This window comes from Acinetobacter sp. YH12236 (assembly GCF_013417645.1).
Classification (GTDB): Bacteria; Pseudomonadota; Gammaproteobacteria; order Pseudomonadales; family Moraxellaceae; genus Acinetobacter.
The window spans coordinates 173,015-230,685 of sequence record NZ_VPDM01000001.1; the positions used below are offsets into that span (position 1 = coordinate 173,015).

General features: G+C 43.0%; 49 protein-coding genes and 1 pseudogene (2 of these 50 running past the window's edge). 28 read left to right on the forward strand and 22 right to left on the reverse strand.

Annotated elements, in window-relative coordinates:
- On the reverse strand, nucleotides 1-62 hold the 5' portion of the coding sequence (locus FTV14_RS00880) for a LysR substrate-binding domain-containing protein (RefSeq protein ID WP_179992801.1). Its footprint begins 892 nt before the window's first position; 62 of the gene's 954 nt are visible here — the first part of the coding sequence; its start codon is at nucleotides 60-62; its stop codon lies off the left edge, out of view.
- Nucleotides 63-319: 257 nt separating this feature from the next.
- Here FTV14_RS00880 and FTV14_RS00885 point away from each other — a divergent pair, with 257 nt between their 5' ends.
- From FTV14_RS00885 to epmA, 3 genes are all read left to right on the forward strand, one after another.
- A complete protein-coding gene (locus tag FTV14_RS00885; RefSeq protein WP_179992800.1) occupies nucleotides 320-1,543 on the forward strand; it encodes an acyl-CoA dehydrogenase in 1,224 nt (407 codons plus the stop codon).
- Nucleotides 1,544-1,754: 211 nt separating this feature from the next.
- Nucleotides 1,755-2,822, forward strand: coding sequence for a 4-phosphoerythronate dehydrogenase (locus tag FTV14_RS00890; RefSeq protein WP_179992799.1), 1,068 nt, complete (start codon nucleotides 1,755-1,757; stop codon nucleotides 2,820-2,822).
- Nucleotides 2,819-3,799 carry an EF-P lysine aminoacylase EpmA gene (gene epmA, locus FTV14_RS00895; RefSeq protein ID WP_166137777.1) on the forward strand — a complete coding sequence of 327 codons (981 nt, stop codon included), beginning with the start codon at nucleotides 2,819-2,821 and terminating at the stop codon, nucleotides 3,797-3,799. The genes FTV14_RS00890 and epmA overlap by 4 nt, the downstream gene beginning before the upstream one ends.
- A 39-nt stretch (nucleotides 3,800-3,838) precedes the next feature.
- On the opposite strand, the gene FTV14_RS00900 is transcribed toward epmA, so the two are convergent.
- The 10 genes from FTV14_RS00900 to radA form a co-directional block, all read right to left on the reverse strand.
- The gene (locus FTV14_RS00900) at nucleotides 3,839-4,279 is read right to left on the reverse strand and encodes a GNAT family N-acetyltransferase (RefSeq protein ID WP_179992798.1); all 441 of its coding nucleotides are present in this window, start codon (nucleotides 4,277-4,279) and stop codon (nucleotides 3,839-3,841) included.
- A gap of 167 nt (nucleotides 4,280-4,446) precedes the next feature.
- A complete protein-coding gene (locus FTV14_RS00905; RefSeq protein WP_180052291.1) occupies nucleotides 4,447-5,679 on the reverse strand; it encodes a multifunctional CCA addition/repair protein in 1,233 nt (410 codons plus the stop codon).
- A gap of 83 nt (nucleotides 5,680-5,762) precedes the next feature.
- Nucleotides 5,763-8,042 carry an NADP-dependent malic enzyme gene (locus FTV14_RS00910; RefSeq protein WP_179992796.1) on the reverse strand — a complete coding sequence of 760 codons (2,280 nt, stop codon included), beginning with the start codon at nucleotides 8,040-8,042 and terminating at the stop codon, nucleotides 5,763-5,765.
- Nucleotides 8,043-8,183: 141 nt separating this feature from the next.
- Complete coding sequence (locus tag FTV14_RS00915) at nucleotides 8,184-11,060, reverse strand: bifunctional diguanylate cyclase/phosphodiesterase (RefSeq protein ID WP_180052290.1); 2,877 nt, start codon at nucleotides 11,058-11,060, stop codon at nucleotides 8,184-8,186.
- A gap of 177 nt (nucleotides 11,061-11,237) precedes the next feature.
- On the reverse strand, nucleotides 11,238-11,948 hold the full coding sequence (locus FTV14_RS00920) for a 16S rRNA (uracil(1498)-N(3))-methyltransferase (protein WP_166137762.1): 711 nt from the start codon (nucleotides 11,946-11,948) through the stop codon (nucleotides 11,238-11,240).
- 31 nt (nucleotides 11,949-11,979) lie between these two features.
- A complete protein-coding gene (gene metF, locus FTV14_RS00925) occupies nucleotides 11,980-12,816 on the reverse strand; it encodes a methylenetetrahydrofolate reductase [NAD(P)H] (RefSeq protein WP_005236747.1) in 837 nt (278 codons plus the stop codon).
- Between the two features lie 193 nt (nucleotides 12,817-13,009).
- Nucleotides 13,010-14,392 (reverse strand): adenosylhomocysteinase, encoded by a 1,383-nt coding sequence (gene ahcY, locus FTV14_RS00930; RefSeq protein WP_180002089.1) that lies wholly within the window; start codon nucleotides 14,390-14,392, stop codon nucleotides 13,010-13,012.
- Nucleotides 14,393-14,697: 305 nt separating this feature from the next.
- The gene (locus tag FTV14_RS00935) at nucleotides 14,698-15,222 is read right to left on the reverse strand and encodes a tetratricopeptide repeat protein (RefSeq protein WP_180052289.1); all 525 of its coding nucleotides are present in this window, start codon (nucleotides 15,220-15,222) and stop codon (nucleotides 14,698-14,700) included.
- A gap of 249 nt (nucleotides 15,223-15,471) precedes the next feature.
- Nucleotides 15,472-16,476 (reverse strand): Tim44 domain-containing protein, encoded by a 1,005-nt coding sequence (locus FTV14_RS00940; RefSeq protein ID WP_180053136.1) that lies wholly within the window; start codon nucleotides 16,474-16,476, stop codon nucleotides 15,472-15,474.
- A 117-nt stretch (nucleotides 16,477-16,593) separates the two neighbouring features.
- Nucleotides 16,594-17,982 carry a DNA repair protein RadA gene (gene radA / locus FTV14_RS00945; RefSeq protein ID WP_180053137.1) on the reverse strand — a complete coding sequence of 463 codons (1,389 nt, stop codon included), beginning with the start codon at nucleotides 17,980-17,982 and terminating at the stop codon, nucleotides 16,594-16,596.
- Between the two features lie 188 nt (nucleotides 17,983-18,170).
- Here radA and FTV14_RS00950 point away from each other — a divergent pair, with 188 nt between their 5' ends.
- On the forward strand, nucleotides 18,171-18,596 hold the full coding sequence (locus FTV14_RS00950) for a hypothetical protein (protein ID WP_180053138.1): 426 nt from the start codon (nucleotides 18,171-18,173) through the stop codon (nucleotides 18,594-18,596).
- Nucleotides 18,597-18,669: 73 nt separating this feature from the next.
- Here the strand turns inward: FTV14_RS00950 and FTV14_RS00955 are convergent, their stop codons facing one another.
- Nucleotides 18,670-20,016, reverse strand: a complete 1,347-nt coding sequence (locus FTV14_RS00955; RefSeq protein WP_180052286.1) for a sodium:alanine symporter family protein — start codon at nucleotides 20,014-20,016, stop codon at nucleotides 18,670-18,672.
- Between the two features lie 321 nt (nucleotides 20,017-20,337).
- On the opposite strand from FTV14_RS00955, the gene FTV14_RS00960 reads away from it, so the two are divergent.
- The 7 genes from FTV14_RS00960 to FTV14_RS00990 all read left to right on the forward strand — a co-directional run bounded on the left by FTV14_RS00960 (nucleotide 20,338) and on the right by FTV14_RS00990 (nucleotide 26,445).
- On the forward strand, nucleotides 20,338-21,741 hold the full coding sequence (locus FTV14_RS00960) for an amino acid permease (RefSeq protein ID WP_159124419.1): 1,404 nt from the start codon (nucleotides 20,338-20,340) through the stop codon (nucleotides 21,739-21,741).
- Between the two features lie 131 nt (nucleotides 21,742-21,872).
- Nucleotides 21,873-22,106 carry a lipoprotein gene (locus tag FTV14_RS00965; RefSeq protein WP_005236736.1) on the forward strand — a complete coding sequence of 78 codons (234 nt, stop codon included), beginning with the start codon at nucleotides 21,873-21,875 and terminating at the stop codon, nucleotides 22,104-22,106.
- A 24-nt stretch (nucleotides 22,107-22,130) separates the two neighbouring features.
- Nucleotides 22,131-23,375 carry a diaminopimelate decarboxylase gene (lysA, locus tag FTV14_RS00970; RefSeq protein WP_159124420.1) on the forward strand — a complete coding sequence of 415 codons (1,245 nt, stop codon included), beginning with the start codon at nucleotides 22,131-22,133 and terminating at the stop codon, nucleotides 23,373-23,375.
- A gap of 12 nt (nucleotides 23,376-23,387) precedes the next feature.
- Nucleotides 23,388-24,233 carry a diaminopimelate epimerase gene (gene dapF, locus FTV14_RS00975; protein WP_004784684.1) on the forward strand — a complete coding sequence of 282 codons (846 nt, stop codon included), beginning with the start codon at nucleotides 23,388-23,390 and terminating at the stop codon, nucleotides 24,231-24,233.
- Nucleotides 24,234-24,328: 95 nt separating this feature from the next.
- On the forward strand, nucleotides 24,329-24,946 hold the full coding sequence (locus FTV14_RS00980; RefSeq protein ID WP_179992658.1) for an alpha/beta fold hydrolase: 618 nt from the start codon (nucleotides 24,329-24,331) through the stop codon (nucleotides 24,944-24,946).
- A gap of 26 nt (nucleotides 24,947-24,972) precedes the next feature.
- Nucleotides 24,973-25,863: a site-specific tyrosine recombinase/integron integrase gene (gene xerA, locus FTV14_RS00985; RefSeq protein ID WP_171069894.1), complete on the forward strand. Its 891-nt coding sequence runs from the start codon at nucleotides 24,973-24,975 to the stop codon at nucleotides 25,861-25,863.
- A 207-nt stretch (nucleotides 25,864-26,070) separates the two neighbouring features.
- Nucleotides 26,071-26,445 (forward strand): hypothetical protein, encoded by a 375-nt coding sequence (locus FTV14_RS00990; protein ID WP_159124423.1) that lies wholly within the window; start codon nucleotides 26,071-26,073, stop codon nucleotides 26,443-26,445.
- Between the two features lie 48 nt (nucleotides 26,446-26,493).
- Here the strand turns inward: FTV14_RS00990 and FTV14_RS00995 are convergent, their stop codons facing one another.
- Complete coding sequence (locus tag FTV14_RS00995) at nucleotides 26,494-26,988, reverse strand: Lrp/AsnC family transcriptional regulator (RefSeq protein WP_180052285.1); 495 nt, start codon at nucleotides 26,986-26,988, stop codon at nucleotides 26,494-26,496.
- Nucleotides 26,989-27,101: 113 nt separating this feature from the next.
- On the opposite strand from FTV14_RS00995, the gene FTV14_RS01000 reads away from it, so the two are divergent.
- The 6 genes and pseudogenes from FTV14_RS01000 (at nucleotide 27,102) to FTV14_RS01025 (ending at nucleotide 34,478) form a co-directional block, all read left to right on the forward strand.
- Entirely contained in the window at nucleotides 27,102-27,707 is a 606-nt protein-coding gene (locus FTV14_RS01000) for a LysE family translocator (RefSeq protein WP_180016992.1), read from the forward strand.
- 513 nt (nucleotides 27,708-28,220) lie between these two features.
- The gene (locus FTV14_RS01005; protein WP_159124425.1) at nucleotides 28,221-28,973 is read left to right on the forward strand and encodes an electron transfer flavoprotein subunit beta/FixA family protein; all 753 of its coding nucleotides are present in this window, start codon (nucleotides 28,221-28,223) and stop codon (nucleotides 28,971-28,973) included.
- An 18-nt stretch (nucleotides 28,974-28,991) separates the two neighbouring features.
- Nucleotides 28,992-29,924 (forward strand): electron transfer flavoprotein subunit alpha/FixB family protein, encoded by a 933-nt coding sequence (locus FTV14_RS01010; protein WP_125278450.1) that lies wholly within the window; start codon nucleotides 28,992-28,994, stop codon nucleotides 29,922-29,924.
- A gap of 169 nt (nucleotides 29,925-30,093) precedes the next feature.
- Nucleotides 30,094-30,759 (forward strand): annotated as a pseudogene (locus FTV14_RS16170) (hypothetical protein).
- Nucleotides 30,760-31,016: 257 nt separating this feature from the next.
- Nucleotides 31,017-33,989 carry a DNA gyrase subunit A gene (gene gyrA, locus FTV14_RS01020; RefSeq protein WP_179992661.1) on the forward strand — a complete coding sequence of 991 codons (2,973 nt, stop codon included), beginning with the start codon at nucleotides 31,017-31,019 and terminating at the stop codon, nucleotides 33,987-33,989.
- A gap of 69 nt (nucleotides 33,990-34,058) precedes the next feature.
- Nucleotides 34,059-34,478, forward strand: coding sequence for a DUF3887 domain-containing protein (locus FTV14_RS01025; protein WP_125278447.1), 420 nt, complete (start codon nucleotides 34,059-34,061; stop codon nucleotides 34,476-34,478).
- Nucleotides 34,479-34,511: 33 nt separating this feature from the next.
- Here the strand turns inward: FTV14_RS01025 and FTV14_RS01030 are convergent, their stop codons facing one another.
- The 4 genes from FTV14_RS01030 to FTV14_RS01045 are packed head-to-tail and all read right to left on the reverse strand — an operon-like array spanning nucleotide 34,512 to nucleotide 39,315.
- Nucleotides 34,512-35,603, reverse strand: a complete 1,092-nt coding sequence (locus tag FTV14_RS01030; RefSeq protein WP_179992662.1) for an ABC transporter permease — start codon at nucleotides 35,601-35,603, stop codon at nucleotides 34,512-34,514.
- A complete protein-coding gene (locus tag FTV14_RS01035) occupies nucleotides 35,600-36,742 on the reverse strand; it encodes an ABC transporter permease (protein ID WP_125278445.1) in 1,143 nt (380 codons plus the stop codon). Before FTV14_RS01035 ends, FTV14_RS01030 begins: the two co-directional genes overlap by 4 nt.
- Nucleotides 36,743-37,822: an HlyD family secretion protein gene (locus FTV14_RS01040; RefSeq protein WP_179992663.1), complete on the reverse strand. Its 1,080-nt coding sequence runs from the start codon at nucleotides 37,820-37,822 to the stop codon at nucleotides 36,743-36,745.
- Between the two features lie 11 nt (nucleotides 37,823-37,833).
- Nucleotides 37,834-39,315, reverse strand: a complete 1,482-nt coding sequence (locus tag FTV14_RS01045; protein WP_180010668.1) for a TolC family protein — start codon at nucleotides 39,313-39,315, stop codon at nucleotides 37,834-37,836.
- 436 nt (nucleotides 39,316-39,751) lie between these two features.
- Between FTV14_RS01045 and serC the strand changes: the two genes are divergently transcribed.
- Nucleotides 39,752-40,834 (forward strand): 3-phosphoserine/phosphohydroxythreonine transaminase, encoded by a 1,083-nt coding sequence (serC, locus tag FTV14_RS01050; RefSeq protein WP_166137710.1) that lies wholly within the window; start codon nucleotides 39,752-39,754, stop codon nucleotides 40,832-40,834.
- Nucleotides 40,835-41,432: 598 nt separating this feature from the next.
- Here the strand turns inward: serC and FTV14_RS01055 are convergent.
- Nucleotides 41,433-42,365 carry a hypothetical protein gene (locus FTV14_RS01055; RefSeq protein ID WP_159124053.1) on the reverse strand — a complete coding sequence of 311 codons (933 nt, stop codon included), beginning with the start codon at nucleotides 42,363-42,365 and terminating at the stop codon, nucleotides 41,433-41,435.
- Nucleotides 42,366-42,614: 249 nt separating this feature from the next.
- Here FTV14_RS01055 and FTV14_RS01060 point away from each other — a divergent pair, with 249 nt between their 5' ends.
- Both FTV14_RS01060 and FTV14_RS01065 read left to right on the forward strand, forming a co-directional pair.
- Entirely contained in the window at nucleotides 42,615-43,100 is a 486-nt protein-coding gene (locus FTV14_RS01060) for a YaiI/YqxD family protein (protein WP_159124052.1), read from the forward strand.
- A gap of 15 nt (nucleotides 43,101-43,115) precedes the next feature.
- Entirely contained in the window at nucleotides 43,116-44,009 is an 894-nt protein-coding gene (locus FTV14_RS01065) for a DMT family transporter (RefSeq protein ID WP_159124051.1), read from the forward strand.
- 20 nt (nucleotides 44,010-44,029) lie between these two features.
- Here FTV14_RS01065 and FTV14_RS01070 read toward each other — a convergent pair whose 3' ends face one another.
- On the reverse strand, nucleotides 44,030-44,593 hold the full coding sequence (locus FTV14_RS01070; RefSeq protein WP_159124050.1) for a PilZ domain-containing protein: 564 nt from the start codon (nucleotides 44,591-44,593) through the stop codon (nucleotides 44,030-44,032).
- A gap of 26 nt (nucleotides 44,594-44,619) precedes the next feature.
- Here FTV14_RS01070 and FTV14_RS01075 point away from each other — a divergent pair, with 26 nt between their 5' ends.
- From FTV14_RS01075 to FTV14_RS01085, 3 genes are all read left to right on the forward strand, one after another.
- Nucleotides 44,620-45,855 carry a lipoprotein-releasing ABC transporter permease subunit gene (locus FTV14_RS01075; protein ID WP_179992665.1) on the forward strand — a complete coding sequence of 412 codons (1,236 nt, stop codon included), beginning with the start codon at nucleotides 44,620-44,622 and terminating at the stop codon, nucleotides 45,853-45,855.
- Nucleotides 45,848-46,531, forward strand: a complete 684-nt coding sequence (gene lolD, locus FTV14_RS01080) for a lipoprotein-releasing ABC transporter ATP-binding protein LolD (protein ID WP_159124049.1) — start codon at nucleotides 45,848-45,850, stop codon at nucleotides 46,529-46,531. Before FTV14_RS01075 ends, lolD begins: the two co-directional genes overlap by 8 nt.
- A gap of 84 nt (nucleotides 46,532-46,615) precedes the next feature.
- The gene (locus tag FTV14_RS01085; protein WP_180053139.1) at nucleotides 46,616-49,075 is read left to right on the forward strand and encodes a DNA internalization-related competence protein ComEC/Rec2; all 2,460 of its coding nucleotides are present in this window, start codon (nucleotides 46,616-46,618) and stop codon (nucleotides 49,073-49,075) included.
- Here FTV14_RS01085 and FTV14_RS01090 read toward each other — a convergent pair.
- Complete coding sequence (locus tag FTV14_RS01090) at nucleotides 49,064-50,038, reverse strand: lysophospholipid acyltransferase family protein (protein WP_179992666.1); 975 nt, start codon at nucleotides 50,036-50,038, stop codon at nucleotides 49,064-49,066. The two genes, FTV14_RS01085 and FTV14_RS01090, sit on opposite strands and share 12 nt — an antisense overlap.
- A 127-nt stretch (nucleotides 50,039-50,165) precedes the next feature.
- On the opposite strand from FTV14_RS01090, the gene sppA reads away from it, so the two are divergent.
- Together sppA and FTV14_RS01100 are read left to right on the forward strand one after the other, a co-directional pair.
- Nucleotides 50,166-51,188 (forward strand): signal peptide peptidase SppA, encoded by a 1,023-nt coding sequence (gene sppA, locus FTV14_RS01095; protein WP_180010670.1) that lies wholly within the window; start codon nucleotides 50,166-50,168, stop codon nucleotides 51,186-51,188.
- A complete protein-coding gene (locus FTV14_RS01100; RefSeq protein ID WP_179992668.1) occupies nucleotides 51,185-51,988 on the forward strand; it encodes an alpha/beta fold hydrolase in 804 nt (267 codons plus the stop codon). Before sppA ends, FTV14_RS01100 begins: the two co-directional genes overlap by 4 nt.
- A gap of 63 nt (nucleotides 51,989-52,051) precedes the next feature.
- Here FTV14_RS01100 and purN read toward each other — a convergent pair whose 3' ends face one another.
- Together purN and purM are read right to left on the reverse strand one after the other, a co-directional pair.
- Nucleotides 52,052-52,681 (reverse strand): phosphoribosylglycinamide formyltransferase, encoded by a 630-nt coding sequence (purN, locus tag FTV14_RS01105; RefSeq protein ID WP_179992669.1) that lies wholly within the window; start codon nucleotides 52,679-52,681, stop codon nucleotides 52,052-52,054.
- Between the two features lie 5 nt (nucleotides 52,682-52,686).
- Entirely contained in the window at nucleotides 52,687-53,757 is a 1,071-nt protein-coding gene (gene purM / locus FTV14_RS01110) for a phosphoribosylformylglycinamidine cyclo-ligase (RefSeq protein WP_159124044.1), read from the reverse strand.
- 135 nt (nucleotides 53,758-53,892) lie between these two features.
- On the opposite strand from purM, the gene cxpE reads away from it, so the two are divergent.
- The 3 genes from cxpE to rbtA all read left to right on the forward strand — a co-directional run.
- Nucleotides 53,893-55,113 (forward strand): chloramphenicol efflux transporter CxpE, encoded by a 1,221-nt coding sequence (gene cxpE / locus FTV14_RS01115; RefSeq protein ID WP_180010672.1) that lies wholly within the window; start codon nucleotides 53,893-53,895, stop codon nucleotides 55,111-55,113.
- Between the two features lie 15 nt (nucleotides 55,114-55,128).
- Complete coding sequence (hda, locus tag FTV14_RS01120) at nucleotides 55,129-55,833, forward strand: DnaA regulatory inactivator Hda (RefSeq protein ID WP_159124042.1); 705 nt, start codon at nucleotides 55,129-55,131, stop codon at nucleotides 55,831-55,833.
- A 121-nt stretch (nucleotides 55,834-55,954) separates the two neighbouring features.
- Nucleotides 55,955-57,671 carry the 5' portion of a rhombotarget A gene (gene rbtA / locus FTV14_RS01125; RefSeq protein WP_159124041.1) on the forward strand. The gene runs 83 nt beyond the window's last position, so 1,717 of the gene's 1,800 nt are visible here — the first part of the coding sequence; it begins with the start codon at nucleotides 55,955-55,957; its stop codon lies beyond the right edge, outside the window.

Below are 57,671 nucleotides of genomic sequence, written 5' to 3' on the forward strand. Positions count from 1 at the left end.
GCATGACGTGCAGCAGTTTCGAAACAGATCAGCGCTTGCAGGGAAGGTATTTTTCTACGCACCTGTTCCTCCTTGAACTTAAAATGGTCAGATATCAATAAATGGTATATCAATCTAATACTACTATACGACTTTGGTATAAAAAATAGGCAAATTAGCTATGAAAATAATTTCTAGAAATAGCAACTTATATAAGGTATGCATAAAGTGCATAGCTACATGCAAATTTATTGTTTGAACAAGTCATGATTCATGCCTAGAGTCAATCTGAAGGATAAAACAACATCATCTAATAGATGAAGGATTGGCAGGGAATATTATGAATCAAATGGTCGATACGAAAAAAACCAGCAAAGTCTATTTTAACTGGCAGGATCCATTTTTACTGGAACAGCAACTGACTGAAGAAGAACGCATGATCCGTGACAGCGCGCATGCGTACTGTCAGGATAAGCTGATGCCACGTGTACTAGAACAGTTCCGCCATGAAAAAACTGATCCAACCATTTTCCGTGAAATGGGTGAACTCGGTCTGTTGGGTCCAACCATTCCAGAACAATACGGCGGTGCAGGTTTAAACTATGTCAGCTATGGTCTGATTGCTCGTGAAGTAGAACGTGTAGATTCGGGTTACCGTTCTATGGCCAGCGTGCAAAGTTCTCTGGTGATGGTGCCCATCAATGAATTTGGTTCTGAAGAACAGAAACAGAAATATTTGCCAAAACTGGCGAGCGGTGAATATATCGGTTGTTTCGGTCTGACTGAACCAGATCATGGTTCTGATCCGGGCAGCATGATTACTCGTGCCAAAAAAGTCGATGGTGGTTACCGTCTGACTGGCGCAAAAATGTGGATTACCAACAGTCCGATTGCGGATGTCTTTGTGGTTTGGGCGAAAGAAGTGTCTCCTGAAGGCAATGTCGGTGATATTCGCGGCTTTATTTTAGAAAAAGGCTGGGAAGGGCTTTCTGCACCAGCGATTCACGGTAAGGTTGGCCTACGTGCTTCGATCACCGGTGAAATCGTGATGGACAATGTTTTTGTACCAGAAGAAAATGCATTCCCGGAAATCCGTGGTTTGAAAGGTCCATTTACCTGTCTGAACAGTGCTCGTTATGGTATCGCCTGGGGTGCGATGGGTGCAGCTGAATTCTGCTGGCATACAGCGCATCAATACACCATGGACCGTAAACAGTTCGGCCGTCCATTGGCTGCGAATCAGCTGATCCAGAAAAAACTGGCAGACATGCAAACTGAAATTGCATTAGGTCTACAAGTGGCTTTACGTTTTGGCCGTATGAAAGACGAAGGCATTGCTTCAGTAGAAGGCACTTCACTGATCAAGCGTAATAACTGTGGTAAAGCTTTAGACATTGCCCGTTTAGCGCGTGACATGATGGGTGGTAACGGGATCTCTGATGAATTTGGTGTAGCTCGTCATCTGGTGAATCTGGAAGTGGTCAACACTTATGAAGGTACACATGATGTACACGCCTTGATTCTAGGTCGTGCGCAAACAGGTATTGCTGCATTCTCCAATTAAAAAAGGAAACTTTTTCGTGCAGGGTATGGCTTTCAATCGCCTAACCCTGCGTCATTTTCTTACTCCAATTACACTCCTTTGCCGAAGTGATGTTTGACTTCGGCATTTTTTATATCTCTATGTTTGCAAGAATTCATCTAAAGCTTGAGTGAAAATAGTCACATCCCGGTTGACGCGGTATGATAGACAGATTCAGGCGTTGGAACAGATTATGAAAATTGTCGCAGATGAAAATCTGGCATTTACCGATTATTTCTTTGCAGAATTTGGCGATATTCAGCATCGTGCAGGAAGAACTCTCACTTCGGAAGATGTAAAAGATGCCGAGGCTTTATTGGTCCGTTCCGTGACCAAAGTCAATGCAGCACTCGTACAGGACAGTCAGATTAAATTCGTCGGCAGTGCCACCATTGGTACAGATCATCTGGACATTGCTGCACTAGAACAACAGAACATCCGCTGGAGCAATGCACCCGGTTGTAATGCGCAGGCGGTAGCTGAATATGTGATTACGGCTCTATTATATTTACAACCCCAATTGATCAATGCAAATAAAGATTTCACCTTGGGTATTGTCGGTCTAGGAAATGTCGGTTCGCGTTTAGCAACAATGGCCAAATTGCTAGGCTGGAATGTGATTGCCTATGATCCCTTTGTACAGCGCGATCAGGTTCATCAGGTTGAATTTGAAGAACTGCTAAAAACTGCAGATGCCATTTCCATTCATGTACCTTTAACCAAAACAGGTCAGCATCCAACTTATCATTTAATTAATGCTAATGCTCTTGGACAAATGAAGCCTGAAGCCATTTTAATTAATTCAGCGCGTGGGCCAGTCATTGAAGAAGCAGCACTAATTGCTGATATTCAGGCAACTCAACGTCAGGTTGTACTGGATGTGTTTGAGCATGAACCGGAAATTTCTGAACAGTTGCTGAATCTGATTACTTTGGTGACGCCGCATATTGCAGGTTATAGTCTGGAAGGTAAGGCACGCGGTACTCAAATGATTTACGACGCATTTTGCCAGACTTTCGGCTTTGAGATTAATAAGCAGTTTGAAAGCCAGTTGCCTGTCTGTGAACAGTTTTTCCAGAATCAGGATTTAAAACTGGCGCTACAGCAGCATTTAACCCAGATCTATGATATCGCCCGTGATGATGCCAATCTGCGTGCCTGTTTAAAAGATGGCAAAGTCGATCAGAAAGCATTTGATCATTTACGCAAGACTTATCCTTTACGCCGTGAATGGGCCGCTCATGGAGGGCCAAAGGCATGAGTCAGATTGTATCTTATCAACCGACCTGCGACTTAAAAGCCATTAAAGCACGTGCCAACATGTATGCCCAGCTCCGTCAGTTTTTTGCTGAACGTGACGTGCTGGAAGTAGAAACACCGATTTTATCTCAGGCTGGTGTGACCGATGTGCACCTGGCTTCGATTCAGGCCCAGCGTCATGTCATGGGTAAGCTCGGCACACATTATCTACAGACCTCACCTGAATTTGCCATGAAACGTTTATTGGCGAGTGGTAGTGGACCGATTTACCAGATCTGTAAGGTGTTTCGGGATGATGAACACGGCCGCAAGCACAATAGTGAATTCAGCATGCTGGAATGGTATCGTCCGGCCTTTAGTCTGAAAGATCTGATGTTTGAAGTGACAGATCTGTTAAATGTGACGCTTAAGGCACGTTTTGGAGAAATCCGCCCCACTGTGCTCAGCTATAAACATGCCTTTATGGATCGCCTGGATCTCAATCCTTTACAGGCCACTTTGCAGCAACTCAAAGATTGCTGTCGCAGGGTAGGTCTCAATCTGGACTTGGGGGATGACCGTTTAGGGTATATCGACCTTTTATTCTCGCATATGGTCGAGCCAAGCCTGGGTTTCGATACGGCTGTATTTCTGACAGATTTTCCACCGGAACTGGCATCATTGGCTAAAACCAGAATCGATGAAGATGGGGAACTGGTTGCGGCCCGTTTCGAGTTGTATATCGAAGGGCTGGAACTGGCCAATGCTTATGATGAGCTGATTGATGCTGAAGTTTTGCGTTCCCGCTTTGAAGCAGATAATGCAGAACGGGCAGTGCTTGGCTTGCATGTCATGCCGATTGATGAGTATTTGCTGGCGGCATTGCCACAAATGCCGGAATGTTCAGGTATTGCCCTAGGTCTTGATCGCTTGCTGATGATTGCAACCAATCAGATGAAATTGGAAAAAGTGATTACTTTCCCTGCTGAAATTTCATAAATTAAACCCACGATTGATCAGCTGGTTATGACTGGCTGATCATTCCAGATGCTTGCGAAATCCAATACTGTAACTGTCAAATCCCAGTCCTTGATAAAAGGCATGCGCAGGATAGCGTTCTTCGCGATTTCCGCTGTTGAGCTGAATCATCTTGAAGACTTGCTCTTTTGCAATCTGTTCAATAGCAGCCATTAATTGCTTGCCTATACCTTTTCCACGATAGGCCTGATCAATTACAAAAACCTGAATCCTTAAATATCCACCGTCAAATTCCCAGGTGTATTCCTGAATAAAACCGGCATAGCCGATCACATGTGAATCCTGTTCTATAACTAGTGTCTGATAATGACTGTCTTGATGAATCCGTTCCCAACGCTGTTTGATATTTTTCAGCGTAGAGGGATAGCCAAGCTGAATCGTGAGTTGATGAACGTCATACAGGTCTTTTTCAAGATCCAGTTGACGGATGAGATAAGTCATTAGACATATTCTTAGCTAAAAATAATATCAATCATAATCAATATTTACTTTGCTTAAGTGTTGCAAGTGCACAGTAGCTTCAAAGAATTATTGCTATCTATATAGAAAATCGAGATGAATGAGATTTCAGATATTAAATAAAAAGGCCCCTTGAAGGAGCCTGATGTTTAAAGTATGGCACTATGCTGTTCTTTCAGTTCTGCCAAAGCCGCAATCCGTCGTTCAATCAGCATTTCACCAATATCCGGACCTTGAATTTCCGGTGGTAAATCTTGTGCTTTGATGCTACGTACAACCTGCATGGCATCCAGCACATATTGAGCCTGAGGATAAGCACGATTTTCCAGACCCAAGCGACCGCGAGAGTCACATTCACAGGCCTGTACAAACGCTTCAACACGTTCAGGACGACGCAATACATCCAGACGCTGTAATAAACGCCATAAAGTGCCAGGTTTTAAGTTAAAAGCCTGATGGCATTTTAAGTGTTCTTTACAGACCGCCAATGCCAGCTGTTTGGTATGAGTCGGAACTCTTAAACGTTCACACAGCTCATTTACCGGTTTGATCCCACGTTCTTCATGCATGATATGGCGTGGCAATTCTTCAACAGGGGTTAATGCCTTACCCAGGTCATGAACCAGAACTGCAAAACGAACATCCAGAGTATAATTTTGGCGGCAGGCTTGCTGTAAAGACATCATGGTATGAATACCACAGTCAATTTCCGGATGATATTCAGGACGTTGCGGAATGCCATATAAGGCATCCAGTTCCGGGAACAGCACTTTTAAAGCACCACAACTACGTAATACTTCAAAATACACATCTGCATCCTGTTCCATCAGTGCGCGTGTGGTTTCTTTCCAGACCCGCTCAGGTGTCAATGCATTAAGCTCGCCCGATTCCGCCAGCTGCTTCATCAGCACCAACGTTTCTTCTGCAATGCTAAAACCCTGATGTTGATAACGCGCAGCAAAGCGGGCAATCCTTAAAACACGTAAAGGATCTTCGACAAAAGCTTCTGATACATGACGCAGTACACGATCAGCCAGATCTTTTTGACCGCCATAAGGATCATAAATCTTACCTGAATAATCCATGGCCATGGCGTTGATGGTCAGGTCACGGCGGATCAGATCCTCTTCCAAGGTGACATTGATATCGGTATAAAATTCGAAACCATGATAACCATAGCCAGACTTGCGTTCGGTACGTGCCAGAGCATATTCGTCTTTGGTTTCAGGATGAAGAAAAACAGGGAAGTCCTTGCCAACAGGTTGAAAACCTTTAGCAAGCAATTGTTCCGGCGTCGCGCCGACAACCACATAATCTTTTTCGTGATAGGGGTGTCCAAGTAAATGATCCCGAACTGCACCGCCTACTAAATAAACTTGCATGAAAAAACCTCTATTCTTACAAGCATCATGCTACAGAATAGAGGTTTTCTCAAGTCAAGAAGTTACGCTGATGCGTACATTCCTTAAAGCGCGTTTTTTTCTGCTTCCTGAATTTCAGCGACAGTTAACGCAGTCATATTCACTACGCGACGAGTCGTTGCAGTTGGTGTCAGGATATGAACAGGTTTCGCAGCACCAAGCAGGATAGGACCAATGGTCACGTTATTACCTGAAGTTGCTTTTAACAGGTTAAACGAAATATTGGCTGCATCCAGATTTGGCATGATCAGCAAGTTTGCAGAACCTTTGAAACGAGAGTTCGGGAATGCAAACTGACGGATATTTTCGTCCAGTGCTGCATCACCATGCATTTCACCTTCAACTTCAAGCTCAGGTGCAGTTTCAGAAAGGATTTCATATACACGGCGCATTTTTTGTGCGCTGGCATCGTGCTGGTCTGAACCGAAGCTAGAGTGAGAAAGTAGGGCAACACGTGGAGTAATACCGAAACGACGTACTTCTTCAGCAGCCAGAATCGTCATCTCAGCAAGCTGTTCAGCCGTTGGATTACGGTTGATGTAGGTATCCGCGATAAACAGGTTGCGCTCTTCAAGCATTAATGCGTTTAAGGTGAAGAAGGTATTATGGCCATCCTGTTTGCCGATGACATTGCTGACAAAGTCCAGATGGATGTCATAGCTTGAGTAAGTACCACATAACATACCGTCCGCCATGCCATGACGAACCAGCATCGCAGCGATCAGGGTAGAGCGGCGACGCGCTTCACGGTGTGCATATTCAGGCGTTACACCTTTGCGTTGCATCAGGTTGTAATAGTCGTCTGCAAATTTTTCGTAATCTGGGTTCTTTTCCTGATCCACGATAGTGATATTCACACCATCTTCAAGACGTAAGCCTAATTTCTTGATATTGGCTTCGATGACTGCTGGACGACCCACCAGAATCGGTTTTGCCAAGCCTTCATCCACTGCAATTTGCGCAGCACGCAGTACACGCAGGTCTTCACCTTCTGCATAAGCGATACGTTTAGGATCTGTTTTAGCTTGTGCAAAGATTGGTTTCATCATGAAGGCTGAGTTGTAAACAAACTCAGACAGACGTTGACGATATGCCGAGAAATCCTGAATCGGACGAGTCGCCACGCCAGAATCCATTGCAGCTTGTGCAACTGCAGGCGCAATTTCCAGAATTAGGCGTTGATCCAGTGGACCAGGAATCAGGTAATCACGGCCGAAAGAAGCTGATTTTTCTCCATAAGATGCAGCATCTGCTTCTATGTGTGCCATACGTGCAATCGCGTGTACGCAGGCAATTTTCATCTCTTCATTAATGGTGGTGGCACCAACGTCTAATGCACCACGGAAGATATAAGGGAAGCACAGTGCATTGTTCACTTGGTTCGGATAGTCAGAACGGCCAGTCGCCATGATGACGTCATCACGAATTTCGTGTGCATGTTCAGGCAGAATTTCTGGATCCGGGTTCGCCAAGGCAAAGATAATTGGATCTTTGGCCATCAGTTTCACCATTTCTTTGGTGAGAATACCGGCTGCAGAAAGACCCAGGAACATGTCTGCACCTGCAATCACGTCACCGATCTGAGAGGCATCAATGTCTTGTACATATGCTTTTTTAGATTCGTCCAGACCTTCACGTTTAGTTGTTAATAGACCACGTGAGTCAGCAACGATGATATTTTCTTTTTTCGCGCCAAGGGCACAAAGCAAGTTCAAGCAAGACAGGGCAGCAGCGCCGGCACCTGAAGCAATGATCTTGATTTCATCAATTTTTTTGCCGTTTAATTGCAAAGCATTCAGAAGAGCAGAACCTACAATGATTGAAGTACCATGCTGGTCATCGTGGAACACAGGGATTTTCATGCGTTCACGAAGTTTCTGTTCAATATAGAAACATTCTGGAGCCTTAATGTCTTCCAGGTTGATCCCGCCAAAAGTGGGCTCTAGAGAAGCGACAATATCAACAATCTTGTCTGGATCATTTTCAGCAATTTCGATATCGAATACATCAACACCCGCAAATTTTTTGAACAGTACGCCTTTACCTTCCATGACCGGTTTAGACGCCAATGGGCCAATATTACCCAAACCAAGAACTGCTGTACCGTTACTGACCACTGCAACCAGGTTACCGCGTGCGGTATATAGGGCAGCTGTTGAAGGATCACGTTCAATCTCAAGACATGGTGCGGCAACGCCAGGCGAGTAAGCAAGGGCTAAGTCACGTTGGTTGACCAATTGTTTGCTTGGTGTAACGCTGATTTTTCCTGGAGTAGGGAATTCGTGATAGTAAAGAGCCTGCTGCTTTAAAGATTGTTCGTCCATCTGTATCTCTATCGTTGTAAAGATTACCCAGAAAGCGGGTAAAAAATTGCATTTATGGCTCTGAATATAACATTTGTTAAGCACTTAGCCCAGTCAAAGTCGACCATTTTTGCGACAATATTATTCGAGGTAGATATAGACTTAGACTTGATATATATAAGTTTCAGCGACGCGATTCTGTTCTAAATACGCAGTTGCTTCCAGTTCAGGCAATGGCTTGGAGAAGAAGTAGCCTTGGGCAATATCACAATCTAAATCACGTAGATATTGCAGCTGTTCTTCAGTTTCAATACCTTCAGCGACGACAGTCATGCCCATGGCTTTGCCCATCGCGACCATGGCGCTGACAATTGCTTCCTGTTTATGTTCGCCAATTTTAGAGACAAAACTGCGGTCAATTTTGAGAATATCAATAGGAAAATCGGCAAGATAGGATAAAGAAGAATAACCGGTTCCAAAATCATCCAGCGAGATATTAATCTGGCGCTGCTTGATCTGGTTCAGCAGATTTTTGACAGATTCAGAGTTTTCAATCAGTGAAGATTCAGTAATTTCTAGTTCCAGACTAGTGCCAGAAATCTGGTTTTCGCTAATGGCCTGATCCAGATCATCGAGTAACTGACCACGACGCAGTTGCTGCGCCACGATATTCACAGAGACACAGATATTATGAAAGCCAAGATCATTCCATTCACGAATCTGTCTGGCAGTTTGCTGAATCACCAGACGGCCAATCTCGGAAATCAGGCTGGTCTGTTCGGCTAAAGGAATAAACAGGCCCGGTGGGATGATGCCTTTTTCTGGATGTTTCCAGCGCACTAAAGCTTCAAAGCCATAAATGTGCTGGTCATTAAAATTAATTTTCGGCTGATAATAGACTACGAGTTCACCATTCTGGATGGCTTTACGCAGATCACGTTCAATGAAAATTCCTTGCTCTAGCAAAGCTGTATTTTCATTAGAGTAAAAATGGATAGTATTCCCGCCTAGATTTTTGGCTTCACTCAGCGCCTGTTCTGCACAGTTATTTAAATAGTCTAACTGACGACCATGATCTGGATAGAAGGCTACACCCATCGACAGGGTAATCACATAATCTTGGCCGAAAATATGGAAAGGAGCCTGGAAAGCTTCAGCAATACGTTGACAATGTTCCTGTACAGAAGGGCGAATATGCGAGATTTCATACAAAATCGCAAAGTCATCGCCATTTAGATGAGCAACAAATAGAGCTTCAGCATTGGTCAGACGTAAGCGTTGTGCCACCTGACGCAACAGCTCATCACCGCCATTATTAGACAGATATTCATTCAATGGACGGAAACGATCGATATTGAGTCGGATCACCGCCATTTTCTTGATGGAATCTTTTTGCGTCATCAGATATTGATGCAGCTGGTAGTTATAGTAAAAACGGTTCGGTAAATCAGTCAGTGTGTCGTAATTTTCCAGATAAGACAGGCGCTGTTCCTGTAATTTACGCTCAGTCAGATCAGAGACAATGCCGATATAGTGAGTGATACGGCCTTCATCATCGGTAATTGCATTGATATGTAACCAGAGTGGCATCTCTTTGCCAGACAGGAATTTCTCACTCAGTTCGCCATCAAAAGAACCGATTTTCACAACTTGTTTGATGATATTGGAATGAATGCTGCGCTGCTGTGACTTATGACTCGCAGTAATATCAAATAGATATTTACCCAAGATGTCATTACGTTCAAAACCGGACAAATTTTCGAAATAAGGGTTCACTTCGATATAACGTAATTCATCATTTAGGATGAAGATCCCTTCAGCTGCTTGCTCAATTACACTGGCTGCCAGTTTCAGGCGTTCTTGAGAACTACGTTCCTGTTGAATATCACGCAAAATTCCCACCATGCGTAAAGGACGGTGAGTTTCGGGATCGCGACTGATCACCCGACCTACATCATGTACCCAACTCCAGACTCCCGGCGCTTGCTGAATCCGGTAAGTTACTTCATAGCGCTCAGTTTTCCCACGCAGATGCTGTTTCATATTGCTTTTGAATGCAGCCAGATCATCGGGATGAATCATATGTTGTAACTGCAAATGATGCTCACTGGATTTCCGTTGTACCTTCTCATCTTTATGATTGGTCAGCAAAATACTGCGGTCTTTGATATTCCAGTCCCATGGACGGATGCCGGCGATTTCATGGGTCAGCTCAAGGTTTTGCTGCTGGTTTTTCAGATCAATATTAATCTGTTCGATATCATAAGTACGTTCACGAACTTTCTGTTCCAGTAACTGATTGCTGAGCTGTAGCTCCAGTTCGATATCTTTTGATTTATTGACTTCAGTCTGTAACTGTTTGCACAGTTCATCCGTCCAGGCGACCTGCTGTTCGGCATTGCTCACCAGTAATTCATTTTCCGCATAAAGGCGGGAAGTACGTGTGTGAATACGATAGGTACTATTGGCACAGAGCAGGATCACAATAACTGCAAAATTTAGAGCTAGACCAAAGACCGGATTGGCACCAGAAATATGAAAAAACTGAAAGAGTAAAAAGGGTACTAATGAAGGTAAAAATACCAGTGAAAAGTAACTGAGCTTCTGGGTTAAATAAGTCAGACCGAAGGCTTGAGTCACGATTAATAGCAAAGCCGAAAGGGTTAGTGCTTCTATTTCATCAAAATTAATATTGGCCTGCGGCAAGTAATAATAGATCAGGGAAATACCGGAAGCGATACAGCAACCTACCGCAAAACTCTGAATCTGTAACCAGTAATGTGCATTTTTCAGTTGATATTGTTCAGGCTTAAAATACAGGGTATTGATGAGCCAGCACATACTGACGGTAATTTCAGTCAGGATAAACCAGAGATTAAAGTAACTATTCGATGAGCTATATTGAATGTGATAAACACAGAAAATATAGAGGCAAATAATCATGATACTTAACAGAAAATATCGGCTATGTCGAAGCGTGTTCGCAACCTGAGCACGATGCAAGTGCTCTTTGATATAAGCCTCTTGATTATCAATCATATAATTAAGTGCCTTGTATTCGTCCTGAACGGTTTTTATCCTAGATTTTAATTTTTATTCAAGCTTGAATGATTCTTAAATCAATCAATATGTGTTTCATTATTATTGACTCAAGAGTAGAGCGCTTATAAATAAAAATCAATAAAATTAATAACTAAATTTTACAATTTTGACCGCTTAAATAGTGTAATTCAAAATTGAGAGGGCAACGACAGGAGCAGTTTCGGTACGCAGGACACGTTCACCAATACACCAATTGACAAAGCCTTGCGCATTCGCCGCTAGGATTTCTGCTTCACTCAAGCCGCCTTCAGGGCCAATCAGCAAGGCAATATCCAGCGTGGCATTCACCAGAACATCAATTTCTTCTTTATTTGGCGCTAGCACCAGTTTGGTAGTAGGAAGATCAGTTTCCAGCCATTTTTCAAGTGACATTGGCGCTAAAATTTTAGGAACAATATTCATTCCACACTGTTCGCAAGCGGCAATGGCTACACCTTGCCAATGATCCAGTTTCTTCTGGTCGCGGTCGTATTTCAGGCGCATCTCACAGCGTTCAGAGGTTAAAAGCTGAATTTCAGATACACCCAGTTCGACCGCTTTCTGGATCGCATAATCCATGCGGTCACCTTTACTCATGACCTGGCCAAGCAAGGCTTTAAATTTTGGTGTGCGATCCGTAGGGTTATAACTATTGACCTGTACAGCAGCCGACTTTTTGGAAACTTCAACCAGTTCAACTTCATATTCACCACCTTGTCCATTAAACAGGGTGGCTTTTTCGCCGACTTGAGCACGTAAAACTTTAACCCAATGATGAAACACTGTTTCAGTCAGTTCTACAGTGGTATCTACTGCTAAATCAGCTTCAATAAAAAAACGTGGCATTAAAGTTTTACTCTCAAATCAGGTATTTTACTTATGCAAGACCGAGGTCTTTAACAAGTTGACGGGTTGGATCAGTGGTATTCATGGTATAGAAGTGCAAGCTCGGTGCACCGCCAGCAATCAGGCGTTCACAGAATTTCACCACAACTTCATGACCAAAGGCTTTAATGCTTGCAGTGTCATCTCCATAAGTTGCCAGTTGCTTGCGAATCCAGCGTGGAATTTCAGCACCTGTACCATCTGCGAAGCGAATCAGGTTGCTGGCATTGGTAATTGGCATGATACCTGGCGCTACTGGAATATCAATTCCAGCTTTCTGGATACGTTCTACAAAGTAGAAATAAGCATCCGGATTAAAGAAGAATTGCGTTAATGCAGCATTGGCACCTGCATTTACCTTATCCACAAAGTGCTGAATATCTTTATCAAAGCTGTCTGCTTGTGGATGCATTTCAGGATAAGCGGCAACTTCAATATGGAAGTGGTCACCTGAATGTTCACGGATAAAGCGAACCAGATCCTGTGCATAAGGCAATTCACCCAGGCCCACCTGACCAGATGGCAAGTCACCACGCAGCGCGACAATACGGTTAATTCCTTGTGCCTTATACAAATCAAGCAGTTCAGCGATACGTGCCTTGTCATCACCGATACAAGACAGGTGAGGGGCAACGGGTGTACCTTTACCATTAAAGTCATTGATCGTAGATAAAGTACGTTCGCGTGTTGAACCACCCGCGCCATACGTCACAGAAAAGAATTCTGGGTTCAGCAGTTGTAGTTCTTGATGTACGGTTTTGAGCTTTTCCGCACCCGCATCGGTTTTGGTCGGGAAAAACTCAAAAGAAATTGGAATCTGTTTAGACATGTTCAAATCCTTTTTATAAATACTTTTTACTTATCACCCTCTCCCTGACCTCTCCCAAAGGGAGAGGAGAATTCATTACTGAATTATGCAGGGTTTAAGCCCATATTTTTTTCACTTGAAGTCATTAAAACTTCATTGAAAATAATTTGGATGGTCACCCTCTCCCTAAGGGAGAGGGATGGGGTGAGGGATATTAATATTTATAAGCATCAGACTTGAATGGACCTTCAACAGGTACACCTAGGTAATCTGCCTGTTCTGGAGTCAATTGAGTCAGAACACCACCGAAACCGGCAACCATTGCAGCAGCAACTTCTTCGTCTAATTTCTTAGGAAGCAGTTCTACACGAATCGCTGCTTGTTTTTGATCTTCAGGAAGATCCGCAAATTTCTCAGCGAACAGGTGCATTTGACCCAATACTTGGTTCGCGAATGAACCGTCCATCACACGTGATGGGTGACCAGTTGCATTACCCAGGTTTACCAGACGACCTTCAGAAAGCAGGATCAGGTAATCATTTTCATTTTCTGAACGATATACTTGGTGTACTTGAGGTTTCACTTCAACCCATTTATAACTACGTAGGTAGTTGGTATCGATTTCAGTGTCGAAGTGACCGATGTTACAAACTACTGCACCAGCTTTCAGTGTATCCAACATTGCAGCGTCACATACGTGGTAGTTACCAGTGGTAGTCACGATCAGGTCGGTATTTTGAAGAAGATCAACGTTCACATCTTCTTTTTTGCCAGTTTGAACGCCGTTTTTGTATGGAGAAACCACTTCATAACCGTCCATGCATGCTTGCATCGCACAGATTGGATCGATTTCAGATACACGTACGATCATGCCTTCTTGACGAAGAGACTGAGCAGAACCTTTACCTACGTCACCATAGCCGATCACTAACGCACGACGGCCAGAAAGCAGCATGTCAGTTGCACGTTTGATCGCATCATTTAGAGAGTGACGGCAACCGTATTTGTTGTCGTTTTTAGACTTGGTTACTGAATCGTTGACGTTAATCGCTGGAACTTTCAGAGAGCCATCTTTCCACATTTCCAGAAGACGCGCTACACCTGTAGTTGTTTCTTCAGTAATCCCGTGGATTTTTGCAATCAGTTCAGGATATTTTTCGTGAACAACAGCAGTTAAGTCACCGCCATCATCCAGAATCATGTTGGCATCCCAAGGTTTGCCGTTCACATTGATCTGTTGTTCAAGACACCACATGTATTCTTCTTCTGTTTCGCCTTTCCAAGCAAATACAGGAATACCACGAGCAGCGATTGCAGCAGCAGCGTGGTCTTGAGTAGAGAAGATGTTACAAGAAGTCCAGCGAACTTCAGCGCCTAATTCAACCAGAGTTTCAATTAAAACTGCAGTTTGAATAGTCATGTGGATACAGCCAAGGATTTTGGCACCAGCAAGCGGTTTGGCAGCTGAGTAGCGCTTACGCAGACCCATTAGGGCAGGCATTTCAGCTTCTGCAAGTTTGATTTCTTTACGGCCGTAGTCAGCTAGGGAAATATCAGCAACTTTATAATCTGTAAATGAAGCATTAACCGCGTTCATCACGATCTCCTTATAAAAAACAATAATTGATCATTCAGTTCGCGGATGCCGTTGTTGGTCTGTCTAGAAAAAGTTGGACCGATCGTCGAGCCTGGCGCTTTTACATTTCGTACCTGTAAAACGTCGCAGCATCCCTCGACTAGCGAGGTATTGTACTTGGAAATTAATTTGGTTCCAATCCGAAATTGTTTATTATCTGACTAATAAGAAAATTTTGAAAATATTTTGAGAAATATCCTGATATTTGAAAACTGAAATAAAGTTTTATTCTCGTAAAAAAGCCCATCATCTGACGGGCTTGTTATTTATTCTATGTCCTGCTCAATTTCATCTGCTTTCTTAGTCCAGTAATCTGCCCGTATGTCATCAGCGGCCACACCAAGACCATTGGCATAAATAAAGGCAAGATCACGCATGGCTTGAACTTCGCCCCATTCAGCTGCTTGCTTTACAAGAGCGATAGATTTTTCAACATCTTTTTCGACCACATTACCACGACGGTAAAAACTAGCCAGTTCTAAAGTCGCTGCAGGGTGTTTTTCGAAATTGGCTTTACTCAACCAGTAATAGGCTAACTCAAAGTGAGCTTTAGAATCTTCAGGGTCTTCCTCAGCGATTTCTTTGGCATAAACCGTATAACCCTCACCGAGCCAGTACATGGCTTCAACCCAGCCGCCATTGGCTGCTTTCAATGCCCATTCTTCAGCCAGCATGATGTCTTCGTCATGCTCGCTTTGCATATAGAGTTCGGCAAGCTCAAATTGGGCTTCGGCATTGCCTGCCAGTGCGCGGTTTGCCAGCGTGGCAGGGGGAGAAACACGCTCAGTCATGTCAGTATCTCAAATATCTTTGTATCTAGATTAAAAGGTTCAAAATAAAAAAGCCAATCCGAAAACTGGCTTTTGTATAAAAGTCGACTGATAGAGCTTAAAACACGCAAACTAAGCTATTTGTTTAGAGGAATAACAATAAAACGAATAGAAAGAGAACAAGAATAAATTTAAATAGTTTTCAATGATTCAGAAAGCAAAACAGCGGCCCGAAAGCCGCTGTTGATATACGATTAATGAGATAAGAATTTAGTCTTGCTGGATTCCTGCAACCACCCAATCTTGTTGAGAACCGGCAGGTTTGACAAAGTGCCAGATTTCAGCAAACGGTTGAGGTTGGCTATTCAAGTCTTCACTTACAGTACCAGTGAAGCGTACGCTTACTACGTATTGACCATTCTCATTCGATGAATCCACAACCATTGCATTCAGGTTAGAGAACTCAGCTACGTCCTGATCCTGATTTGCCATAATATCGTTATACATCGACTGGTAAAGATCAGGGGTCAGGTAACGTTTAATTTCTGAAATGTTGCTCGCCGTATTCATTGACTGAATGTGGTTGAAGCGCTGACGTGCAACACGTAAGAAAGTCGCAGGTTCTGTTCCATCTGGAAGCTGGTTGCCGCTATTGGTATAGGCTGCACCAAATGGCGCGTTATTTACCGGAGCTGAACCAAACGGAGCATTTGTACTTGGTGTGCTACCACCCACGTTCTGACCAAAAATATTGGTGTTGTCACCACCGCGAGGAGGTGTCTGACCAAATGGTGCTGAATGACCAGCACCACTATTTGGAGCGTATGGATTAGAAGCTACTTTTTTTTTTACGCCCATCTTACGGAAAATGAAGAAGGCAACAGCGGCAGCAAGCAAGATCCAGATCCAGCCAGGAATACCACCTTTTTCCTCTTGTTGCTGTTGAGCTGCTTGAGCTTCAGAAGCCGCTTGTACTTCTTTGTCATCAGCCAGCGCATTGGCAGCAACTGCACCCACTGCAGCACCTGCTACACCGGCAGCAACCATACTACCTACGCCTGGGCCAGATCTTTGCTGAGTTGCAGCACCAGCGGCTGGAGCCTGTTGTGCTGGCGCAGCTTGACGAGGTTGTTGATAAGATTGAGTAGGCGCAGCAGAACGTTGCATACCATGGCTTTTACCGCCACCGGCACGTTTTGCTTCAGCAGTTAAAGGAGCAACCAGTAATGCTGCTGTTAAAAGACCTGCAACCAAACCACGCTGTCGAACTTCCATTCAATTTTCCTATGTGAAAAAAACTTATTTGAATACTCTATTTATATAGGCTTTATAGGGGATTTCAATCAAAAATGTGTATTTTTTTAGGCTTTTCGCAAGATTTATCAATTAAAACTAATTGAGTTCGTCACTTAGGCTCATGGCTTCACTCAGGGCTTCATGCAATCGGGCTACAGCAATGACCTGTACGCCGGGAATCGGTTTTTGCGGTGCATTGGCACGCGGTAAAATAATATATTTAAAACCATGTTTGACGGCTTCTTTCAGACGTTCCTGACCATTCGGCACCGGACGAATTTCGCCAGAAAGACCAACTTCACCAAAAACAGCGAGTTGCTGAGGCAAGGCTTTAGTCCGGATACTGGATGCACAGGCTAAAAGTACAGCCAGGTCAGAACCGGTTTCGGTAATCTTTAAACCACCGACGATATTGACATAGACATCCTGTCCGGATGTTTGTACGCCACCATGACGGTGCATCACGGCCAGCAGCATATTCAGACGATTCTGCTCTAACCCCAAGGCTACACGGCGTGGCTGGCCATGGGCATCATCGACCAAAGCCTGAACTTCAACCAAAAGTGGGCGAGTCCCTTCACGGCTGATCATGACGATGGAACCTGGAATCGCTTCATCATAACGACTGAGGAAAATGGCAGATGGATTGGCGACTTCACGCAGACCTTTATCGGTCATGCCAAAGACGCCAAGTTCATTGACTGCACCGAAACGGTTTTTGACTGCGCGGATCATACGGTAACGTGAATCCGACTGGCCTTCAAAATACAGCACACAGTCCACCATATGTTCCAGTACACGCGGACCTGCTAAGGCACCTTCTTTGGTCACGTGACCAACAATAAACAGGGCAGTGCCGCTATTTTTAGCGAAACGGGTCAGTAGGGCTGCAGATTCACGAATCTGTGACACACCACCTGGTGCAGACTGCAAGGTTTCGGTATATAAAGTCTGAATCGAGTCCAAAATCGCAACAGCAGGACGTTCCTGTGCAAGCACCTCGCAAATGCGTTCCACACAGGTTTCTGCCATGACTTTCAGTTGGTTAGTTGGTAAGTCCAGACGCTGGGCGCGTAATGCCACCTGAGATAAAGATTCTTCACCTGTCACATACAGGGCAGAGCTATTGCCTGCTGCCATATGGGTTGCGGTTTGCAATAGGATAGTTGACTTACCAATCCCCGGGTCACCACCAATCAGCACCACAGAACCTGTAACGAGACCACCGCCTAAGACTCGGTCAAACTCACCAATCCCGGTTTGCAGACGGGTTTCATGTGAAACAGACACTTTATTTAAGGTAGTAATCGCTGCTGCCTGACCGGCATAACCTCCAATTTTTGGCTGAGCACGATGTGTCGTTGCAGGCGCAATACTGACTTCTACCAGACTGTTCCATTCCCCACATTCAGAACACTGACCCGCCCATTTGGGATGGTCTGCTCCACATTGTTCACAACGATACACACTTTTTGCTTTAGCCATAATTTCCGAAAATAAATATTGGGAATGGGGGCTACAGCATAGCGGTGAATGAGACTGAAAACCAAGACCTTTAGCTGAAAAAGTCAGTGATTTACGTCAACATATGACGCTTATGGATGCACCTTTCTACATGAAAGTAAAATACCTTCTATAATGAGAAAATTCATCACGGGTACAGGAAACCTGACATGCCACAACTTTTAAAACATATCGATGCGATCGCACGTGAAAAAGACCGTGATGTATTATTTGTACATTTTGAAAATTACGAACATGAAAATGCAGATGCTGAGTCCTATCATTTACGTCAGAACCTGATGGAATGGCTAGAGCAACGCCAAATTAATTTTGCACCCTGTATGGGCATAGAACAGCCTGGCGTAATTGAAAGTTATTCAGGTGATCTTTATATCGATGTGCCATTTGATGAAGCCCATCCGGTTTACCAAATGGTCAGTGAACATCTGGAAGATGCCGAAGGGGAAATGAAAATTCCGGGTGTACTGTTCTTTGTATTATCTCTAGAAACTGCTCTTGAGATTGAAGCCGATCGTGAAGAGTTCTTAAATCTAAATCAAGCTCATGATGATGAATTTTCTGGCCGTGTGAACTGATAGTTTTAGCAAACTTAAATTGATAAAAAAGCCACGATGAACGTGGCTCTTTTATTAAGGGTTTTAAATTTGATTAATACAGTTCACCTGATTTACGGCGAGCAATAAAATCTTTGGATTCTTTCACGATCACCCCAGACAGCAGTAGCAGGCCGATCAAGTTTGGAATCGCCATCAAACCGTTGAATGTGTCTGCGAACAGCCAGACCAGATCCAGTGTTGCTACACAGCCAATAAATACTGAAGCGATATAAATGATGCGATAAGGGAATACAAATTTTTCACCGAGCAGATAGGTGGCACATTTTTCGCCGTAGTAGCTCCAGCCCAAAATGGTAGAATAGGCGAAGAAGATAATACCGAAGGTCACGATCCAGCCACCGACACCTGGCAGCAGTTTGTTAAATGTAGAAACAGTCAGAACAGCACCGGTTTGTCCACCAAAATCACTGCCGGCCATGATGAAGCCCATTACCAGGACAATACCGGTAATCGAACAGACAATAATCGTGTCAATAAAGGTTCCGGTCATGGAAACCAAGCCTTGACGTGCAGGGTGATCGGTTTTTGCAGCAGCTGCGGCAATCGGTGCTGAACCCATACCAGCTTCATTTGAGAATACACCACGCGCGACACCATAACGAATCGCCGCACCAATCGCACCACCTACGGCAGCTTCACCAGTAAAAGCATAGGTGAAAATCATTTTTAGTGCAGGACCCACTAAATCGAGATGGGTGAAAATAATGATCAGACCGCCCGCTACATAACCAATCGCCATAATTGGAACGATGAAGGAAGCAGCTCTAGAAATCCACTTAATCCCGCCTAGAATCACTAGTGCAGAAAACGCAGTGATCACGATCCCTGTAACCCAAGTTTCCAGACCAAAACCATTTTCTACCGCGAGTGCAACAGTGTTGGACTGAACTGAACTACCAATTCCCAAAGATGCGACAGCACCAAAGAACGCAAAAATCAGCGCCAGCCATTTCCATTTCAGGCCACGCTCAATGTAATACATTGGACCGCCAGACATTTCACCGCGTTCATTTTTAACCCGGTATTTGACGGCCAGTACACCTTCGCCATATTTGGTTGCCATTCCGAACAGGGCAGTCATCCACATCCAGAATACGGCCCCAGGACCACCCAGCACACAGGCAGTTGCGACACCGGCAATATTACCGGTACCGATGGTAGCTGACAGTGCGGTCATGAGTGAGCCAAACTGGGAAATATCGCCTTCATGCGAAGGGTGTTTGCCAAAAACCTGTTTAAAGGCCAGTGGCAACATGCGGAACTGCCAGAACAGCAGGCGGAAGGTCAGGAATATACCGGTACCGACAATGAGGACCAGCATATATGGGCCCCAGACCCAGCCACTGACGGTTTCCATGATGCTTTGTAAATTTTGCATAAATTTCTTCTTATTTATCCGTGTCAGCTTTATTTGAGATGTTGATTGAAAAGCAATTGCTATGCCATGCGCGCTCATCCTAAACGCGAATATTGGCGGATTTGTATTCTATTTTTTACATAGTTTCAGCGCTTTGACAAGAAAAATCCTGTATTCATTGCGCCTTAAAACTAAGACTAAAGATAAATGAATATTGATATAAGAAAAATAAATTAACTTGCAAGATTAGTTGGAAAATACAAATGATGCGAATTTTCTTTTTGTATTCCGGGTTTTTTACGTTAATTTGTCGCGATTAAAACTCAAAGTTGAAATGAAATAATGTCAGAAAAATATAGTCACTCATCATCGGAAGATGGTGAGCTACAGCGTAGTTTATCCAACCGGCACCTGCAGTTAATTGCCATTGGGGGTGCGATTGGCACCGGCCTGTTTATGGGTTCAGGGAAAACCATTAGCCTGGCAGGACCATCCATTCTGGTGATTTATATGATCATCGGTTTTATGGTGTTTCTGGTCATGCGTGCATTGGGTGAATTATTGTTATCCAATCTGCAATATAAATCTTTTATTGATTTTGCCACAGATCTGATCGGGCCATGGGCAGGTTATTTTGTCGGCTGGACCTACTGGTTATGCTGGATCACGATTGGTATCGCGGATCTGTCAGCCATTATCTATTACCTGCAATTCTTTAATAACGGCCTGCCATTTACTCCGGGCGAAGGCGTGCTGATCAGTATTGCCTCTATTGTCTTCATTATGGGCTTGAACCTGGCAACCGTGAAACTGTTTGGTGAAATGGAATTCTGGTTTGCTTTGATCAAGATTATCGCCATTATTGTTTTGATTGGTGTGGGTCTGTGGATGATCTTTACTGGCTTTACTAATGATGCAGGTACGGTCGCTTCATTTGCCCATATCTGGGATCATGGCGGTTTATTCCCGACAGGAACTATGGGTTTCCTGGCTGGTTTCCAGATTGCGATTTTCGCCTTTGTAGGTGTAGAGCTGGTTGGTACTACGGCTGCTGAAACCAAAGATCCAGAGCGTAACTTGCCGAAAGCGGTGAACTCGATTCCGATCCGTATTATTATTTTCTATGTGCTGGCTCTGATCATTGTGATGTCAGTAACACCATGGGATCAGATCAATCCAAATGTTTCTCCGTTTGTGAATCTGTTCAGTCAGGCAGGTATTGCGGCGGCTGCAATCATCATGAACCTGGTAGTGCTGTCATCAGTAATGTCATCGATGAATAGTGGAGTGTTCTCAACCAGCCGTATGTTGTTCGGTTTATCTCGTGAAGAACAGGCACCGAAAGCCTTTGGTCGTTTGAATTCGCGCGCCGTTCCAGCGAATGCTTTGTATTTCTCTGCGATCTGTTTATTGCTCGGTGCAGCATTACAGTACTTCGTGCCGAATACGGTTGAAGCATTTACTTTGGCAACAACTTTGTCGACTATTCTGTTTATCTGTGTATGGCTGATCATTATCTGGAGCTACATGATCTATTACCGTACCCGTCCGGAATTGCATGCTAAATCCATATTCAAGTTGCCTGGTGGGTTGGTGACTTGCTGGATCGTGATTATTTTCTTTGTCGGCATGATTGGTGTGTTGTCGCTGGAAGATGATACCCGTCGTGCCTTGATGGTCAGCCCGGTGTGGTTCATTTTGCTGATTATTGGATATTTAGGCTTATATAAACAGAAACATAAATAATCCATATCAATAAAAACGTCAGCGATCTGCTGGCGTTTTTTTATGTCTGAATATACTCTCTAGCGTTTAGCGCTTTGGTCATACGGATGATCGCGTTATACTTCATCGAAAATACTCATATAGGTGGTCAGATGCGTCAGGTCATTTGCTACATCAGTTTAATTACAGTCGGTTTTGCCTTGGTCGGTTGTGGTCAGTCGGGAGCTTTACATCTTCCAAATGATCCAAACTACGATAAACGTGCCAAGTATTTACTCTATAAAAATACTGAATCTGCACCGCAAGTATCAGATGAACAACAGGATGCGCCGGTCAAGCAGCAATTTGAAGCGCCCGCTGAATCCGATTCAACACCATCTCCTTAAGACTTTCAGAGAAAGGATACATTCATGAGTTTCACCCGCATTAATGGGGTATTGCATGCTGAGCAATGTTCACTGCAACAGCTCGCAGAGCAATTTGGCACACCACTTTATGTTTATTCAAAAGCAACTTTTGAAAAGCATTATCTGGATATGGACCGTGCTTTTAGCTTTATCGATCATCAAATCTGTTTTGCGGTAAAGTCAAACTCTAATCTTGCGGTATTGAATGTATTGGCCAAGCAGGGTGCTGGTTTCGATATCGTGACTGGTGGTGAACTGGCTCGTGTCTTGAAAGCCGGTGGTGAGCCTTCAAAAATCGTATTCTCAGGCCTGGGTAAATCTGAAGCAGATATCAAGAAAGCACTGGAAGTCGGCATTGCCTGCTTTAATGTGGAATCTTATGCCGAGCTGGATCGTATTCAGAAAGTAGCGGCTGAACTTAAGGTTAAAGCGCCGATTTCTCTACGTGTGAATCCGGATGTTGATGCGAAAACCCATCCATATATTTCCACTGGTTTAAAAGAAAACAAATTTGGTATTCCATCAGATAGCGTATTTGATACCTATGCTTATGCAGCATCATTGCCAAATCTTGAAGTGGTCGGGATTGACTGTCATATCGGTTCGCAGTTGACTGAAACTCAGCCTTTTGTTGATGCGCTGGATCGTGTCATTGTCATGATCGACAAGCTGAAAGACATGGGCATCAACTTGAAACACATCGATATCGGTGGTGGTCTGGGTGTGACATATAAAGATGAAACACCCCCATCGGTTGAAGAATATGCCAATGCCATGCGTCCGGCTTTAGAAAAACTGGGCCTGAAAGTTTATATGGAGCCGGGTCGTAGTATCTCTGCCAATGCAGGTGTTTTACTGACCAAAGTGGATCTGCTGAAACCAACCAATCACCGTAACTTTGCCATCATTGATGCCGCGATGAATGACCTGATTCGTCCAGCTTTATATGAAGCATGGATGGATATTCAGTCTGTGACACCGCGTACAGATGTGGAAACAAAAGAATGGGATGTGGTGGGCGCGATCTGTGAAACAGGCGATTTCCTGGGCAAAGAACGCGAGCTTGCCATTAAAGAAAATGATGTACTAGCAGTTCTTGGGGCTGGTGCATATGGTTTCGTAATGAGTTCAAACTATAACAGTCGTGGCCGTGCTGCTGAAGTGATGGTGGATGGTGATCAGGCGCATCTGATTCGTGAGCGTGAAACGGTTGAATCACTTTGGGAACGTGAGCGTTTATTGCCTTAAGGAGACTGAATAATGTTGCTTGAATTTACCAAGATGCATGGCCTGGGCAATGATTTTATGGTGGTAGACCTGATTAGCCAGCGTGCTTATCTGGATACTCTCACTATTCAGCGCTTGGCAAATCGTAACTTTGGTGTGGGTTTTGACCAGCTCTTGATTGTTGAACCGCCTGATATTCCAAGTGCAGATTTTAAATACCGTATTTTTAATGCGGATGGTTCTGAAGTTGAGCAGTGCGGTAATGGTGTGCGCTGTTTTGCCCGTTTCGTGCATGAACGTCAATTAACGACTAAAACCAAAATCAAGGTACAGACCAAAGCTGGAATCGTGGAACCTGAACTTGGTGCCAATGGCTGGGTACGAGTGAATATGGGTTATCCAAAATTCCTACCTCAGGAAATTCCATTCGTGGCTGAAGAACCGGAAAATCTGTATGACATCGATCTGGCGGGTGGTGAGAAACTGACGATTGATGTGGTGAATATGGGTAATCCACATGCAGTGACGATTGTTCCGGATGTGTTGACTGCTGATGTGGCTAAAATTGGTCCACAGGTGGAATCTCATGTGCGTTTCCCGGCACGCGTTAATGCTGGATTTATGCAGATCATTGATGAAAAGCATGCCCGTTTACGTGTTTATGAGCGTGGTGTAGGCGAAACACTGGCTTGTGGTACAGGTGCCTGTGCTGCAGCAGTGTCTGGTATGCGCCGTGGTTTGTTATCTAGCAAGGTCGAAATTGAACTTGCGGGTGGTAAATTGCAGATTGAATGGAAAGAAGGTGATGTAGTCTGGATGACGGGCCCAACCGCCAATGTTTATGAAGGTCGACTGGACTTGCGCTACTTCCAGGGTTAATCCCACATTTATTTCTCTAAAAAGCACCGCACATAGTACGGTGCTTTTTTTATGATAGGATGAATTCCATATTTAATTGATATCACAACAGCTCTATGAATCAGCTTGTGTTTTTACCGGGTGCATCAGGCAGCCAAGGCTTTTGGCAGCCGTTGTTGGCTCATTTAAAAACAGATCAATCTACAAAAATATTGACATATCCGGGCTTCGATGGGGTAGAACCAAATTCAACTATTCAAAATCTTCATGATCTGCAGGAACTCATCACAGAGCAGATTGAGGATGATTCGATTCTGGTTGCCCAGTCCATGGGGGGAGTTCTTGCAGTTGGAATTGCACTACATCATCCACAGAAAGTCAAAGGACTGGTTTTATTGGCAACTTCTGGTGGTGTGGATCTATCACAGTTCGGTTGTGCTGACTGGCGGATAGATTATCGCGAGCAGTTTAAAGATGTTCCTGATTGGTTTTTACAAGATCAAACCGTATTTAGCCTGAAACAGTTAAGCAATCTTGAGATTCCTGTTCTACTGATCTGGGGTGACCAAGACGCTTTAAGTACCGTTCAGGTGGGGCAATGCTTAAAGCAAAATTTGAAACATGCAAACCTGCATGTAATTCAAAGCGGAGATCATTTCTTTGCGGCGACTCATCCAGTACAGACCGCAGAACTGATTGAAGCTTGGCTGGAGTCAATTGAATGGAGCAAGTAAAGCTTTCTGCAAAAGACTTGCTCGGAATCTGGCTCAAAGAACGTGAGATCCAGAACCAGTCTAAACATACCTTGCAGGCCTATGAACGTGATGTGGCTGATTTTCTGGAGTTCTGCGCAGTACAACAACTAGCGCTTAATGATGTGGAAGCCACGGATTTACGCCAATTTCTGGCTGAAAAAGTCGAGCAGCACGGATTAAGTTCGAGTAGCTTGCAGCGGATGCTCTCTTCGATTCGCCAGTTCATGAAATGGGCAGAGCAGGCGCAGTATCTGGCATTTAATCCGGCTGATGATTTTCAGTTGAAACGTCAGTCACGTCCTTTGCCGGGTATGGTCGATATTGAAACTGTGAACCAGATTCTGGACCAGCCGGCTCCAGAAACCGAAGCGCAGCAGCAAATGTGGTTGAGAGACAAGGCGATTCTGGAATTACTCTATTCCAGTGGTTTACGTTTGGCAGAAATTCAGAGCTTAAGAATCAAGGATGTTGATTTTAATCGTCAGCTCTTGCGTATTACTGGTAAAGGCAATAAAACCCGGGTAGTGCCTTTTGGTTCAAAAGCCAAAGACAGTCTGATGGAATGGCTAAAAATTTATCCGCTCTGGAATGGTGATTTTGTACCTGACGCGAATGTATTTATCACCCAAAAAGGCAATCCGCTCGGTGCACGGCAAATTGAAAACCGGGTCAAGTTTCAGGCGCAGCGTGCAGGGGTTAATGTTGACCTGCATCCGCATTTATTGCGGCATTGTTTTGCCAGTCATATGCTGTCGAATAGCGGTGATCTTCGTGCCGTTCAGGAAATGTTGGGGCATAGCAATTTGAGTACTACACAAATTTATACTCATATTGATTTTGATCGACTTGCGCAAATTTACGATCAGGCGCATCCGCGGGCACAGCATAAAGAATAGGAAAAATTTAAAGTTTTCTTCCGCTTGTCGGATGATTAGGATTCATGGCATAAAACTTTCATGTATCATGCTCAAAATATGACCTGAACAGACTGTTAGAAAGATATTTCACTATTGTCTTATTTTTCAAATGGCTGTTTTCGGATATAAGTATAAATAGTAATCAATTTTTAAAAGAAAATCAGCGATCTCGATACTGGAATTTTTATGGACACAGCAATTATCCCGGATATACAACAAAAGCATGCGCAGTTAAGCCCAGCCCAAAAAGATATGTTTGCGGGTTATGGTTTACGCCAGATTAAACATTTTGTTGAGATTAGCTTGCCCACTATTGAAGCCGTTCTCCCTGAAGGAGCAATCGTGCAAGGGATTAATGCAGAAGGAAAAATGCAGGCTTATAATCCTGAAACAGGCCAGTATTATCTATGGATTTCTGATCTGCAATGGCAGACCACGCAGCGAGCCAGTAAAGCTGTTGACCTAAAAGAAGATGCGCTCGAAATTTGGAATATTTTCGATCTGAAGTCTTATGAACTGATTGAACTGAGTCATGTGCATCGTGACTTTCTGCAAGTTTAATGAACATGAAGGATGACTAAGGTCATCCTTTTTTATTGCTAAAATATTTTATAAGTCATCCAAGGGTAACTGAAAACTTTGCTTGATAATCTGGCTGGGTAAATCTGTTTTGACACTGGTAATGCCATTTTTCTTGGTCAAATGTGTGGACTGGAATTTACGGTAACTTTCCAGATCAGGCACCACAACTTTTAACATCGCATCACATTCACCCAGAATGATATAGCACTCCATCACCTGAGGCAGCTCTTTCATCGCCTCGATAAAAGTATCAATGGTTTCTGCATCCTGACCGACCAGCCAGATCCGTGAAAACAGAATCAGTTGAAAACCGATTTTCTGTGAATCCACGATGGTGGTGTAATTTTGGATCACGCCCGCATCTTCAAGCAATTTCACCCGACGCAGACAGGAAGAAGGGGATAGTCCAATTTCACGTGCCAGATCGTTGTTCTGAATACGACCATTGGCTTGCAGGTGCTGAATGATACTTTTATCAATACGATCAAGTTTTACTCGCACAGACTTGGAAGATGTTCTCATAAATTAGAATATAATTCGAAAAATAATACTTATTATAAAATAAATTGAAAGCCTATTTTGTAAAAATTCGCAGATACTAATTTCACTTTCCGAAGATTCAAAGGAAAAAGGAAATGTCTGTATTTGCACTTTTTGCACTGACCGTGCTCCCCCTGATTTTTACACCTGGACCAGATATGCTGTTTATCCTGTCTCAAGTGATGGGTAAAGATGCAAAAGCAGGCATGATGGCAACTATCGGGATTTGTTCAGGTTATCTGGTACATTCCATTTTGGTAGCAATAGGAATCGCAGCGATTATCGTGTCTTTTCCGGTATTGTTTGAAGCGATTCGCTGGCTGGGTATTGCTTATTTGCTCTATCTGGCTTGTAGCCTGTTGAAATCAGTATTTAGTAAAAACTCAATGAAAATTGAGAAAAAGACCACTGCTAATCCAGTGAAAAAAGGCTTCTTTACGGCCTTACTCAATCCTAAAGGCATGCTGATCTATTTTGCGATCTTGCCGCAGTTTATCGATAAAAGCGGAAATACTGTAAGCCAAGGCTTAATTCTCTCTTTTATTTTTATCGGCATGATTTTCATTGTTTATTGTGCTCTCAGCATTCTGTTCAGCAGAATTACCCGCAATACACAAATTGATGAGCGTAAACAGAAATGGGTTGATGGCACCTCAGGCGGTTTACTTGCCCTTGCTGCAAGCTGGTTAATTATTAATTAAGCAATGGCGTATTTTAAAAAAGCATACTGCTCCCAGTATGCTTTTTTTATATTTATAGATTGATGACAACCCGATTTTTAGACCTGCCAACAAAATAAAGCGGAGTAAATTGAGCAGATATGCAGAATAAATGATGAACAATTCTCTATTATGTCCAAACTGACCAAAGCGGTCATTTTTAAATATAAGTCATTTTCCACAAATTTTAGGACGGATTTGTGCATTTAATAAGCAAAAATCAAAAGTTCTGATGTGTTTCATCAAATAAAAACATAATAAAAATCAAAGGTTAAATTTTATTAAATATTGATAAAATTCATTGTAATAAATCGATACGGATTAATTGTGAACGCATCGTTCAAGGAAAATTACGCATTTTTACAGCTCTTTGCTGAATTGTGACTTGACCGAAATGCCGTGCACATTGCAAGATAGGGCACCTAAAAAAATTTAAGTGAAGAGTTATTATAACTTTTCTCAACATTTACATTTGCTAAAACAGCCGAGGATTACATGAAGGCTCTTGTTGCTGTAAAACGTGTGGTTGATGCCAACGTTAAGGTTCGCGTTAAGCCGGACAACAGTGGTGTTGACTTAACAAACGTTAAAATGTCAATTAACCCATTCTGTGAAATCGCGGTGGAAGAAGCGGTTCGTTTAAAAGAAAAAGGAACTGTTTCAGAAATCGTTGTTGTTTCTATTGGTCCTAAAGAAGCTCAAGAACAAATCCGTTCTGCAATGGCGCTTGGTGCTGACCGCGGTATTCTGGTTGAAGCTGATGACAGCCAGCTAGGTGCGCTAGAAGTTGCTAAAATTCTAAAAGGCGTTGTTGAAGCTGAACAACCTCAATTGATCCTTCTTGGTAAACAAGCAATTGATGACGACTCTAACCAGGTTGGTCAGATGCTTGGTGCACTTTTAGGTGCAGGTCAAGGTACATTCGCTTCAGAAGTTAAAGTTGAAGGCGACAAAGTACAAGTGACTCGTGAAATCGACGGTGGTCTACAAACTGTTGAATTATCACTTCCAGCGATCGTAACTACTGACTTGCGTTTGAATGAGCCACGTTATGCAGCTCTTCCAAACATCATGAAAGCGCGTAAAAAACCGCTTGATACCAAGTCACCTGCAGATTTCGGTGTAACTACTACAACTAAACTGAAAACAGTAAAAGTTGAATCTCCTGCAGAGCGTAAAGCTGGCGTACAAGTGAAGTCTGTAGACGAACTTGTAGAAAAATTGAAAAACGAAGCGAAAGTGATCTAATACAGAAGGATAAAAATCATGAGTATTTTAGTAATCGCTGAGCACGACAACAAAGCACTTAACGCTGCTACTTTAAACGTTGTTGCTGCGGCGCAAAAAATCGGTGGTGATATCACTGTATTGGTTGCTGGTTCTGGCGCTCAAGCAGTTGCTGATCAGGCAGCTAAAGTTGCGGGCGTAAGCAAAGTTTTACTTGCTGACGACGCTGCTTATGCAAACCAATTGGCTGAAAATGTAGCGAAACTGGTTGCAGAATTAGGTAAAGGCTATAGCCATATCCTTGCTGCTTCTACTACTACTGGCAAAAACATTCTGCCACGCGCTGCTGCACTTCTTGATGTCAGCATGATCACAGACATCATCGCTGTTGATTCTGCAAATACATTCAAGCGTCCGATCTATGCAGGTAACGCGATTGCAACTGTTGAATCTTCTGAATCAGTAATCGTTGCAACTGTTCGTGGTACTGCATTTGATGCGGTTGCTGCTGAAGGTGGTTCTGCTGCGGTTGAAGCTGCTGCTTCTACTGGTGATGCTGGTATTTCTAAGTTCATTAATGAAGAAATCGTTAAATCTGAACGTCCTGAATTGACAGCTGCTCGTATCGTCGTTTCTGGTGGTCGTGGTGTAGGTTCTGGTGAGAACTACCACAAAATCCTTGATCCACTAGCTGACAAACTTGGCGCTGCTCAAGGTGCTTCACGTGCTGCAGTTGATGCTGGTTTCGTTCCTAACGATATGCAGGTTGGTCAAACTGGTAAGATCGTTGCACCTGACCTGTACATCGCTGTAGGTATCTCTGGTGCGATCCAGCACTTGGCAGGTATGAAAGAATCTAAAGTGATTGTTGCGATCAACAAAGATGAAGAAGCTCCAATTAATGCAGTAGCAGACTACTGGTTAGTAGGTGACCTGAACACTGTAATTCCTGAATTGGTTTCTAAAATCTAATTTCTGAATCAGTTTCAAAAAAACGCTCCTTTAGGAGCGTTTTTCTTTTTTTAAATCTAAATAATTAATCTAACTAACAAGTCGTCCATTTCTGACTCGAAATTTTGGTTATTGTATATTTTGTGTTAATATTAAACTTTTATTAAGCTTGCCATTTGGCGGAGTGTCCGTGAAATTTGATTTTCAGTTACCAGTCAGTATTTTGGTAATGATGATCTGCTGTTTGATTTTCCCTTTTCTCCCGAGCCTGCACCTTCCTTTGTTAGGCGGTATGACGGTTACAGCAGTTGAGTCAATTCAAGCATTAATGTTGTTTGGTTTTGCCGTATTTAGTTTTTTCTATATCCGTCCATTTGAATTAAGTAAAGGTCAAAAACAATTTTGGCTCTGGTCAGTTGCATAGTGGATTATGCTGTTTGGTAGAAGTACCAGCTGGGGACGTGACTATTTCCCGGAAGTGCCAAAAATCTATTTCCGTGGTATTTCGGTTCTTGTGATTGCACCCGTGGTGTTTATGCTGTTTTTAGCACCTTTGCGTCAAGAAATTGCTTATAAGTTTAAGCATGTATCACTTCCAATTTGGGCACTCATATTAGCTTTCATTGGCTTGCTGATGTCTGATGGCATTGAACATAATCGGTTTTTTATTCATTTTATTTTTACAGATTTTATCTATAAAGATTTGATGGAAGAACTATACGAATTTCCGCTTATTATCGGCTTATTCCTGGTCGCTTATCCATTAATGAAGCAAGATTGTGCTGTGACAAAATCAACTAGTCAGGTCATAGCTGAAGATGATTTGTCCGATATAGATTCTAAACTTCATATTTAAGTGACTTGCTTTTTTAAAGAAAAAAATGAACCTCTGCAAGCAGAGGTTTTTTAATATCAAAATATTGTGAAGTGATTAAAATTTCTACTAAAAATCCTGTGGATAGTTGGGGCTGAAACAGGTAAATTTAGCCTAGATTATGCTATACTGTACGACTAAATTTTAATATTGGTTCAGCTTTTTTTTGAGCCGATTTATAGCTGGATTTACGACATATAAATGCAAGCCAAATCTGGCTTGTAGAATAAGGAGTATGCATGAGCGTATCGGAAATTAGACCGATTGCCATTGAGGATGAACTCAAGCACTCGTATTTAGACTATGCAATGAGCGTGATTGTGTCACGTGCCTTGCCGGATGTACGAGATGGTCTAAAACCTGTTCATCGTCGTGTGCTTTTCGCAATGCACGAATTGGGCAATGACTACAACAAAGCTTACAAGAAGTCTGCCCGTGTTGTAGGTGATGTCATCGGTAAATATCACCCACATGGTGATTTTGCTGTTTATGAAACCATTGTCCGTATGGCTCAGGACTTTAGTCTGCGCTACCAACTGGTTGATGGTCAAGGGAACTTTGGTTCAATCGACGGCGATAGCGCTGCGGCAATGCGTTATACCGAAGTTCGTATGCGTAAGCTGACCCATGAGTTATTGGCTGATCTGGAAAAAGATACAGTTGACTGGGAAGATAACTACGACGGTTCTGAGCGTATTCCGCAAGTCATGCCAACTCGTATTCCGAACCTGTTGGTGAATGGTGCGGCTGGTATTGCAGTCGGTATGGCGACCAATATGGCGCCACACAACATGACTGAAGTAGTGAATGCGTGTCTGGCTTATGCAGATAATCCAAATATCAGCATCGAAGGTTTGATGGAATACATTTCCGGTCCAGATTTCCCAACGGGCGGTATTATTTACGGTAAATCAGGTATCGTGGATGCCTATCGTACTGGTAAAGGCCGTTTGCATATTCGTGGTAAATATCACTTTGAAGAAGATGCCAAATCTGGCCGTACTACGATTGTCTTCACAGAAATTCCTTATCAGGTCAACAAAGCGAAAACGATTGAACGTATCGCCGAGCTGGTCAAAGAGAAAAAACTTGAAGGCATTTCTGAACTTCGTGATGAATCGGACAAGGAAGGGATGCGTATTGCGATTGACCTGAAGCGTGGTGAAAATGCTGAAGTCATCGTCAATAACCTGTTCCAGAATACACAGTTAGAAAATTCTTTCAGCATTAACATGGTTTGCTTGGACAATGGCCAGCCGAAATTGATGAATCTGAAAGACATCATCGCTGCGTTTATTCGTCACCGTCAAGAAGTCGTGACACGTCGTACTATGTACGAACTGCGCAAAGCACGTGAACGTGGTCATATTTTAGAAGGTTTAACCGTTGCTCTGGCAAATATTGATGCCATCATCGAAACCATCAAAACTTCTGCCAACCCGGCTGAAGCGCGTGAGCGTTTGCAAGCAGGTGAGTGGGCAGCAGGCGGTGTAGCAGCCTTGCTCGAAAAAGCGGGTGCTGTTTCTGTACGTCCTGATGAAATTGAAGGCGAAGATCCAAACCGCCCGTTTGGTATTGATGGCGATGTGTATCGTTTATCTCCGACTCAAGTTAACGCGATCATGGAACTACGTCTCCATCGCTTAACTGGTCTTGAGCAGGATAAACTTCAAGCTGAATATTCTGAAATCTTAGGTCAAATTGCTGAATACACAGCCATCTTAAATGACTTCAACTTATTGATGAACGTGATTAAAGAAGAGCTGGCATTGATTCTTCAGCAATATGGCGATGCGCGTAAAACAGATATCGTTGAGTCTCGTATCGACTTCTCTCGTGAAGACCTGATTCCTGAAGAACAAATGGTTCTTACGGTTTCAAAAACTGGTTATGCGAAAACTCAACCATTATCTGACTATGCTGCGCAACGTCGTGGCGGTCGTGGTAAGTCTGCAACCAGCATGAAAGAAGACGATTACATCCAGCACATGGTTGTAACATCGAACCATGCTACGGTACTTTGCTTCACCAATGTCGGTAAGGTTTATCGCCTGAAAGTTTATGAGGTGCCACAAGCTTCGCGTGGTGCCAAAGGTCGCCCAATGGTGAACTTGTTGCCGCTGGATGACAACGAAACCATTACTGCTATCTTGCCAGTGATTGATGCACCGAAGAAATTCAAAGAACGTCTGGCTGACTTCAAGGCATTTGTGAAGACCAATGCTGCCCAGCTGCAAACCAATGAAGTGATCAATAGTCACTTTGCGGCACTAGAAGCTGCTCTTGCTGAATCTGAAGATGGTGCAGATGATATTTCTGATGCACTGCGTGTTCAATTGAAAGAGCTTGGTTTAGCACTTTCAACCACTGATCTTGATGCTGACATCATCAATGACTTTGCACAGCAAGCCGAAGCTGTTCGTAAGAACTTCTATGTGTTTATGGCGACTGAGTACGGTACGATTAAACGTGTAGAACTGGAACAGTTCTCAAATGTTCGTTCAAACGGTTTACGTGCGATTGAACTGAATGGCGATGACACCTTAATTGGTGTTGCGATTACTGACGGTGAACAACAAATTATGTTGTTCTCGAACGAAGGTAAAGCAATTCGTTTCGCAGAGACTGACGTACGTTCAATGGGTCGTTCAGCCAAAGGTGTACGCGGTATGCGCGTGACCATCGGTGCTTCTCAGGTTGAAGATGCAGAAGATGCAGATGTTGAATCTGATGATGAAGATACAACTGAAGCTAACTTCATTAGTCGTATCGTATCTCTAGTGGTTGTACCTGAAACCGGTGAAGTGCTGTGTGCTTCTGCAAATGGTTATGGTAAACGTACCCCGGTAGATGACTTCCCAACCAAGAAACGTGGCGGTAAGGGTGTGATTGCAATCAAGACCTCAGAACGTAACGGTGAGCTGGTCGGTGCAGTTGCGATTGACGCATCTAAAGAACTGATGCTGATTTCTGATGGCGGTACACTGGTTCGTACCCGTGCTTCTGAAGTGGCACAGACTGGTCGTAATGCACAAGGTGTTCGTCTGATCCGTCTGGCTGAAGACGAAAAACTGGTGGGTGTAGAAGCGATTGAAGCAGTTGAAGATGAGTTGGAAATATTGGAAGATATTGAAAATACTGAATCTGCAGCTGATGATGTAACTGATACACAAGAAGCTGAAAAAGATGATGACAATACAGTAGAGGAATAAGTTCTGCTACTGATGAAAAAGGGCGCTTCGGCGTCCTTTTTTACACATCGGCTAAATGAGAGATAGATAATGAAAACCAGATTGATGCTTTTGACCGCAGCTATTGCACTTAGTGGCTGTAATAATGCAATGGATAGTATGCCTGATCCAAGCCCTGAACAGGAAAAGGCTGCGCAAGTAGCTTATGAAGATCTGCGTGATGGAAAATATGACGAGTTTTTAGCTCAGCTTGAACCGAAGTTACAGGCAGAGTTTCAAAATAATGAAAAAATCATGAAGCGTTTTTCACGTTCAATTCCGCAAGGTGAATATAAGTCCAAGACTATCATGAGAAAGAACTTCGAGGAAAATAACGGTAAACCGAGTGAATACAAGGTCAGCTATGAAATTGTCTATCCAAAAAATCTGGTTCAGTATGATGTGAGTTTTGACCAGCCGAATGGCAGTACTAAAATCCGCAACTTTAATATTCAGGTATTTGGTGAATAATTTTCAATGCGAATAGCCTGAGTAAATCCAGATTTAAGAACGTGGGCGTAGCCGATAATAGCCTAAGACCATACAGATGATGCCGATCACCAATAGATAAGCAAGCTTTCCTAGAATCATATAAGTGGGCACACCCATCTGATTGAGTTGAATAAACATCTGCACGATTTGGGTCGAAGGTAAGGCTTGCCCAATAAGTTGGACCCAGACTGGCATGGCAGCATGCGGCCAGGCGACTCCTGAAAGCATAAAGAGCGGAATCGAAGTAAAAACAATGATATGGCCGGCGCGTTCTGGCATGTCCAGAAAACTGGCGAACAGCACTGTGATACCGATCATGCAGAATACAAAGACAGGTACAGCAAGCAGCATGCCCCAGAAATTTCCACCACGGGGATAATCAAAATACCAGAAAGTAAAACCAAACAGGTAATAACAGCCCAGACAGCCAATGGTCAGAATCGCCAAACTGATGCCACTTAAGGTGGTCAGATTAATCACCTGTCTACTTTCTCGATACAACGCAATTAACATACTCAGGCCTAGAAAAATAGTCTGATGAATAATCAATGGCGCAACAGCCGGAAACACATAGCTGCCATAGCCAGAAAGCGTATTAAATAATGGAATCTGGTGAATGGATAGGGCAGGAGAGAAGTGTGAAATCTCGCTAAAGCGTTCAGCATATTCACTTAAGGTATTTTCTACTGAAGAGACCAAGCCTAAACCAATCTGTTTGGTAATTAAAAAGTTAGCAGCACTTAAGTACAGTCCAATCCCGCCATTTTCACCATGCAGGATAGATTGAGAAAGATTATCTGGTAATAATAAAATCCCGTCAGCTTTTTGAGTTTCCACCCAATATTTAGCTTCAGCAAAATTTCCAGTCACCGCCTTAATCTCTATATTCGGGCTTTGGCTGACATGACTGATAATAGTATTGGTTAAAGCACTTTGCTCTTCATCGACAATAATAATCGGCAAGGCTTCTGCCTGTTCTGCCTTATATGCGGTCGGATAAAAAAAACTGTAAAACAGAACCGATAAAATCAGCGTGGTAAAAATACTGGTATTGCTAATAATGTCTTTAAAAGTTTGGCAATAAGCTTTCCAGAGTGATTTCATGGTGACACTCCTTTGGCTGTTTTTTTGAGAAAGACATAGGCCAGCACAGCATAAAGCACGACATAAATGACGAGCACGAACATCGGTTGCAGTGAAAGAGAGAGCGGACTGCCAATCACCCATTGCTCCGTCTGTAATTTGGCATAGGGTGTATAGGGAATAATATTGGCCCAGAACTGGGTGAATAGTGGGGCATTATTAAGGGGCAAAGTCACCCCAGCAAAACTGAGCGATGAACCACCATAAACTGCTAGTAGACCAAAAGATTTGGTCAGGTCTTGAGTGGCCAGAACCACCGCACTACTGATAAAGGCATAGGCACTATAGAACAGTATTTGCGCCAGAAGAATTGGCCATAATGACCCGGCAATAAACCAGCCGCGAATTTCGACCAGCCAAAACATCCAAGCCCAGGTCCAGCAACAAAATATTGCTACATAAACCAGATTTTTAGACAGCAGTGCCGACCACAAGTTTTGTTGGGCAATCCAATGACTAACAGTATGTCGTTTAATTTCCTGACCCACAGCAAAAGCCACACAGCAACATAACAGCAAGTGCAAAATTGCCGGCACCATGTAAGGTTCCAGATAAAATTCATAATTCAGCTGCGGATTATACAGTGGGGAAATTTTAATATTCGGTGTAGGTGCTTCCAGATAGGGGAGCGTGTTGCCCAGATACTGCTTGCCGGTAAATTCAGCCAGAGCCTGCAAGGTGCTAAGTAGCATAGCCGAAGAAATGGTATTCCCGATACTAAAATAACTCTGATTAAAAGCAATACTAATTTCAGCATCCTGAGCTTTGACCAGTCGTTGCTCGGCTCCGGCAGGAATATGAATATAGCCCCAGATTTTATTTTCGTTTAATAGCTTTTCGATTTCGACCGTTTGATCAGAAATGGTATGCACTTGTAGGGTATGATTCAAAGATAAATGATCATAAATCTTGCTGCTCAGGCTACTTTGATCCTGATCAATAATGGCGACTGGTAGATGATCCGGTTTGCCTTTGGCAAACATGCTGCCAAGTAAAATCAGAATACAGGCTGGGGCGAGCAGAACCAGAGTCAGATCACATTTCTCTCTGCATAAATAGCGTATTTCACGCTGAATACCCGCCCAGAATCCAGAAGCCATTTATTTTGGCTCTTTCAATTTAAACAGCACGCTCATGCCGACTTTTAACTCAGGCATTTCAGTGACTGGCACAAGATGAACTTTAAAACTGCGGACATCATAACCACCGGTTTGGCGCGTGGTTTTAATGGTGGCAAATTCACCTTCAGCACTAATATTTTTTACTTTAAAAGTAGCTGATTGATTCAGTGCCGGAATAAACCCTTCAAGCTGTTGCTGTTTACCTAAAGCGGCATATTGGTCTTCACGAATATTCAGGCTAATCCAGCGTTCTGCCGAGATCAGGCTGACCACTGGCACTGCGGTTGCCACCAGCTCAGTGGCATTTCCATAGGTTTTGGAGACGGTACCATCAATCGGTGCCAATAATTCAGTTTCTGCTTCTAGTGCATTGGCTTCGGCGACTGCTGCACGGGCTATATCGACCTGAGCATCTGCAGAACTTTTCTGTTCTGGTGTACTGCCGCGTTTAGCCCGGGCATATTGCTGATAAGCAGCTTCGGTCATTTGGGATGCAGATTGTGAAGCTGCAAACAGTTCATCTCGGCGCTGGCGGGAAATGACACCCTCCTTAAACAGGTTAGCTCCACGTTGATAGGAAGTTTTAGCGAGTTGCTCCTGTGCTTTTAGTGACTGCCAGTTGGCATACAGAGAAGCGATATTTTCTTCCTGAGAACCACGTTCTGCGGTGGACTGAAGTGCTAATGCAGACTGTAAAGTAGCTAAGGCCTGCTGCTTTTTCGCCTCAATTTCAGGACTATGCAATTTTACCAGCGCCTGGCCTTTCTTGACGTTATCGCCTTCCTGTACATAAATCTTTTCAATCCGGCTTGGAACTTTGGTGGCCACTTGAACGGTTTCTGCCTCAACCCGGCCTTGTAGCTCGATTTCTTTGGGTTGATAGGTTTTCCATAGGCCAAACCCAATCAAAGCAAGAATCACTGGAATTAAAGCTAAAAGCAGATATTTTTTGCGCGATTTTTTTTCTGTGCTTTCAGGATTATCTGGCTCTGATTCACTGTAATTGATTTCTGAAGCCGTTTCATCAACAGGATGTTCTGGCTTTTGCTCATCTGTCATGTCTGGCTCCATTAACGAATATAGTGGGTATTGGCATGTTGCATGTAATTTGGAAATTCAACAATTGAGCCATGACTCTGTAATAAGGTCGCGAGAGATATTACATATTTATAAGCGTTTAATGCCATTTCTGCCTTTAAACTGCTGAGCATGTTTTGGGCATCGATGACCTGAGTGGCTGTCCCGACATCTTCCTTAAAGGATAACTCCTGAATACGCAGATTTTCCTGAGCTGCTTTCAGATTCTGCTGAAGTAGAGCATCACTTTGCTGGGCGCTGACTGCTTCACTAAATGATTTATAAATCAGGTTTTCAATCTCCTGTTGGGTACGCGCCGTCATGAGTTCAGCGGCATAGCGTTTCAGCTCAGCAGCCTGAATATTTTTATTTTTATCAATGCCTGAGAACAGGTTATAGCGTGCAGCTACACCCACAATCCAGTTTTGATGTTGATCCAGGCTATATTCACCAAACGCAAAAACATTTGGCTTTTTAGCGGCCTGCTGGGCTTTGACATTGGCTTTGGCCAGCTCGGTATCCATCTGCATTTTTTTGATCAGAGGAGAGTTCTGACTAAAACTGCTGAGCAGAATATTCACATTTTGGGGTTCAGCACGATTCACAAATAAAGGTGTGCTTAGCTCGGTGATATTGCTATCCAGCAACAGATTATTTAGCTGAAATAGGGCAGCATTCAGATTGGCTTGGGCATTTTGTTGTGCGCGTTCAGCATTGTTGCGTGCCACTTCGAACTGCATGCGTTGACCTTTACTGATAAAACCCTGCTGTTCCAGCTTCAGAGCATTACGATAATGTTGTTGCATGGCATTTGAATTAAAGAGTGCTGCATCCAGTAACTGTTTTTGTAGTTGAACATTAAAGTAAGACTGAATCAGTTCAAAACGCTGCGTGTCCTGTTGCTGCTGATTGCTAAGTTCGCTACGTCCTGACTGAATATTGGCAATTTCTTTGGCGCTACGGGTGAGGCCTCCGGTATATAGTGGCATCATCACGGAAACAGTGGGACGAATCACCTGATCTTCAAGGACGACATTAGACGTATCCGGAATCAGACCAACTCCGCTATGAATAGTATTGTTAAGTCCTTCACGCAGTGGATCAGTAATACCTGCAGGTAGATCCACACCATTACTGGCTTCCCACTCATTAAGCCGGCCATTCACGCCTTGAGAGAGTGAATTTTCCAGATTATTTTTAAACTGCTTTAATGGAATATCGACTTCACTATGAAAGGCATAGGCACGAACATTCAGGTCAACACGAGGTAGGCCAATACCTTTGACAGCTTCTGCTTCAAGTTTTGACGCTTGCTCCAGACTTTGAAAAGCCTGGCTACTATAGGAACGTTGCAACAATTGTTGTTCTGCATCCTTAAAGCTGATGCTTTGTGCATAAGCAAAACTGCCATACATCATAGATGCAAGCACAGTCAGACCCCAGCAGACACATTGTTTATTTTTCTTCATATTCATAAAGTGGTAATGTAAAAGTCACATTAATTCAGTCTAAGCTGCATTATAAATCAAGTGCTTGCAGTGCAGGAATGGGTTAAGTTGTAGTATTGTTGTAATTTGAAACAATTCACTTCTCAAGTTTCAAGCTGATAGTTCTATGTCACTCTAAAACTTGAGCCGAGTTTAAATTCATTTTTCAATTATTTTATATTAGCGGCCGATTCAACATCTTCTAAGCATTGGATGAGATTGAATATTTTTAGCTGTACAATTTCTCATAAATGAAATCACCGAGTTAGAACAAAAAAATCAAAGATATTCAAATTATCCCTCGAATCTAGATTGGTTTTTTGACTCTATCTTCATTCTTGGATAGAAATAATTTTGTGCAAGCGGCGTCCAGATATGGTTAAATGCCATCATTTTATTGTGTTTCACTCTGAAAGGAAAAATCATGCGCGCGTACAACTTCTGTGCTGGTCCTGCTGCATTACCTACTGCCGTACTTGAAAAGGCTCAAGCTGAAATGCTTGACTGGCAGGGCAAAGGTCTTTCGATCATGGAAATGAGCCACCGTAGTGCAGACTATGTTGCAGTTGCGGAAAAGGCAGAAGCAGACCTTCGCAAACTCATGAATATTCCTGAGAACTATAAAGTACTGTTCTTGCAGGGTGGTGCATCTTTGCAATTCTCGGCAATTCCATTGAACTTGCTGGGTAAAAACAACAAAGCTGACTATATCCGTACCGGTATCTGGTCTGAAAAAGCATTGAAAGAAGCTAAACGCTATGGCGATATCAATGTGGTTGAAGCAGGCATTAAAACTGAAGATGGTAAATTAGCGATTGCTGATCAAAGCACATGGAATCTTTCTGATGATGCCGCTTATGTGCATTATGCAGATAACGAAACTATTGGCGGTCTGCAATTTGCCCATGTGCCAGAAACTGATAAGCCACTCGTATGTGATTTCTCTTCAAGCATTCTGTCTGCACCGATTGATGTTTCTAAATTCGGTCTGATCTATGCCGGTGCGCAAAAGAATATTGGCCCTGCAGGTTTAACACTGGTTATTATCCGTGAAGATCTGCTTGATCAGGCTAAACCTGAAATTCCAAGCATCCTGAAATATGCAGATCAAGCGAAAAATGGTTCGATGGTCAACACACCATCAACTTATGCATGGTATCTATCTGGTCTGGTATTTGAATGGTTACTGGAACAGGGCGGTGTAGACGCGATTCATAAAGTGAACCTGCAAAAAGCTGAATTGCTTTATGGCTATATCGATTCTAGCGACTTCTATGCAAATCCGATTGCCAAAGAAAACCGTTCAATCATGAACGTTCCATTTACCTTGGCAAATCCTGAACTTGAAAAACAGTTCCTGCAAGAAGCAAAAGAAAACCATTTGCTTAACCTTGCCGGCCACCGTTCAGTAGGCGGTATGCGTGCCAGCATTTACAATGCCGTACCGTTAGAAGGTGTACAGGCATTGGTAAACTTCATGGATGACTTTGCTAAACGCAATGCTTAATTCCTGAGAATTAAAAAACCCGGCAATTGGCCGGGTTTTTTTATCATTTAATTCGGGTTAAAAAACAAAGTTATGTAAGATATAGCCGCAAATGAGCATACCCAATACGAAAAATAGGCATGACATCATATCAAGCTGATAACGCGAGCCAAGATGATGCTCAACCTGCTGTAAATTTTCTTCTTGAACGATTTTCATAGATATTTATTATCCGATCTATTTATCGTAAATGATTATTTGTTGATCGTATTTTTACCATAAAAAATTGATTAAATAAAGTACATTCTTAACTAAACTTCATAAAGTATTAATTTTATTTAAATAACTGGCCTCAATATATTCATAAAAATAGAACTATTATATTAAGTCATTATTTTTATAATGTTTTAATATGATTATTCAGTTTAAGATAACATTGAAAATGAATTTATTTGAATTTAAATCTGTGGATAAATCTATTTTTAATAAATTCAAAATCCATTAATTCTGATTTCAATTGTGGATAAAAAATAATCAGAATTGAGAGAATATCGCACTAAAATAAATAAAAAACAGGAGACTCATATAAAAATATGAGCCTCCGATCTGGATATTCAGCTTAAGCTGCTTTTCGATAGATATTGGCCTGAATCCACAGATTGCCCCGAATATATTGACCAATCTGGAAATCTTTATGCTTGTCATTGCGGGTGGCTACACGGATCAAGGTAGCCGGCTGGCCTTCATCATGAATCAGGGTAACATCATAGAGCATGTAGTCCTGATCCATAAATTGCATTGAAGTTTTACCGACAATATTGCCCTGGAACCAGGCTTCATCTTCCTGACCCATGGTCTCACCATAGAGATAAGCGACCATTTTGGAGAAATCAACCGTTACCGGTTCTTTGTCTTCTTCAGATTTCGGCTCCCAAGCATCGATCTGTTCCTGTAAATTATCCGGTGCAACACCATTATTTTCCGCAAGAATTGCATTCAGGGCACGGTGATGTTTGATAGAGGCAGGATCATCCACGACTAAATGTTCATGGTCAGTCACCACTTCCAGTTCATAAGCCCAAGCATTTAAGTTGACGATATAAGACTGGTCTTTTTCATAATGCGACCGGTTGACGCTGTACAGCGTATCAAAGGCATAGATGATATTGTTGGCACCCAGATTGAGACGCAACACAGCTTGGGTGTCGGATTTACAAGAAATAATCCGGTCAATCGTGGCTTTCACCTGGTAGGGACTGTCAAAACCCGGAAATGCGGTTTTCACAGCCTGTGGCTTGTTATTTTCTACGGCAATCACTTGGCTTAATTGTACCGCAGCTTTGCTCGGTCCCTGAATCAGCCAGGTGGTTTCATCCATATCGCATTCTTGTGTACACAAGCCCATCGGCATTACAGGTGCGTCAAGGGCTTTGCCTAACCACTGGGGAACATCTGTGCCTGGGTTTTCAGTAAGCAAGGTCCAATGTTCGACATGACTACCGAAATTTTGATCATCAATAGTGATGATCTCTGGGCTATTCTGTTTTTTCATATGCACAATTGATCTTGGATGACTTATTTATAGTTAATCGAGGGTCATTACGATTTTTCAAGTCACTCGAATGAATTTAAAAATTAAAATGCAAATCATGTGAAGTCAAATATTTTTCTAGTTGTGAGTGGCTGACTCATTTAATACGGTTGAGTTGAGTATTTAAATACCAGGATATTCAGAGAAAGAGCAGTTTTAGGCATCAACCTGCATCCTCTGATTTGCTACACTAGTCCAAATTTCTCCCTTATGGAAAGCTGTGTGTTGCCATTCAAACTTTGGGTCGATGCAGATGCATTACCTCGTATTCTGAAAGATGTGATTATCCGTGCCTCCGATCGTTATCAGCTTGAAGTCACTTTTGTGGCTAATCAGCCGGTAGGGATTACACCGTCGATTCGTATCAATTCTATTCAGGTGATGAGCGGGGCAGATGCAGCAGATCAGGAAATTGTTGATCGTATGAAAGAGCATGACATTGTGGTGACGCAGGATATTCCTTTGGCTGCTCAAGTCATCGAGAAGGGCGGTATCGCGATTCACCCGCGTGGCGAAATCTATACAGTGGCTAACGTCAAAGCACGTCTACATTTACGTGATTTTATGGATACCTTGCGGGGGGCTGGTGTACAAACCGGTGGCCCACCGCCGATTTCTGAACGTGATAAACGTGAATTTTCCAGCTCTCTAGATCAAACCATTCAAAAACAGAAACGTAAAACTGCGATTAAATAAAAAACGAGATCAAGTATGCCCCCAAAAAGTAACCTGATGTTGACCTATGCCTTGCTGGTTTTCATCTGGTCCACCACACCACTGGCGATTGTCTGGAGTGTGGAAGATTTGCATCCGATGTGGGCATTGGCGATCCGCTTCTTTTTGGCTTTGCCTCTGGCCTTAGGATTATTGTGGTTATTTAAAACCAGATTACCGCTTGATCGTGTTTCCCTGCATAGTTACTTGGCGGGTGCATGCAGTTTTATCGGCTCGCAAATTTTTACTTACTGGTCTACGGATTATTTAAGTTCCGGCATCATTGCCTTAATGTTCGGCTTGGCACCCCTAATTTCAGGTCTGATTGGGCGTTTTGTCTTTCAGATGCAACTTTCGCTAAATCAATGGCTGGGAATGGGAATCGCTTTAATCGGACTTTCGGTGATCTGTCTAGGTGATGCAGATCAGCATATACAGCCAATTGGAATCGTGATCGCTCTGGTTGGTGTATTAGTTTATTGCGTATCTATGTTCTGGGTGAAGAAAATCAATGCACCAATTGATCCTATGGCACAGGCGGCCGGTTCGATTGGTTTGTCAGTCGTTTTTTCTCTGGGTATGTTGCCATTTATCTGGCAATACGCACCCACTGCTATGCCACATGCCAAGTCCTTATTTGGTCTGGTATATGCGGTAATTATGGCATCACTGATTGCGATGTTCTGTTATTTCAAACTGGTACAGAAGATTAAGCCGACGACTCTATCTTTAACCACCGTTCTGACACCGATGCTGGCCTTGCTGGTAGGTGTATTATTGAATAATGAAAAATTGCCGCTCATTGCTTTGGTGGGTGTAGTAATCTTATTGTTTGGCTTAGTGGTTTATTTCGCTAAAGAAATTAAGGCGAGCTATAAAGCCCGCCTTTAATAAAAAGATAGATACCAGTCTTAAGCAAAGCTGGCTTTCACACATTCGCCCAGTTTGACGCGATCCTGAGGATGCAGGGTAATGAAATAAGCACCCGTACGATATTTCCCGTTTTCTTCTGCACGACTGTAGGCCACCTGAGCGGTTGCCGCGATGTGGAAGAAGTTTTCCGGGTGACTTAAAGTCACATGCAGATAGGTTCCTTCACTAATCGGCTGATCACTAAAGAAGCTAAAACCAGTCTCTGAAAAGTTCACATGTTCCGGTACAGGTAACATGCTTTGTACAATTGCGTCATACAAAGAACCGGTAATAAGGTTTAATTTTTGGTTGAATAAGGATAAGATTCGAGCAATTTGTTGATCTTTTTCAGATAATTGTTCTAATTCGTAGTTAACAGCATGATCAAATTGATCTAGCTCTGCAAGTAGTAGAAAATAGCGGGGCAATACGAAATTAGCATCGTAAGGATCATTCAAGGCAACATCATCGGAAATAATCTGATAATTGATTCGTAAAGCAGCATCGATTCGAGACAGGACTCGTCTTTCAGTGAATCCGTTTGGATGCTGTACATTTTCCATAATTTATTACCTCGGACTAGATGGTTATGTTCAAACCAATCTCGCTGTATATAGGGTTGAAATATACTCGCGCACGGCGTAGTAACCACTTCATTTCTTTTATCGCATTGGTCTCAATGATCGGTCTCACGCTCGGTGTAGCAGTCCTCATTACAGTTTTGTCTGTCATGAATGGTTTTGACCGAGAGTTGAAAAATCGCGTCTTGGGGATGGTTCCTCAAGCCACTGTTTCTTCGACGCAAATTCTAACAAATTGGCCTGAACTTGCAAAGCAGATTGAGCGGCATGAACACGTTCAAGGTGTGGCTCCTTTTACCCAGTTACAGGGGATGCTCACGGCTCAAGGGCAAGTTGCCGGAATTATGGTCAGCGGAATTGAACCAAAGTATGAGAAGAAAGTTTCGATCATCCAGAACCATATGGTCGAGGGTAGTATTGATAACCTGAAAAAAGGTGAATTTGGGATTGTTTTAGGCAAACAGATGGCAGATGCCATGGGCGTAGGCTTGAACGATAATATTACCTTGGTTCTACCTGAAGCGACGCCTTCACCAGCGGGTGTTGTGCCACGTTTTAAACGCTTTAAAGTGGTTGGGATCTTCAGCATTGGTGCAGAAGTTGATTCGATGATGGGTTATATTGCCTTGAACGATGCTTCAACCTTGTTACGTCTGCCAGATGGTGCACAAGGCGTACGTATGAAGCTGGATGACATTTTCGCAGCGCCTCAGGTTTCTCAGGAAATTGTGCGTGATTTACCGGGTAACTTCTATGCCTCTGACTGGACTTATACCCACGGTAATCTGTTCAGCGCAATTCAGATGGAAAAAGCAATGGTCAGCTTATTATTATTCCTGATTGTCCTGGTCGCAGCATTTAATATCGTGTCTTCACTGGTAATGGTGGTCACAGATAAAAAATCCGACATCGCAATTTTACGTACTTTGGGTGCTTCACCTGCCACGATTACCCGAATCTTTATGGTTCAAGGTACTGTGATCGGCGTAATCGGAACTTGTGCGGGTGCCATTCTCGGGATTATTGCCGCCACCAGTATTAGTAGTTTTATTGGCTGGTTAAACAATTCACTTGGCCTGAATATGTTTGATGCTTACTTCATCAACTATTTACCTTCTTATCTGCGCTGGCAGGATGTGGTCGTGATTGTAGTTCTGTCACTTGCCTTAAGTTTCCTAGCCACTATTTATCCAGCATTCCGTGCTGCTAAAATTCAACCGGCGGAGGCATTGCGTTATGAGTAATCTGGTTCTGGATGCCCAAAATATCGAGAAATCTTTTACAGATGGAAAATCTACGGTTGATGTGATCAAAGGGATTTCATTGCAGGTAAAGGCCGGGGAATTTGTTTCTATTGTCGGTTCAAGTGGTTCCGGTAAAAGTACCTTGTTGCATATTCTGGGAGGATTGGATCGTCCTTCTGCCGGACAAGTGATGGTCAATGGCCGCCGTTTTGACAATTTATCTGAAGCAGAACGCGGCTATGTCCGTAATGAAAATTTGGGCTTTGTATATCAATTCCACCATTTATTGCCAGAGTTTACTGCACTAGAAAATGTCGCGATGCCTTTAATGCTTCGTAAAAACGTCAAGTTTAAAGAGGCTAAACAGCAGGCAGAATACTTGCTGGAGCGTGTTGGATTAACCCATCGTTTAACCCATCAACCGGGCGAACTTTCAGGGGGCGAGCGTCAGCGTGTAGCACTGGCTCGTGCCGTGGTGACCAAGCCGAAGTTAATGATGGCAGATGAGCCAACAGGTAACTTGGACCGTAAAACAGCCGATAAAATCTTTGAGTTGCTGACTGAATTACGTAGTGAATTCAATATGGCCATGTTAATTGTGACCCATGATGAACAATTGGCACATTCGGCAGACCGGATTCTACATATGCGTGATGGTCTATGGATGAATGACTAATTACAGAAATAATCTTCTTTAATTGAAGCTCACTTCGGTGGGCTTTATTATTGCCTGAAAATAATAATAAAAAAGAAAATCTTCATGTTGCAATGGTTGTGTCTGGGCTGGATTTTAGGCCTTGCCAGTATGGGAAAATCTTTTCTGAATATTGAGTTGAATTCAATCTCAGTGATATTTCTTGCTGTGCTCTTTTATTTCTGTAGTTCCAAGCTCAATACTGTTCTGAAAAAGCCCTTACATAAAGGATTGCTGGTAAGTACCTGTATTCTACTCGGGACATTTTTGGGATATGGTTATGCCAATCAACAGCTCAGCCAACGGCTATTGAATGTCGAGCATGAAGTACTGCAGAAAGACATTATCGTTTATGTCAAACGCTTGAATAAACTCGGTGAACAATCCATCCAGCAGCCTTTGGAAGTATTAAACCTCGATGGACGCACCGTAACCTGGATGGGTTTTCTACCTAAAACCTCATCGAATACTTCACAACTATCAGCGAATCATGAAAATAATGCACTTGAACTGGGGCATTATTACCGGCTGCAAGGGCAGGTACGTCCTAATCACAGTTATGCAACGCCCGGTGCTTTTGATGCTGAAAAATGGGCACTGCAACAGAATATGATGGCAGGTTTCCGGATCAAACAGATAGAGCAACTTGATTCAGCTACTGTTTCTACACTGGGGTATAGTCAGTTTATTCGAGAGCAAAGAGCTTTAACTCAGCAATTTCTACTTTGGGTAGAGAAGAAGCGGCTGCAATTAAGAGAGTTCATAGCACGACAACCTGTACAAAATAAAGGTTTGCTTCTGGCTTTGCTCACCGGAGATGAAAGCCTTTTAAATCCTGCAACTGAACAGCAATTTCGACGTATGGGTATGAGTCACTTACTGGCGATTTCCGGACCACATGTGCTGATCTTTGCCCTGATGGTCTGTACTATGCTTCGGCTACTTGTCGCACGAAGTATGCCTCAGCTTTATCTAAGATGGCCACGCCAGTATTTTCTGGCTTTACCTTTTCTGTTTTGTGTGGTGCTGTACTGTGCCTTTGTGGGTTTTGAAATCCCGGCAATCCGCACTCTGCTGATCTGTATGATTGGTGTCATCCTCATGCTGCTTCGACAAAATCTGCAGGCTTTAAAACTTCTGATTCTGAGCGCCGCCTTACTGTTATTCATTGATCCCTTTAGTATCTTGTCCGCGGCTTTCTGGCTATCCTATGGGGCCTGTTTTGTATTGCTCAGAATTTATCAGACCATTCAACAGCGACCATCCGAGCAAAATCAGACAGCAATACAAAAACTGTATTTTGCAGCTAAAGTGCTAGTGGAATCACAGTGGAAAATCTTTCTCGCTTTATTTCCTTTAATGATGCTGTTTTTTAAGCAGATTGCCTGGATCACACCGTTCAGCAATTTGGTCGCAATTCCCTGGATCGGTCTTTTGATTGTACCGATCGATATTCTGGCAGCAATTCTCTTTTTTATCGCTGAACCGGTCTCAAGCATGCTATTTCAGCTTAATGATCTGTTGCTGAATATCCTGTTGGGCTTCTTAAATCTGCTGGATCACTGGTTTAAACCGCAGTTAATTCCAGTTGCAATGAATCACTGGATGATTGGGCTATGTATTCTGTCTTTGCTGATTTTATTCTTACCACGAGGCGTATTACCAAAATCCTGGATAGCTGTCGCGGCGGTACCAGTTTGTGTTCCTCAATTTAATCATCCGCCATTTCAGCTTTCGGTGCTGGACGTCGGGCAAGGGCAGGCGATATTCTTTCGTTATGGAACTCATAACATGATGATCGATATGGGCGGTTATTATGATGAGGAAAAATTTAGTATTGGGAAGCAGGTAATCATGCCATTTCTGTCGGTACAAGGTGTTTCTCAACTGGAGCAGGTGATTTTAACGCATCTGGATCAGGACCATAGTGGTGCTTATCACAGCATTAAAGACCAGCTCAAGATTAAGAATATCTATGCCAATGAAGTGACCGAAACTGTAGCCTCTTCAAACTTTCAATTATGTTATCAGGGACAGCGGTGGCAATGGCAGAATGATGTGCAGATTAAGGTCATTGCACCAAAACTAGAACAATTAAATACTGCTAATTTCAATAAAAATGACCTGTCTTGTGTAGTGTATTTGCAGCTCAAAGATGTCTGGCCTTATCAGAATTTTCTGCTGATGGGAGATGCAGGTTGGCAGACTGAATATCAGTTACTCAAAGACTACCCCGATTTAAAAGTGGATGTCTTGGTCTTAGGCCATCATGGCAGTCAGCACAGTTCAGCTTATCAATTCTTGCAGCACTATCGTCCTAAACTGGCGATTGCGTCTGCTGGAAAATTTAATCGTTACGGGCATCCAAGTCAGTTGACTCAACAGCGTCTCAAAGAATTGGATATTCCTCTATTGACTACAGCAGAGCATGGCAGCCTGCATTTTCATCAGCAAGGAACTCAAATCATTCTAGAAACTGAAAGAAGTCGCTGGAAATGGTTACAAAAACAAAATCTAACTGACTGATTCTAGAGATGGTTCAACAGCAGCCAGATTAGAAGTTTTTAACTGGTTCACTTTGGACAAAGCTTGGTTATGATCAAGCTTATAAATATTTCCCAGATCTTCGTGAGCTCTAAAGCGTTTATAGCTCCAGTGATAATGTTCAGGATGACGCTGAATCAGGTTTTCAATCGTGTTGATGATGATGCCTGTACCTTGATTAGCATTTCCCTGATAAATTTTTTCATCTATGGCCTCGATATGAATATCAAAGCCAGCATCCTCATTACGCAGGGCATAAAGGAACAGGGCACGAGCTTTAGTTTTCTGGATCAGCTTGGCACTCAGATTGCTGGTAGCTAGAGGAACACCAAAGTAAGGAATATATTCACCGCCAACGTTGGGTGTATGATCCGGCAGAATGACAGTGGTGCCACCTTGCTTCAAGGCTTTGAAAATCTGTCGTACACCAGACTCATCTGTCGGCACCAGATTGGCCTGTTCGCGACTACGAGCTGCACGTACAAACTGATCCGCTGCCTGATTTTTTACAGGCTTATACATGATGGTCATTGAAGTGAATTGCGCAACATAGGCATTCATGATTTCCCAAGTGCCAAAGTGCGGCACAATTAGTACCAGACCTTTATTTTGTGCCAAGGCATCATGCAGTAAATCTTCGCCTATAACCTTATGCACTCTCTCAATATTTTTCTGATTACTCGAACCCCAAATACTGAAAAATTCGAAATAAGACATCAGTTCATTGCGAATCGCGGCACGGGTAATCCGTTCTCTTTCCTGTGTCGACAGTTCAGACAAACTGATCTCAAGGTTCAGGCGAATTACATCAGAAGTTTTAGAAACTTTAAAAATATTAACGATTAAGGCAAGAATACGCGCAATCCATCGGGAAACTGAAAGCGGTTGGCGGCTAATATATTTGAGTAAACCGTAAGCTGAATTCTTTGAGCTGCGTTCAGTCATTGAGTTGTAATATTGATAAAATAAAAAAGAATAGCACTTATTATAGGCGAAAACGGTTTCTTTAGACAGAATTACCCTTTTCGGTGTATATAATGGGTTCAATATAAATTAATTTATTGGATTATTTATGTCCGATTGGCCACCAAAACCTGAAAATCAAATACAAAATACGCAACAACCAGTTAAACCGACTGGCCCAGAATGGAAACTGCTGGAAAAAGCAGTTTTAGCTTCAGTAGAAGAGCAACGACGGGCACGTCGCTGGGGGATCTTCTTTAAATTTCTAACCTTTGCTTATCTGCTGGTTGTCATTCTTGCGCTGGGTAAAGGCTGTAGCATGAGTGCTTCTGATCCAAGTGCAGGCGCAGGTGCACACATTGCTGTGGTTGATATTATTGGCACGATTGCCGCAGACAAGCAAAGCGTAAATAGTAGCAATACCATCAAATCACTCAAAAAAGCCTTTGAAAACAAGCAAAGTAAGGCTGTTGTTTTAAATATTAATTCACCGGGTGGTTCACCAGTCCAGTCAGATGAAATCTGGCAGGAAATCCAGTATCTGAAAAAACAGCATCCTGAGAAAAAACTCTATGCCGTGATTGGTGATACCGGAGCTTCTGGTGCTTACTATATTGCATCCGCTGCAGATGAAATCATTGTCAATCCATCGAGTCTGGTCGGTTCAATTGGTGTGATCATGCCGAACTATGGTGTGAATAACCTGCTGCAAAAACTTGGAGTTGAAGACCGCACCATGACTTCAGGTGAAAATAAAGCTTTGCTGTCCATGACACAGCCGGTTGATCCTGTGCAAAAAGCGCATGTACAAGGTGTGCTGGATAATGTGCATGGTCACTTTATTAATGCTGTAAAGCAGGGACGTGGAGCTAAATTAAAATCGACTGATCCTGCTATTTTCTCAGGTCTATTCTGGACCGGTGAACAGGCGGTGAAATTGGGTATTGCAGACCGTATTGGCAGTTTAAATACTTTGAAGCGTGAACTAAAAACTGAAAAAGCACTGAACTACACTATTGAATATAGTCCATTTGAGTCAGTACTGGGTCGTATGGGTTCATCGATTGGTGAAGGAATTGCAACTTCAGTGGCACAGAAACTTCAGTCAGAAAATAAAACGACCTTACAATGAAACCATTGATTCATTTTGCGCACGCCAATGGCGTGCCATCTAAAGTCTATCAAAAGCTGTTTGAAGGACTACAAGATGATTACGATATTATCTATGTGCCGTTATTAGGGCCTGATAAGCGTTATCCGATTGATAATCACTGGAAAAGTCTGACTCAGCAGGTGATTGACAGTATTGTGCGCCAATCTCATGGACGTCCGGTAATTGGTTTGGGGCATTCATTAGGTTCAGTCCTGAGTTTTCAGGCCTCCTTACAGCGTCCGGAACTTTTTTCGCAAATGATTATGCTTGATCCGCCGATGATCATGGGCAAAGAAGCCTTTGCGTTGCATATTGCAAAAACTTTTCGCTTAAAAGCACTGGACCAGATGTCACCTGCAGGTTTGTCGAAACGCCGTCGTGATCATTGGGAGTCTCGGGAACAGGCAGCTGAACTGTTACGTCCAAAAGGCTTTTATCAGGATTTTGATGCAGATTGCTTCCAGGCTTATATTGACTATGCTTTAAAGGATGATCCGGTTCGAGGTGGAGTTGAACTCACTATTCCTAAAATGGATGAAGTGAATATCTTTAGAACCAATCCATCGCTATGGTGGTTACCTCAGGCAAAACCAAAAGTACCAGTACATCTGGTGGTTGCCAAGAAAGGTCCATTTTTGGCGCGCAGATTTCCGCAGCAAGTGCAAAAGAAATTTGGCATTCCATTTACAGTAGTAGATGGTGGGCATATGTTCCCATTAGAGCAGCCTGAGCAAGTAGCGAGTCTGGTCAAACAACTGATTCAGCAACTGTCTGCTTAAAGTTCACCTCATCTAAAGAAATAAAAAAACGCATCCGAGGATGCGTTTTTTATATTTGGACTTTTAGAATTTGCAGAATTGAACAGGTTCTTGCATTTTTGCATTACGATACAACACACCTTGTTCAGTATGTTGAATTGTCCCATTACAGATCCATTCTACCACTTGTGGGTAAATCAGATGTTCCAGTACATGTACCCGCTGAGCTAAAGTGTGAGCCGTATCTTGATGCGATACTTTTAACACACCCTGTGCTAAGGCTTGGCCGGCATCCAGTTCAGGAGTGACATAATGCACTGTACAACCATGCAGAACATCACCAGTATTCAGGACACGCTGATGGGTATGCATGCCTTTGTAATGTGGCAAAAGAGAAGGGTGAATATTCAGCATTTTCCCTTCCCAGGCTTTCACAAATTTTTCACTTAAAATTCGCATAAAGCCCGCAAGTACCACTAGATCAACATCCCAGTCCAGAAGCTGCTGATGCATGACATCATCAAAAGCTTCCCGGCTTGGATACTGCTTATGTTCAATGACTGCGGTCGGAATTCCTGCTTTATGAGCGCGCTCTAAAGCAAATGCTTCAGGCTTGTTGGAAAGCACTCCGACAATTTCCCCTGACAGATTGGCATCTATCAGGGCTTGCAGGTTCGATCCACTGCCTGAAACAAGTACAGCAATTTTAATCATGCGAATTACGCGAAGATCACACGGATTTTTTCGTCAGCGCCTTCTACAGACTCGGCATTATCTGCAATATGACCCATGGTCCATGCTTTCTCACCCAAACCGTTGAGTAACTCTACAGTTTTGTCTGCTTCGGCTGCATCAACAACAAGAACCATACCTACGCCACAGTTAAAGGTACGATACATTTCAAACTGTTCTACACCGCCTTCGCGTTGAAGGAGTTTGAACAGCTCAGGCCATTCCCAAGAAGATTCATTTACGACTGCTTGAGCACCGTTTGGTAATACGCGAGGCAGGTTGCCTGGCAAACCGCCACCCGTGATGTGTGCCATCGCATGTACATCAACCTGTTTTAGCAGTTCAAGAATAGATTTCACATAAATGCGTGTTGGTTCCATTGCAACATCAGCAAGTGGACGACCATCAACGATTTGATTCAGGTCAACATTTTTAACTTCAAGAATTTTACGAAGCAACGAATAACCGTTTGAGTGTGCACCAGAAGATGCAACACCAATAAGTACATCACCCGCTTTTACTTTAGAGCCATCAATAATTTTGCTTTGCTCAACTACACCGACACAGAAGCCTGCAAGATCGTAATCTTCACCTTCGTACATGCCTGGCATTTCAGCAGTTTCACCACCAACCAGTGCACAGCCTGCAAGTTCACAGCCAGCACCGATTCCTGTTACGACATTTGCAGCCACGTCCACATTTAGGTGACCAGTCGCATAATAGTCCAAGAAGAAGAGTGGTTCAGCACCACAAACGAGAAGGTCGTTCACACACATTGCAACCAGATCTTGACCAATGGTGTCATGACGGTTCAAATTCAGTGCCAGACGTAATTTTGTACCAACACCATCTGTGCCTGATACGAGAACAGGTTCTTCATAACCTTTAGGGATTTTACAAAGGGCGCCGAAACCGCCTAATCCGCCCATTACTTCAGGACGTTTAGTACGCTTAGCGACGGACTTGATTCGGTCGACTAACGCGTCGCCCGCTTCAATATCGACACCTGCATCTTTGTAGCTTAAACCAGTGTTTGGGGTAGAAGTTGAGTTGCTCATAATGAAGTCTCCGCATTCGCGCGGGGGATTATAACCTGAATATGCAAAACTCTTATGGTATTTATGCCCTAAAATGCTATCTTTATTAAAATATTTTACTTTTTATAACGATTAATAGAGAGAAGGCGAAACTTTATGGTAGATCGCACATTGCGTCGCGTGTTTATCCTAGCTGGGATAGCTTTGTTGTTGTGGATTCTATATTTACTAAAACCCGTTGTAATTCCATTTGTTGCAGCGTTTTTAATGGCTTATCTGTTCAGCCCGCTGGTAGATAAACTGCACGATATCGGTCTGCCGCGTTGGCTCTCTATTAGTATCGTTTTTACTGGAATCGGGATCGTTATGATCCTGGCGATCTGGTATCTGGTGCCGTTGATCTGGCAGCAGCTGATTTATGCGCGTGACAATATACCTGCGGTCATTGGCTGGATTAATTCAACCTTTTTGCCATGGTTGTCGAATACCTTCAATGTCGTTGAAATGGAAATTGATACCACACAGATTTCTGATGTGGTCATGGACTATGTGCAAACCAATTATAGTGCTGACAGTATTCAGGCCTTCCTGCTACGCCTTGCACAATCTGGAATTAACTTCTTGCAGATTGGCGGTACGATTGTCCTGATTCCAATTATTGCATTCTATTTCCTGCTGGATTGGGATCGTATGCTGGAAAGCTTGCGTCGCCTGATTCCACGCCCTTATGAAGAAAGCACCTTAAGAATTGTAGGTGAATGCCACAGTGTGCTGGGCGCCTTTGTCAAAGGACAGTTTCTGGTGATGATTCTGCTGGGAATTGTTTATGCAGTGGGCTTACAACTGATTGGTCTTGAAGTCGGTTTGATTATCGGTATGGTGGCAGGCCTGGCCAGTATTATTCCTTATCTGGGCTTTGCTGTCGGTATTATTGCGGCTGTGATTGCAACTTTCCTGCAGTTTGGGATTGACTGGTGGCAACTGGTTCTGGTTGGTGTGGTCTTTATGGTCGGTCAGGCGGTAGAAGGTTATGTACTGCAACCATTCCTGCTTGGCGATAAAATTGGCTTATCACCAGTAGCAGTTGTATTTGCGGTACTGGCGGGTGCTCAACTGGCGGGTTTCATGGGAATGCTGATTGCATTGCCGGTTGCAGCCGTCATTGTGGTTCTATTGCGACATGCACGTGAATATTACGAACATACACACTTTTATGGAAATCAGGCTGTCATTATGAATGATCCGGCTACAGGTTCCATAAGCGTAGAAACTTCAGACTTAGATGTTGATATTGAAATGAAAAAGTCAGAAGCAAAACCACTGCAAGAGGGAGAGAAATCAAGTAAGATGGATGTACCTCTTCATAAAGACTCATAAGGCCATCAGAATCATATGCGTCAATTGCAGCTAGATATAGAACCTCAACTCGATGCTCGAATTAGTGATTTTTCGGGCCCGGGATGGGGGCATGTAATTGATGCAGTCCGACAGCTGCATGCAGGCCTAATCAGCCGCTTTTATGTGTATGGCGGAGCTGGAACAGGGAAAAGTCACTTACTCTCTGCCATTTGTGATTCTTATCTGGAAATCGGTAAGACTGCTATACAGGTGTCTTTGCTGGAGCTTCTGGATGCGCCTACTGAAGCGATTACTTCGCTGGACCGGTTTGACCTGATCGCACTGGATGATATTGAAGCCATTAGTGGGGTTCCACACTGGCAACGCGCCGTTTTTCACTTGATTAATTATAATGATGAAGGCGGTGGTCAGCTGGTATTTTCTTCCCGTTTTGCACCCATTGAGTTAAAGCTTGAATTGCCCGATTTGCAGTCCCGACTCACGCAGGCAGTTAGTGTCCGTGTCCCAAATGGCAGTCTTTATGCGGACCGATTTGCCTTGGTGTCCTCGGTATTGGACCGACGTGGTATTCATCTTGACCCACAGATTTTTGATTATTTGCTAAATCACGGACCACATCAAACTTCCGTGCTTCTACAAACATTAGAACAGATTATTCAATTACTTAAAGGCGAAAAGCTGAAGGTCAGCAATGCTAACCTGCGGCAGATTTATGCATTAATTGATGAATATCGTTAAATTATAAAACATCTTGAGTAATTACTCAGTCTATGCGAAAGTAAGGCAAAATAATTCGCTGTTGCAAGGAAGATGCAACTTTAGAAGAAAAAGAAAGAAATAAAAAATTAAGGAGAAGGGTATGCTCAAGAAGAGCATAGGCATGGCTTTGCTATGTATGGCGGGGCAGGCATATAGTGCAGAAATTATTGTAACTACCACAGAAGATATTGAAAAAGATGACAAGGAATGTTCACTTCGAGAAGCTGTTGAATATGTGAATCGTGGCCTGGCTAAAGAAGGTTATATGGGCTGTGGTGGCGAAAATGCTATTGGCACCATTATCTTAAAAGAAAAAACGACCTATGTACTGAATAAGCATATCCCGATCAAGAAATCAGTAACGATTAAATCTATCGCAGAAGTAGATGGTGAATTTAGTAGTACCGATAAGGTAATGGGGTTATATAACGCTCATATTCAAATGAAAGGGACAGATAATCTCTTCCGTATTAGCAATGATGAAGAGCTGATTCAAGTCAATTTAAAAGAACTCGACCTTGAAGGTTGCGGTAAAAGCAGCTGTGCCGAACAAGGTGGCCTAATTCATAATAAAGGTAAATTGGTGATTGATTACAGCCGCTTATACAAGGGAGCTGCGAGTCAAGGTGGTGCCATTTATAATGTGGGGAAATTTGGCCAGAATCTGATTGCTTTTGCCGAAATAAAAACCAGCCTGATTGAAAATAATCAGGCGCAACAGGGTGGCATACTCTATAGCCAGCTTCCATACTTTCTGGTTTATCAAAGCGTTTTAAAGAATAACCAGACGCTGAATAATAATGCTACCAATATTTATACAGCGGGCCAAGTCGATAATCCTGCCGATATTCAATCCATTAATGCTGAAGTCCTAAGCAGTACCCTGTTAAAAAATAAGGGAGCACTGATCAATGTGATTGATGGGGTGGGAATCAACAACCTGACTATAGTGGATAATACAGGTACAGCACTACGTATTAGTGCCCCGAATGGTAAAGCCTATGTGGCGAACAGTATTATTTTAAGAAATGGTACGCAGGATTGTCAGATTGAAACTACGGATAAAAGTACGATTCACAATAACCTGGTAACAGCATCTTGTGGTACAGGTGATGCTGCGTATCCAAACCAGATCTGGACAGGTACTCGCTTGTTTGCAGAGGCTTCAGATCAAAGTGAAGGTGTCTGTCTAAATTTAAAACAAAATAGCGATGCTATTCTATGTCCTTATAGCGTTCCTAAAGATCAGTTCTTGGGCTATCTACGTCCTCGTATCCTGTTGAATTATAATCAGGTTAGTGATTCACCGATTGTAAATAGAGGGACTAGCTACAATAGCAGCAATCCTTCAGTCAGCTGTGAGGCGTCAGACCAACGCGGTGTAGACCGTTTACTGGATAACTTATTTTGTGACCGTGGTGCGATTGAAATTACAGTTCCAACATCTACCAGTCTGGTTGGACAGGATCTTCTAAAAGGAGAGACTGCAAAGTTTTCAATTGAATCTGCTTTAGGAGATAGTGATTTAATTCCTAAAGAGCAATGCAATAACATTATTGGAGAGAATCCAAAGGGTGAGCCTTGGCAAGATGGCTGCTTACAGGTTATCCAAACCAAAACTGTTTCCAAGGGCAAAACAGTCATTGATATTGATGGGAATGTTGTTTATACCCCAGATTCACAATGGCATGGTGCTGACATTTTTGAAATTCAGGTAGTTACTTCATCTACACGATTTAATAAGTCCAAACCTTATCTGGTTTTAAGTACCCAGATTGTACAGGAACCTAAAAATGAAATGAAAGACAAGTCTGTGA

Coding starts and splice junctions, on each gene's coding strand:
- FTV14_RS00885 (WP_179992800.1), top strand. CDS start 320: ATGAATCAAATGGTCGATACGAAAAAAACCAGCAAAGTCTATTTTAAC.
- purN (WP_179992669.1), bottom strand. CDS start 52,681: ATGATTAAAATTGCTGTACTTGTTTCAGGCAGTGGATCGAACCTGCAA.
- FTV14_RS01040 (WP_179992663.1), bottom strand. CDS start 37,822: ATGACAGATGAGCAAAAGCCAGAACATCCTGTTGATGAAACGGCTTCA.
- FTV14_RS00960 (WP_159124419.1), top strand. CDS start 20,338: ATGTCAGAAAAATATAGTCACTCATCATCGGAAGATGGTGAGCTACAG.
- FTV14_RS01075 (WP_179992665.1), top strand. CDS start 44,620: ATGTTCAAACCAATCTCGCTGTATATAGGGTTGAAATATACTCGCGCA.
- FTV14_RS01005 (WP_159124425.1), top strand. CDS start 28,221: ATGAAGGCTCTTGTTGCTGTAAAACGTGTGGTTGATGCCAACGTTAAG.
- FTV14_RS00910 (WP_179992796.1), bottom strand. CDS start 8,042: ATGGACGAACAATCTTTAAAGCAGCAGGCTCTTTACTATCACGAATTC.
- FTV14_RS01065 (WP_159124051.1), top strand. CDS start 43,116: ATGCCCCCAAAAAGTAACCTGATGTTGACCTATGCCTTGCTGGTTTTC.
- FTV14_RS00965 (WP_005236736.1), top strand. CDS start 21,873: ATGCGTCAGGTCATTTGCTACATCAGTTTAATTACAGTCGGTTTTGCC.
- sppA (WP_180010670.1), top strand. CDS start 50,166: ATGTCCGATTGGCCACCAAAACCTGAAAATCAAATACAAAATACGCAA.
- radA (WP_180053137.1), bottom strand. CDS start 17,982: ATGGCTAAAGCAAAAAGTGTGTATCGTTGTGAACAATGTGGAGCAGAC.
- FTV14_RS01000 (WP_180016992.1), top strand. CDS start 27,102: ATGTCTGTATTTGCACTTTTTGCACTGACCGTGCTCCCCCTGATTTTT.
- FTV14_RS00890 (WP_179992799.1), top strand. CDS start 1,755: ATGAAAATTGTCGCAGATGAAAATCTGGCATTTACCGATTATTTCTTT.
- gyrA (WP_179992661.1), top strand. CDS start 31,017: ATGAGCGTATCGGAAATTAGACCGATTGCCATTGAGGATGAACTCAAG.
- FTV14_RS00940 (WP_180053136.1), bottom strand. CDS start 16,476: ATGGAAGTTCGACAGCGTGGTTTGGTTGCAGGTCTTTTAACAGCAGCA.
- lysA (WP_159124420.1), top strand. CDS start 22,131: ATGAGTTTCACCCGCATTAATGGGGTATTGCATGCTGAGCAATGTTCA.
- purM (WP_159124044.1), bottom strand. CDS start 53,757: ATGAGCAACTCAACTTCTACCCCAAACACTGGTTTAAGCTACAAAGAT.
- hda (WP_159124042.1), top strand. CDS start 55,129: ATGCGTCAATTGCAGCTAGATATAGAACCTCAACTCGATGCTCGAATT.
- FTV14_RS01090 (WP_179992666.1), bottom strand. CDS start 50,038: ATGACTGAACGCAGCTCAAAGAATTCAGCTTACGGTTTACTCAAATAT.
- FTV14_RS01100 (WP_179992668.1), top strand. CDS start 51,185: ATGAAACCATTGATTCATTTTGCGCACGCCAATGGCGTGCCATCTAAA.
- lolD (WP_159124049.1), top strand. CDS start 45,848: ATGAGTAATCTGGTTCTGGATGCCCAAAATATCGAGAAATCTTTTACA.
- FTV14_RS00950 (WP_180053138.1), top strand. CDS start 18,171: ATGCCACAACTTTTAAAACATATCGATGCGATCGCACGTGAAAAAGAC.
- epmA (WP_166137777.1), top strand. CDS start 2,819: ATGAGTCAGATTGTATCTTATCAACCGACCTGCGACTTAAAAGCCATT.
- ahcY (WP_180002089.1), bottom strand. CDS start 14,392: ATGAACGCGGTTAATGCTTCATTTACAGATTATAAAGTTGCTGATATT.
- metF (WP_005236747.1), bottom strand. CDS start 12,816: ATGTCTAAACAGATTCCAATTTCTTTTGAGTTTTTCCCGACCAAAACC.
- FTV14_RS00990 (WP_159124423.1), top strand. CDS start 26,071: ATGGACACAGCAATTATCCCGGATATACAACAAAAGCATGCGCAGTTA.
- FTV14_RS01070 (WP_159124050.1), bottom strand. CDS start 44,593: ATGGAAAATGTACAGCATCCAAACGGATTCACTGAAAGACGAGTCCTG.
- FTV14_RS01010 (WP_125278450.1), top strand. CDS start 28,992: ATGAGTATTTTAGTAATCGCTGAGCACGACAACAAAGCACTTAACGCT.
- FTV14_RS00955 (WP_180052286.1), bottom strand. CDS start 20,016: ATGCAAAATTTACAAAGCATCATGGAAACCGTCAGTGGCTGGGTCTGG.
- FTV14_RS01085 (WP_180053139.1), top strand. CDS start 46,616: ATGTTGCAATGGTTGTGTCTGGGCTGGATTTTAGGCCTTGCCAGTATG.
- FTV14_RS00905 (WP_180052291.1), bottom strand. CDS start 5,679: ATGCAAGTTTATTTAGTAGGCGGTGCAGTTCGGGATCATTTACTTGGA.
- FTV14_RS00935 (WP_180052289.1), bottom strand. CDS start 15,222: ATGACTGAGCGTGTTTCTCCCCCTGCCACGCTGGCAAACCGCGCACTG.
- FTV14_RS00915 (WP_180052290.1), bottom strand. CDS start 11,060: ATGATTGATAATCAAGAGGCTTATATCAAAGAGCACTTGCATCGTGCT.
- FTV14_RS01060 (WP_159124052.1), top strand. CDS start 42,615: ATGGAAAGCTGTGTGTTGCCATTCAAACTTTGGGTCGATGCAGATGCA.
- FTV14_RS00980 (WP_179992658.1), top strand. CDS start 24,329: ATGAATCAGCTTGTGTTTTTACCGGGTGCATCAGGCAGCCAAGGCTTT.
- dapF (WP_004784684.1), top strand. CDS start 23,388: ATGTTGCTTGAATTTACCAAGATGCATGGCCTGGGCAATGATTTTATG.
- cxpE (WP_180010672.1), top strand. CDS start 53,893: ATGGTAGATCGCACATTGCGTCGCGTGTTTATCCTAGCTGGGATAGCT.
- FTV14_RS01055 (WP_159124053.1), bottom strand. CDS start 42,365: ATGAAAAAACAGAATAGCCCAGAGATCATCACTATTGATGATCAAAAT.
- serC (WP_166137710.1), top strand. CDS start 39,752: ATGCGCGCGTACAACTTCTGTGCTGGTCCTGCTGCATTACCTACTGCC.
- FTV14_RS01030 (WP_179992662.1), bottom strand. CDS start 35,603: ATGAAATCACTCTGGAAAGCTTATTGCCAAACTTTTAAAGACATTATT.
- FTV14_RS01035 (WP_125278445.1), bottom strand. CDS start 36,742: ATGGCTTCTGGATTCTGGGCGGGTATTCAGCGTGAAATACGCTATTTA.
- FTV14_RS00920 (WP_166137762.1), bottom strand. CDS start 11,948: ATGCCACGTTTTTTTATTGAAGCTGATTTAGCAGTAGATACCACTGTA.
- FTV14_RS01025 (WP_125278447.1), top strand. CDS start 34,059: ATGAAAACCAGATTGATGCTTTTGACCGCAGCTATTGCACTTAGTGGC.
- FTV14_RS01045 (WP_180010668.1), bottom strand. CDS start 39,315: ATGAATATGAAGAAAAATAAACAATGTGTCTGCTGGGGTCTGACTGTG.
- FTV14_RS00900 (WP_179992798.1), bottom strand. CDS start 4,279: ATGACTTATCTCATCCGTCAACTGGATCTTGAAAAAGACCTGTATGAC.
- FTV14_RS00995 (WP_180052285.1), bottom strand. CDS start 26,988: ATGAGAACATCTTCCAAGTCTGTGCGAGTAAAACTTGATCGTATTGAT.